This is a genomic window from Duganella sp. HH101, assembly GCF_001758795.1.
Lineage (GTDB): Bacteria > Pseudomonadota > Gammaproteobacteria > Burkholderiales > Burkholderiaceae_D > Rugamonas > Rugamonas rivuli.
The window spans coordinates 1-56,671 of sequence record NZ_LRON01000006.1 but is presented as its reverse complement, the minus strand read 5'-3'; the positions used below and the strand labels follow the sequence as shown (position 1 = coordinate 56,671).

The 56,671-nt window shown below is 64.4% G+C and carries 50 protein-coding genes and 5 tRNA genes (1 of these 55 cut by a window edge); 30 read left to right on the top strand and 25 right to left on the bottom strand.

All coding sequences use genetic code 11. The features are described from left to right. Positions 1 to 147: the 5' portion of a BlaI/MecI/CopY family transcriptional regulator gene (locus tag DUGA2_RS11515; RefSeq protein WP_070269419.1), read on the bottom strand. The gene continues 249 nt to the left of window position 1, outside the view; only the first 147 of its 396 coding nucleotides appear in the window; the start codon lies at positions 145 to 147; its stop codon lies off the left edge, out of view. A gap of 276 nt (positions 148 to 423) precedes the next feature. On the opposite strand from DUGA2_RS11515, the gene DUGA2_RS11510 reads away from it, so the two are divergent. From DUGA2_RS11510 to DUGA2_RS11485, 7 genes are all read left to right on the top strand, one after another. Then, positions 424 to 1,041, top strand: coding sequence for a hemolysin III family protein (locus DUGA2_RS11510; RefSeq protein WP_008447443.1), 618 nt, complete (start codon positions 424 to 426; stop codon positions 1,039 to 1,041). A 40-nt stretch (positions 1,042 to 1,081) separates the two neighbouring features. Further along, positions 1,082 to 1,963, top strand: a complete 882-nt coding sequence (locus DUGA2_RS11505) for a LysR family transcriptional regulator (RefSeq protein WP_070269418.1) — start codon at positions 1,082 to 1,084, stop codon at positions 1,961 to 1,963. Between the two features lie 86 nt (positions 1,964 to 2,049). Further along, positions 2,050 to 2,208 carry a hypothetical protein gene (locus DUGA2_RS34000; protein ID WP_168167779.1) on the top strand — a complete coding sequence of 53 codons (159 nt, stop codon included), beginning with the start codon at positions 2,050 to 2,052 and terminating at the stop codon, positions 2,206 to 2,208. 152 nt (positions 2,209 to 2,360) lie between these two features. Next, positions 2,361 to 2,738, top strand: coding sequence for a LiaI-LiaF-like domain-containing protein (locus DUGA2_RS11500; RefSeq protein WP_070269417.1), 378 nt, complete (start codon positions 2,361 to 2,363; stop codon positions 2,736 to 2,738). Beyond that, positions 2,735 to 3,442, top strand: a complete 708-nt coding sequence (locus DUGA2_RS11495; protein ID WP_070269416.1) for a LiaI-LiaF-like domain-containing protein — start codon at positions 2,735 to 2,737, stop codon at positions 3,440 to 3,442. Before DUGA2_RS11500 ends, DUGA2_RS11495 begins: the two co-directional genes overlap by 4 nt. A 2-nt stretch (positions 3,443 to 3,444) precedes the next feature. Then, positions 3,445 to 4,524 (top strand): sensor histidine kinase, encoded by a 1,080-nt coding sequence (locus tag DUGA2_RS11490; RefSeq protein ID WP_070269415.1) that lies wholly within the window; start codon positions 3,445 to 3,447, stop codon positions 4,522 to 4,524. A 4-nt stretch (positions 4,525 to 4,528) separates the two neighbouring features. Continuing rightward, on the top strand, positions 4,529 to 5,272 hold the full coding sequence (locus tag DUGA2_RS11485) for a LytTR family DNA-binding domain-containing protein (RefSeq protein ID WP_070269414.1): 744 nt from the start codon (positions 4,529 to 4,531) through the stop codon (positions 5,270 to 5,272). Here DUGA2_RS11485 and DUGA2_RS11480 read toward each other — a convergent pair. The 10 genes from DUGA2_RS11480 to DUGA2_RS11440 form a co-directional block, all read right to left on the bottom strand. Then, the gene (locus tag DUGA2_RS11480; RefSeq protein ID WP_070359151.1) at positions 5,262 to 5,462 is read right to left on the bottom strand and encodes a hypothetical protein; all 201 of its coding nucleotides are present in this window, start codon (positions 5,460 to 5,462) and stop codon (positions 5,262 to 5,264) included. The two genes, DUGA2_RS11485 and DUGA2_RS11480, sit on opposite strands and share 11 nt — an antisense overlap. A 160-nt stretch (positions 5,463 to 5,622) precedes the next feature. Continuing rightward, positions 5,623 to 7,977 (bottom strand): ATP-dependent DNA helicase, encoded by a 2,355-nt coding sequence (locus DUGA2_RS11475; RefSeq protein ID WP_070269412.1) that lies wholly within the window; start codon positions 7,975 to 7,977, stop codon positions 5,623 to 5,625. Continuing rightward, on the bottom strand, positions 7,965 to 8,750 hold the full coding sequence (locus DUGA2_RS35000; protein WP_373994831.1) for a VRR-NUC domain-containing protein: 786 nt from the start codon (positions 8,748 to 8,750) through the stop codon (positions 7,965 to 7,967). Before DUGA2_RS35000 ends, DUGA2_RS11475 begins: the two co-directional genes overlap by 13 nt. 81 nt (positions 8,751 to 8,831) lie before the next feature. After that, positions 8,832 to 9,614 carry a hypothetical protein gene (locus tag DUGA2_RS34995; RefSeq protein ID WP_373994830.1) on the bottom strand — a complete coding sequence of 261 codons (783 nt, stop codon included), beginning with the start codon at positions 9,612 to 9,614 and terminating at the stop codon, positions 8,832 to 8,834. 99 nt (positions 9,615 to 9,713) lie between these two features. Beyond that, complete coding sequence (locus DUGA2_RS11465; protein ID WP_070269411.1) at positions 9,714 to 10,175, bottom strand: hypothetical protein; 462 nt, start codon at positions 10,173 to 10,175, stop codon at positions 9,714 to 9,716. A gap of 59 nt (positions 10,176 to 10,234) precedes the next feature. Next, positions 10,235 to 10,798 carry a phasin family protein gene (locus tag DUGA2_RS11460; RefSeq protein ID WP_070269410.1) on the bottom strand — a complete coding sequence of 188 codons (564 nt, stop codon included), beginning with the start codon at positions 10,796 to 10,798 and terminating at the stop codon, positions 10,235 to 10,237. Positions 10,799 to 10,863: 65 nt separating this feature from the next. Further along, positions 10,864 to 11,073 carry a hypothetical protein gene (locus tag DUGA2_RS11455; RefSeq protein ID WP_070269409.1) on the bottom strand — a complete coding sequence of 70 codons (210 nt, stop codon included), beginning with the start codon at positions 11,071 to 11,073 and terminating at the stop codon, positions 10,864 to 10,866. 3 nt (positions 11,074 to 11,076) lie between these two features. Beyond that, positions 11,077 to 12,234, bottom strand: coding sequence for a GGDEF domain-containing protein (locus tag DUGA2_RS11450; RefSeq protein WP_307170101.1), 1,158 nt, complete (start codon positions 12,232 to 12,234; stop codon positions 11,077 to 11,079). A 99-nt stretch (positions 12,235 to 12,333) separates the two neighbouring features. Then, positions 12,334 to 14,523, bottom strand: coding sequence for an ATP-binding protein (locus tag DUGA2_RS11445; protein WP_070269407.1), 2,190 nt, complete (start codon positions 14,521 to 14,523; stop codon positions 12,334 to 12,336). Positions 14,524 to 14,592: 69 nt separating this feature from the next. Then, positions 14,593 to 15,012 (bottom strand): helix-turn-helix domain-containing protein, encoded by a 420-nt coding sequence (locus DUGA2_RS11440; protein WP_070269406.1) that lies wholly within the window; start codon positions 15,010 to 15,012, stop codon positions 14,593 to 14,595. A gap of 127 nt (positions 15,013 to 15,139) precedes the next feature. Between DUGA2_RS11440 and DUGA2_RS11435 the strand changes: the two genes are divergently transcribed. Continuing rightward, on the top strand, positions 15,140 to 15,988 hold the full coding sequence (locus DUGA2_RS11435; protein ID WP_070269405.1) for an NAD(P)H-binding protein: 849 nt from the start codon (positions 15,140 to 15,142) through the stop codon (positions 15,986 to 15,988). Positions 15,989 to 16,043: 55 nt separating this feature from the next. On the opposite strand, the gene DUGA2_RS11430 is transcribed toward DUGA2_RS11435, so the two are convergent. From DUGA2_RS11430 to DUGA2_RS11420, 3 genes are all read right to left on the bottom strand, one after another. Then, positions 16,044 to 16,128, bottom strand: a tRNA-Leu gene (locus tag DUGA2_RS11430). A gap of 183 nt (positions 16,129 to 16,311) precedes the next feature. Beyond that, a tRNA-Leu gene (locus tag DUGA2_RS11425) sits at positions 16,312 to 16,396 on the bottom strand. A 162-nt stretch (positions 16,397 to 16,558) separates the two neighbouring features. Continuing rightward, positions 16,559 to 16,643: transfer RNA gene (locus DUGA2_RS11420), tRNA-Leu, on the bottom strand. A 306-nt stretch (positions 16,644 to 16,949) separates the two neighbouring features. Here DUGA2_RS11420 and DUGA2_RS11415 point away from each other — a divergent pair. Both DUGA2_RS11415 and DUGA2_RS11410 read left to right on the top strand, forming a co-directional pair. Beyond that, positions 16,950 to 18,470 carry an ATP-binding protein gene (locus DUGA2_RS11415; protein ID WP_168167778.1) on the top strand — a complete coding sequence of 507 codons (1,521 nt, stop codon included), beginning with the start codon at positions 16,950 to 16,952 and terminating at the stop codon, positions 18,468 to 18,470. Between the two features lie 117 nt (positions 18,471 to 18,587). Then, positions 18,588 to 19,694, top strand: a complete 1,107-nt coding sequence (locus DUGA2_RS11410; protein WP_070269403.1) for a serine hydrolase — start codon at positions 18,588 to 18,590, stop codon at positions 19,692 to 19,694. Between the two features lie 90 nt (positions 19,695 to 19,784). Here DUGA2_RS11410 and DUGA2_RS11405 read toward each other — a convergent pair. Then, positions 19,785 to 19,869, bottom strand: a tRNA-Leu gene (locus DUGA2_RS11405). A gap of 357 nt (positions 19,870 to 20,226) precedes the next feature. On the opposite strand from DUGA2_RS11405, the gene rnr reads away from it, so the two are divergent. The 4 genes from rnr (at position 20,227) to DUGA2_RS11385 (ending at position 25,060) form a co-directional block, all read left to right on the top strand. Then, positions 20,227 to 22,725, top strand: a complete 2,499-nt coding sequence (gene rnr / locus DUGA2_RS11400; RefSeq protein ID WP_070269402.1) for a ribonuclease R — start codon at positions 20,227 to 20,229, stop codon at positions 22,723 to 22,725. Beyond that, the gene (rlmB, locus tag DUGA2_RS11395; RefSeq protein WP_070269401.1) at positions 22,726 to 23,472 is read left to right on the top strand and encodes a 23S rRNA (guanosine(2251)-2'-O)-methyltransferase RlmB; all 747 of its coding nucleotides are present in this window, start codon (positions 22,726 to 22,728) and stop codon (positions 23,470 to 23,472) included. It begins immediately after the preceding gene. A gap of 152 nt (positions 23,473 to 23,624) precedes the next feature. After that, positions 23,625 to 24,371 carry a serine O-acetyltransferase gene (gene cysE, locus DUGA2_RS11390; protein ID WP_070269400.1) on the top strand — a complete coding sequence of 249 codons (747 nt, stop codon included), beginning with the start codon at positions 23,625 to 23,627 and terminating at the stop codon, positions 24,369 to 24,371. Between the two features lie 11 nt (positions 24,372 to 24,382). Then, the gene (locus DUGA2_RS11385) at positions 24,383 to 25,060 is read left to right on the top strand and encodes a YceH family protein (RefSeq protein WP_070269664.1); all 678 of its coding nucleotides are present in this window, start codon (positions 24,383 to 24,385) and stop codon (positions 25,058 to 25,060) included. 98 nt (positions 25,061 to 25,158) lie between these two features. On the opposite strand, the gene DUGA2_RS11380 is transcribed toward DUGA2_RS11385, so the two are convergent. The 4 genes from DUGA2_RS11380 to DUGA2_RS11365 all read right to left on the bottom strand — a co-directional run bounded on the left by DUGA2_RS11380 (position 25,159) and on the right by DUGA2_RS11365 (position 28,127). Beyond that, entirely contained in the window at positions 25,159 to 26,112 is a 954-nt protein-coding gene (locus tag DUGA2_RS11380; RefSeq protein WP_070269399.1) for a hypothetical protein, read from the bottom strand. Continuing rightward, positions 26,109 to 26,966 (bottom strand): ABC transporter ATP-binding protein, encoded by an 858-nt coding sequence (locus tag DUGA2_RS11375; RefSeq protein ID WP_070269398.1) that lies wholly within the window; start codon positions 26,964 to 26,966, stop codon positions 26,109 to 26,111. Before DUGA2_RS11375 ends, DUGA2_RS11380 begins: the two co-directional genes overlap by 4 nt. Beyond that, positions 26,963 to 27,334, bottom strand: a complete 372-nt coding sequence (locus tag DUGA2_RS11370; protein ID WP_008447501.1) for a GntR family transcriptional regulator — start codon at positions 27,332 to 27,334, stop codon at positions 26,963 to 26,965. Before DUGA2_RS11370 ends, DUGA2_RS11375 begins: the two co-directional genes overlap by 4 nt. 85 nt (positions 27,335 to 27,419) lie before the next feature. Beyond that, a complete protein-coding gene (locus tag DUGA2_RS11365; protein ID WP_070269397.1) occupies positions 27,420 to 28,127 on the bottom strand; it encodes a DUF72 domain-containing protein in 708 nt (235 codons plus the stop codon). A 34-nt stretch (positions 28,128 to 28,161) separates the two neighbouring features. On the opposite strand from DUGA2_RS11365, the gene DUGA2_RS11360 reads away from it, so the two are divergent. Then, complete coding sequence (locus DUGA2_RS11360) at positions 28,162 to 28,722, top strand: DUF1439 domain-containing protein (RefSeq protein ID WP_070269663.1); 561 nt, start codon at positions 28,162 to 28,164, stop codon at positions 28,720 to 28,722. Positions 28,723 to 28,734: 12 nt separating this feature from the next. Here DUGA2_RS11360 and DUGA2_RS11355 read toward each other — a convergent pair whose 3' ends face one another. Together DUGA2_RS11355 and DUGA2_RS11350 are read right to left on the bottom strand one after the other, a co-directional pair. Beyond that, the gene (locus DUGA2_RS11355) at positions 28,735 to 30,123 is read right to left on the bottom strand and encodes a DUF1501 domain-containing protein (RefSeq protein WP_070269396.1); all 1,389 of its coding nucleotides are present in this window, start codon (positions 30,121 to 30,123) and stop codon (positions 28,735 to 28,737) included. An 8-nt stretch (positions 30,124 to 30,131) separates the two neighbouring features. Next, positions 30,132 to 31,667: a DUF1800 family protein gene (locus DUGA2_RS11350; protein ID WP_070269395.1), complete on the bottom strand. Its 1,536-nt coding sequence runs from the start codon at positions 31,665 to 31,667 to the stop codon at positions 30,132 to 30,134. Between the two features lie 243 nt (positions 31,668 to 31,910). Between DUGA2_RS11350 and DUGA2_RS11345 the strand changes: the two genes are divergently transcribed. The 3 genes from DUGA2_RS11345 (at position 31,911) to DUGA2_RS11335 (ending at position 34,407) form a co-directional block, all read left to right on the top strand. After that, positions 31,911 to 32,420, top strand: coding sequence for a DUF6622 family protein (locus DUGA2_RS11345; protein WP_070269394.1), 510 nt, complete (start codon positions 31,911 to 31,913; stop codon positions 32,418 to 32,420). A 79-nt stretch (positions 32,421 to 32,499) separates the two neighbouring features. Continuing rightward, on the top strand, positions 32,500 to 33,252 hold the full coding sequence (locus DUGA2_RS11340; protein ID WP_070269393.1) for a tetratricopeptide repeat protein: 753 nt from the start codon (positions 32,500 to 32,502) through the stop codon (positions 33,250 to 33,252). Positions 33,253 to 33,375: 123 nt separating this feature from the next. After that, complete coding sequence (locus DUGA2_RS11335; protein ID WP_070269392.1) at positions 33,376 to 34,407, top strand: dienelactone hydrolase family protein; 1,032 nt, start codon at positions 33,376 to 33,378, stop codon at positions 34,405 to 34,407. 17 nt (positions 34,408 to 34,424) lie between these two features. On the opposite strand, the gene DUGA2_RS11330 is transcribed toward DUGA2_RS11335, so the two are convergent. Then, complete coding sequence (locus tag DUGA2_RS11330; RefSeq protein ID WP_070269391.1) at positions 34,425 to 35,201, bottom strand: ABC transporter substrate-binding protein; 777 nt, start codon at positions 35,199 to 35,201, stop codon at positions 34,425 to 34,427. Between the two features lie 78 nt (positions 35,202 to 35,279). On the opposite strand from DUGA2_RS11330, the gene DUGA2_RS11325 reads away from it, so the two are divergent. Next, positions 35,280 to 35,888, top strand: coding sequence for a transglutaminase family protein (locus DUGA2_RS11325; protein ID WP_070269390.1), 609 nt, complete (start codon positions 35,280 to 35,282; stop codon positions 35,886 to 35,888). Here the strand turns inward: DUGA2_RS11325 and DUGA2_RS11320 are convergent. Genes DUGA2_RS11320 through DUGA2_RS11310 form a run of 3 tightly spaced genes read right to left on the bottom strand, consistent with a single transcriptional unit; the run spans position 35,875 to position 37,834 of the window. Further along, complete coding sequence (locus DUGA2_RS11320) at positions 35,875 to 36,651, bottom strand: UDP-2,3-diacylglucosamine diphosphatase (protein ID WP_070269389.1); 777 nt, start codon at positions 36,649 to 36,651, stop codon at positions 35,875 to 35,877. The genes DUGA2_RS11325 and DUGA2_RS11320 overlap by 14 nt on opposite strands. Positions 36,652 to 36,654: 3 nt before the next feature. Further along, entirely contained in the window at positions 36,655 to 37,149 is a 495-nt protein-coding gene (locus DUGA2_RS11315; RefSeq protein WP_070269388.1) for a peptidylprolyl isomerase, read from the bottom strand. Between the two features lie 43 nt (positions 37,150 to 37,192). Further along, positions 37,193 to 37,834 carry a peptidylprolyl isomerase gene (locus DUGA2_RS11310; RefSeq protein ID WP_070269387.1) on the bottom strand — a complete coding sequence of 214 codons (642 nt, stop codon included), beginning with the start codon at positions 37,832 to 37,834 and terminating at the stop codon, positions 37,193 to 37,195. 269 nt (positions 37,835 to 38,103) lie between these two features. Between DUGA2_RS11310 and cysS the strand changes: the two genes are divergently transcribed. The 11 genes from cysS (at position 38,104) to DUGA2_RS11255 (ending at position 56,636) form a co-directional block, all read left to right on the top strand. Further along, on the top strand, positions 38,104 to 39,495 hold the full coding sequence (cysS, locus tag DUGA2_RS11305; RefSeq protein ID WP_070269386.1) for a cysteine--tRNA ligase: 1,392 nt from the start codon (positions 38,104 to 38,106) through the stop codon (positions 39,493 to 39,495). Further along, positions 39,495 to 40,154: a DNA-3-methyladenine glycosylase gene (locus tag DUGA2_RS11300; protein WP_070269385.1), complete on the top strand. Its 660-nt coding sequence runs from the start codon at positions 39,495 to 39,497 to the stop codon at positions 40,152 to 40,154. The genes cysS and DUGA2_RS11300 overlap by 1 nt, the downstream gene beginning before the upstream one ends. A 75-nt stretch (positions 40,155 to 40,229) precedes the next feature. Beyond that, the gene (locus DUGA2_RS11295) at positions 40,230 to 41,204 is read left to right on the top strand and encodes an acetyl-CoA carboxylase carboxyltransferase subunit alpha (protein ID WP_008447525.1); all 975 of its coding nucleotides are present in this window, start codon (positions 40,230 to 40,232) and stop codon (positions 41,202 to 41,204) included. A gap of 63 nt (positions 41,205 to 41,267) precedes the next feature. Further along, the gene (gene tilS / locus DUGA2_RS11290; RefSeq protein ID WP_070269384.1) at positions 41,268 to 42,677 is read left to right on the top strand and encodes a tRNA lysidine(34) synthetase TilS; all 1,410 of its coding nucleotides are present in this window, start codon (positions 41,268 to 41,270) and stop codon (positions 42,675 to 42,677) included. Positions 42,678 to 42,820: 143 nt separating this feature from the next. Next, entirely contained in the window at positions 42,821 to 44,068 is a 1,248-nt protein-coding gene (locus tag DUGA2_RS11285; RefSeq protein WP_008447528.1) for an aspartate kinase, read from the top strand. 113 nt (positions 44,069 to 44,181) lie between these two features. Next, a tRNA-Ser gene (locus DUGA2_RS11280) sits at positions 44,182 to 44,274 on the top strand. Between the two features lie 349 nt (positions 44,275 to 44,623). Then, positions 44,624 to 45,943, top strand: a complete 1,320-nt coding sequence (gene ectB / locus DUGA2_RS11275) for a diaminobutyrate--2-oxoglutarate transaminase (protein WP_210402553.1) — start codon at positions 44,624 to 44,626, stop codon at positions 45,941 to 45,943. Positions 45,944 to 45,983: 40 nt separating this feature from the next. After that, positions 45,984 to 47,642, top strand: coding sequence for a cyclic peptide export ABC transporter (locus tag DUGA2_RS11270; RefSeq protein WP_070269382.1), 1,659 nt, complete (start codon positions 45,984 to 45,986; stop codon positions 47,640 to 47,642). Between the two features lie 7 nt (positions 47,643 to 47,649). Then, entirely contained in the window at positions 47,650 to 48,402 is a 753-nt protein-coding gene (locus tag DUGA2_RS11265; protein WP_070269381.1) for a thioesterase II family protein, read from the top strand. A 115-nt stretch (positions 48,403 to 48,517) separates the two neighbouring features. Continuing rightward, positions 48,518 to 48,736: an MbtH family NRPS accessory protein gene (locus DUGA2_RS11260; protein ID WP_008447535.1), complete on the top strand. Its 219-nt coding sequence runs from the start codon at positions 48,518 to 48,520 to the stop codon at positions 48,734 to 48,736. A 157-nt stretch (positions 48,737 to 48,893) separates the two neighbouring features. After that, positions 48,894 to 56,636, top strand: coding sequence for a non-ribosomal peptide synthetase (locus DUGA2_RS11255; RefSeq protein WP_229214666.1), 7,743 nt, complete (start codon positions 48,894 to 48,896; stop codon positions 56,634 to 56,636). Positions 56,637 to 56,671 lie beyond the last annotated feature (35 nt).

Genomic DNA, 56,671 nt, shown 5'->3' with positions numbered 1-56,671 from the left:
CAGCGTCTTGCGGGTGGAGGAGAACGACCAGCCCAGCTCCTCGGCGACGGCGTCGTGCAGCTCGCGGGCGCTCAGCGGCTGCTGCTTCCACAGGGCTTTCAACAGCGTCAGCTCGCTGACGGACGGGATGGGGATGGTGGTGGACATGGCATTACCTCTCTGCGACGAATGGGGTGATTATGCGACATGTGTCGCATGCCGGTCAACAGTTGTCTAAAAATTTGTAACATTGCTTTGCATAAATTCTCTATATGTTACGATTAAGTTTTTGCTAATTGCCAATTGTGTACGGTCGTGCGGGATGAGCCGCAAGGTACCGCCGAGTGGGTCGTGGCTTGAAACCCGCAGCACCGTTATGAAATGCGCTATACAATGCCTGAGGCCGCAGCTTTCCGCCGCTGCCTCACAGTATTGGAAACACATATGTATTACGGAGAGCGCTTCAACAGCATCACTCACACCGTGGGCGCCGCGCTCGCGGCCATCGGCGGCACCTTGCTGATTATCCTGGCTGCGCGTACCGGCGACGCCTGGAAAGTGGTGAGCTTCAGCATCTACGCCGCCACCCTCCTGGGGCTGTACCTGACGTCGACGCTGTACCACAGCCTGCGCGGCCGCGCCAAAGACGTGCTGCGCCAGATGGATTACTGCGCCATCTACCTGCTGATTGCCGGCAGCTACACGCCGTTCACGCTGGTCAGCCTGCGTGGACCGTGGGGCTGGTCGCTGTTCGGCGTGGTGTGGGGCCTGGCACTGATCGGCATTTTGCAGGAAATCTGGTTTGCCAAGGGCGCGCGCGTCCTGTCGCTGCTCATTTACGTGGCGATGGGGTGGGTGGGCGTGATCGGCGCCAGCCCGCTGATCGACGCGCTGGGCTGGAGCGGATTCGCCTGGCTGGCGGCCGGTGGCCTGGTGTACACGGTGGGCATCGCCTTCTTCGTCACCGACCACAAGTGGAGCTACGGCCACGGCGTCTGGCATTTGTTTGTGCTGGGCGGGAGCGCCTGCCATTTTGGCGCGATCTGGCTATATGTAGCGTGAAGCACCCGTACAACTGTAGGATTTCGAGAGTAGAGCACCAGTGGATATTAATTCCGACGACCTGAAAACCTTTATCACCGTGATCGACAGCGGCACCCTGAGTGCCGCCTCGGTCCACCTCGGCCAGACCACGTCCGGCGTCAGCCGCGCCTTGTCGCGGCTGGAGGACAAGCTGGCGACGTCGCTGCTGACGCGCACCACGCGCCGCATGGAACTGACCGAAGAAGGCCATTTGTTCCTCGAACGCGCGCGCGCCATCCTCGGCGCCATGGAGGAAGCCGAGGAAACCATCCGCATCCGCCGCCAGAAGCCGGCCGGCCGCCTGTGCGTGGACGCGGCTTCGCCCTTCATGCTGCATTGCGTGGTGCCGCACATGGCCGAGTTCCGCGCCCTGTACCCGGAGATCAAGCTGGAATTGAGCAGCAACGACCAGATCACCGACCTGATCGAGCACCGCACCGACATCGCCATCCGCATCGGCGCGCTGACCGATTCGACGCTGCACGCGCGCGCGCTCACATCGAGCCCGCTGCACGTGCTGGCCAGCCCGGAGTACCTGCGCCGCCACGGCACGCCGGACACGCCGGAAGAGCTGGTGCGGCATTCGCTGATCGGCTTTGCGCAGTACGAGCAGGGCAACAACTGGCCGCTGCGCCATGCGGCCGGCAACAGCCTGCCGATCACGCCGTCGATCGCCGCCTCCAGCGGCGAGACGCTGCGCCAGCTGGCGCTGACGGGGCAGGGCATCGTCTGCCTGGCGGACTTCATGACCCGCGCCGACATCGAGGCCGGCCGCCTGGTCAAGGTCCTGGAAGGCAGCAACACCGGCTTCAGCCAGCAGATCCACGCGGTCTACTACCGCAATACGCTGCTGGCCCAGCGTATCAGCTGCTTCCTCGAGTTTTTGCAGCAAAAACTCTGAGCGGTGTACGGTGCGGTTCCGTACAGAGGTCTCCCGGGGGCGGGGCTACACTGACTTCATGTTATCGCCGCCTCAGGGAGCCTATCATGTCGCAGACTACACACCCATCCAAACACCTGGTCCGTGCCTACCTGGAGCGGCGTTCGCATGAAGTCAAACCGCCGCCTACACCGGAAGAAATCCGCCGCCAGCTGGGCTGGGGCATGCTGATGTTCGAGCAAAAAGTCGGCAACGGCCGTTCCTGATTCACGGCCCAACCCCCGCCGGCACGCCATTCGCCGCCGGCATGCGGGATTTTTCGCCGTTCACCTGCCCGTTTCCGCCGTTCGCCGAATAGCGGTTTCGCGGCCCGCAGTTCCCCGGTATCGTTACATCCATACCAACACGGGGGACTGAAATGAGTATCCACACTGCTTACCGCTGGCGTCAACAAATGGTCTGGGGCCTGGCGCTGATCGCCGCCGGCTGCGTGCTGCTGCTGGACCGCGCCGACATCATCGACATCGACTTCAACATCATGAGCCTCTGGCGCTGGTGGCCATGGCTGCTGGTGATCAGCGGCCTGACCAAGATCATCCCGCCGACCACGCCGCGCTACTTCCTCAACGGCTGCTGGGAGATTTTCTTCGCCGGCTGGTGGTACGTCTCCTTCAACCATGTCTGGGGCCTGGATTTCGGCGGCACCTGGCCTGCGCTGGTGGTGGCCTGCGGGATCGGCATGCTGCTGCGCCCTTTGCTGGATAATGCCTTCCCTTCGATCAAGGAGCCAAAATGAGTACCAACCGTCAAAAGAGTCCCGCATCGCAGTTCGTCGTCGGCCTGTTCGTGGTCGCCGTCGGCATGGCCTTCCTGCTCGCCAATCTCGGCTGGCTGGACCTGGACTTCACGCTGCACCTGTGGCCGACCGCGCTGATCTTCTTCGGCGTCATGAAGCTGGTGCAGACCCGCACCACCTCCGGCGTGGTGGTGGGCGGCGCGCTGATGCTGGTCGGCGCCATGATACTGCTGAAGGAGACCGGCTTCATTTCCATCAGCTGGCGCTCGCTGTGGCCCTTGCTGCTGATCGCCGCCGGCCTGTCGGTGGTGTTCAAGTCGAGCACCGGCCGCTCCTTCCTGGAGCCGGGCGCCGACTCGCTGGAAAAGACCAGCGGCGACGCCGTGGTCGACATCACCGCCGTCATGGGCGGCTTCAAGCGCCGCCTGACCACGCAGGATTTCCGCGGCGGCGAGATCACCGCCGTCATGGGCGGCTGCGACCTGGACCTGCGCCAAAGTTCGATCAACGGCGAGGCGGTGCTGAATGTGTTCTCGATGTTCGGCGGGATCACCATCAAGGTGCCGGTCGACTGGACTGTGGTCCTGCAGGGCACGCCGATCATGGGCGGCTTCGAAGAGAAGACCGTGCCGCCGGCCACGCCGGATAAACGCCTGATCGTGCGCGGTTACGCCATCATGGGTGGCCTGGAAGTGCGCAACTGAGCATGCAGGAGATTTCTTCCAGCCGGCGCGGCACCGTCATCTACCTGCTGGTGTGGTTGTTCCTCGGGATCGCGCTGGGCGGCGTGATCTCGCTGGCCAACGACGCGCCGCTCGCCAACGCCATGCTGTTCGCGATTCCGATGAATCTGCTGTACGCCTATGCGGCGGGCTACTCGGCCTACTACCTGTGCCGCGCCTATCCGCTGGGCAGCGGCAGGACCGCCGCCACCGCGCTGGTGCTGACGGTGGCGGCGGTGGTGTCGGGCTTTCTGTGGCTGGTGCTGGGGCGCTCCTGGAACGGCGCCTGCCTGATGCTGGACGTGGCATGGGCCGGCGTTCAATTCAGCGCGCAGCTGTCGGCGCTGATCGTCGGCCTGGGCATCCTGCTGTACGGCTTCGCGGCGGCGGTGCACTACCTGGTGATCGAATTCGTCCGCGCCAAGAGCGCCGAGCAGCGCGAACTGGAATCGCTGCTGATGGCGCAGGAGGCCGAGCTGCGCATGCTGCGCACGCAGATCGATCCGCACTTCCTGTTCAACAGCCTCAATTCGATCAGCGCGCTGACCTCGCAGGACCCCAAGGCCGCGCGCCGCATGACGCTGGAACTGGCCAGCTTCTTCCGCCAGAGCCTGGGCATGGAGGCGCACAAGAAAGTGACGCTGGACGAGGAGCTGCGCCTGATACGCCACTTCCTGGCTATCGAGCAGGTGCGCTTCGGCGCGCGGCTGCTGGTGGAGGAGCAGGTCGACCAGCAGGCCGCGGCCTGCCTGGTGCCGCCGATGATCATCCAGCCGCTGGTGGAAAATGCCGTCAAGCACGGCATCTGCAATATGCCGGAGGGCGGCACGATACGGGTGACGGCGCGCAGGGAGGGCTCTATCCTGCACATCCGCGTCGACAATCCGGTCGATCCGGACATGGCGTCGGCCCGCAGCGACGGCCACGGCATCGGCCTGACCAATGTGCGCCAGCGGCTGGCCGGCGTTTACAAGCACGAAGCCAGCATCCACTGGGGACGTATCGACAACAGCTTTGGCGTGGACATCGCGATGCCCGCGCAAACAGGCGAAGAGGGAGAGTAGAGCAATGCGTATCATTATCGTGGACGACGAGATGCTGGCGCGCGGCGTGGTGCGCGAATACCTGGCCGAACATCCGGACGTGGAAGTGGTGGCCGAATGCGCCAACGGTTTCGAGGCGGTCAAGGCCATCACCGAACTGGCGCCGGACCTGGTGTTCCTGGACATACAGATGCCCAAGCTGGACGGCTTCGAGGTGGCCGAGCTGGCGGGCGCCAAGACCCGCTACATCTTCGCCACCGCCTTCGACCAGTACGCGATCAAGGCCTTCGAATTCCACGCGCTCGACTACCTGCTCAAGCCATTCAGCCAGCAGCGCTTCGACCAGGCGCTGGCGCATGCGCGCGCCGATCTGGCCAAGGGCGACGGCGATGGCGGCGCGGCGGTGCAGAGCATGGTGCGCGAGGCGGCCGGCCGCAACAAGCCGCTGGGCCGCGTGCTGATACGCGACGGCGCCAAGGTCCATGTGATCAACAGCGACAAGATCGAGGTCATCGAGGCGCAGGACGATTATGTGCAGATACGCTCGGAGGGCAAGTCCTACCTGAAGAACCAGCGCATGGCGGAGCTGGAAGAGCAGCTCGACGCCGGCCAGTTCCTGCGCATCCACCGCTCGTGGATCGTCAACATCGCCTGCGTCGACCGCATCGAGCAGGCCACCAGGGACAGCTACGTCGCCATCCTCAAGGACGGCGCCAAGGTGCCGGTCAGCCGCAGCGGCTACCAGAAGATACGCGCGGTCATTCAGTAGCCCTCTGCTGCCCGGCTTGCAGGTCGGAGGCGCGCCGCTGGGCGGCGCCGGACAGCACGCGCAGGATGGTGGCGTTGGAGATGTTGTAAGTGCTCAGATAGGCCCAGGCGAGGGCCGCGCCCATGGTGGCGTCGATGATGACGGCTTGCTGGATCGCCCTGGAAAGCAGCGTGTTTTCCCTGTGTCTCATGTGTAGCATTCCTGAAAACTGAAGGCTCACGGAGTCGGGGTGAGTCGGTCAACACCAGTGGTGGTGCGCAGGTGCGGGGCGCTGTGGACCGGTCCAGCCAATATATCAGACCTGCCGCAGGCAGTTGATTGCATATCGCTATCGTTCCACCCGCAGCGATTCACTGCGCCGGGGGGCGTCCCGTTCCGGCCACCTCGATGCGCCACCAGGCCGGCATCAGCTGTTGTATTTCCGGGCGGCCGAAGCGGTCGTCGATCAGGTAGACGGTGCCGCGGTCCGATTGCGTGCGGATCACCCGGCCGGCCGCCTGCACCACTTTCTGCATGCCGGGGAAGGTGTAGGTGTAGTCGTAGCCGGCGCCGAAGATGGCGTCCATGCGCTGGCGGATCTGCTCGTTGACGGGATTGATCTGCGGCAGGCCCAGCGTGGCGACGAAGGCGCCGATCAGGCGCGCGCCCGGCAGGTCCACGCCTTCGCCGAACGAACCGCCGAGCACGGCGAAGCCTATGCCCTCGCTGTCGAGCGTGTAGCGGGCCAGGAACTGCGCCCGTTCCGTCTCGTCCATGCGGCGCGACTGGCGCCACACGGGCACGTCCGGGTAGCGCTCGGCGAACTGGTTGGCGGCCTTTTCCATGTAATCGAAGCTGCTGAAGAAGGCCAGGTAGTTGCCCGGCTGGCGGCGGTACTGCTCGCCCATCAGCTCGGCGATCGGCCGCAGCGATTGCTGGCGGTGCTGGTAGCGCGTGGAAATGTGCGCGGCCACTTGCACCGACAATTGCTCCGCCACGAAGGGCGATTCGACGTCGACCCAGGCCGTGCTGTCCGGCATGCCGAGCATGTCGCCGAAGTAGTTCCACGGGCTGAGCGTGGCCGAGAACAGCGCCGTGCTGTGGCTGCTTTCGAAGCGCGGCTTGAGGAAGGGCGCGGGCACGATGTTGCGGATGCACAGCACGGAATTGGAATGGCTGGCGCGCGCGCCTGCGGATTTCTCGATGTCGAACAGCGCGTGGTCGCCGAAGCTTTCGGCCAGCCGCGTGAACAGCAGCGCGTTGAAATAGAAGTTCTGCAAATCCGCATCTACATACGATGGGTGCTCGGCCATGTAGTCGGCGATGGCGGTGGCCGCCGTCTGCAGCGCGCCCATGAACTTTTCCGGCAGCGCGGCGTAGGACTGGTACTCGCCGGACTGGTCTTTCTCCAGCTGGTTCCACTGGCGGTGCACGCGGTCCAGCGGTTTTTTCAATGGTTCCGGCGCCAGCTTGCGCAGCAGGCGCAGCGCGGCGTGTTCCATGTCGGCCGAATACATCTTGCGCGCGCGAGAGACCATATTGTGCGCCTCGTCCACCAGCACGTTGACCTTCCAGTCGTTGAGCAGCGTCAGGCTGTGCAGCATGGCGCTGAGGTCGAAGTAGTAGTTGTAGTCGCCGATGACGATGTCGCACCAGCGCGCCATTTCGCTGCTCAGGTAGTAGGGGCAGACTTCGTGCGCCAGCGCGATGGCGCGCAGCGTCTCGCGGTCCAGCGCGAGCAAGGCGCCGCCGGGCGCGGGCGGCGCCATGATGTCGAGCGCGGCCTGGCGGGCGGCGGGCAGGCGGTCGTAGAAGCCGCGCGCCAATGGGCAGGAATCGCCATGGCAAGCCTTGTCCGGGTTGACGCAGGCGGTGCTCTTGGACGCCATCTCCAGCGTGCGCAAGGGCAGCAGCGGGGCGCCGCTGCGGATCACGTCGACCGCGTCCAGCGCCATCTGCCGGCCCGAGGTTTTCGCGGCCAGGAAGAACAGCTTGTCGACGCCGTGTTCGGCGCTGGCCTTGAGCATGGGGAACAGGCTGCCGACGGTCTTGCCGATGCCGGTGGGCGCCTGCGCCAGCAGGCACACGCCGCGATTGCTGGCCTTGTACATCGCTTCCGCCAGCTGGCGCTGGCCGGGGCGGAAGTCGGCATGCGGGAAGCGCATCGCCTTCAGCTGGGCGTCGCGTTCGGTGCGGTGCGCCAGCTCTTGCCGCGCCCATTGCAGGAACAGCTCGCATTGCAGCTCGAAATACGCTTGCAGGCCGGCCGCCGTGTGCTCTTCCTGCAGCACGGTTTCCTTCTGGCTGCCGATGTCGAAGTAGACCAGCGCCAGGTTGATCTGCTCCAGTGCCAGGCTCTGGCACAGCAGGTGGCCGTAGACCTTGAGCTGCGCCCAGTGCAGCTGGCGCTGGTTGTCGGGCATCTTCTTCAGGTCGCCGCGATAGGTCTTGATTTCTTCGAGGCGGCGCGCGCGCGGGGCGTAGCCGTCGGCGCGGCCGCGCACGTGCAGCGGGCCGTAGTCGCCGGACAGCGCGAGCTCGGCCTGGTAGTCGTCGTCGCGGCGCGCGGTCACGGTGGCGTGGCCGGCGATGCCTTCCTGCGCCGTCGGCGACGGCGTGAAGCGCAGGTCGAGGTCGCCCGTCTTGGCGGTGAACTCGCACAGCGCGCGCACGGCGATGGTGTAGCGGGGCGGGGCCGCCTGCATGCTCGCGCTCATGCCGCCCATTGCAGGTAGCAGACCGAGACCGGCATGTCGTGCGCGGCGCAGTAGGCGATCCAGCGCAGCTGGTTGTCCTGCAGGCGGTCGCCGGGGCCTTTTACTTCGATCATGTTGTAGCGGCGCTCGGCCGGCCAGAACTGGATCAGGTCGGGGAAGCCGCTGCGGTTGGCTTTGATGTCGGCCAGGATGCGCTCGAAGGCGCGCTTCAGGTGCAGCGCCGGGATGCAGTCCAGCGCCAGGTCGAGCAGCGTGCCGTCCAGCGTTTCCCAGTAGACGAAGGGCGACTGGATGCCGGCCTTGGTGGCGTAGTTGGCGTGTATCGTCGCGCGGTACTGGCCGTTGTCGAGCTGGGCCAGCGCGGCGTCGAACTGCTGGGCGCGGCGGCGCTGGAAATCGGCGCTGTGCAGGTCGGCCGGGCCGCGGTGGTAGGGGTGGAAGAAGGCGCCCGGGATGGGGCTGAACACGGCGTCCCAGCACAGCAGGCCGAACAGCGAATTGATCAGCGCGTTCTCGACGTAGTAGACGGGGGCGTCGTCGCGCGTCAGGTGGTCGCGCACGACGAACTCGACGTAGTCGGGCTGCGCCGGCGGCGGCAGGTTGAGGTCGATGCGCAGCGCTTGCGCGGGCGTGGTGGCCCGCGGCTTGGCGTGGCCGAGCTTGCGGGCCAGGCGCGGTTCCATGCGCAGCAGTTGCTGGCGCTCCGCCTCGCTTTCCGGCGCTTGCAGCGCGGCTTGCAGCAGTTCGAAGGCGGCGCGCGGCTGTTCGTCTTTTTCCAGCACGCGCACGGCGCGGGCGCGGGCGCCGGGGTAGTTGCAAGCGGCGTAGAGCGCGTGCGCGGCCTGCCAGGCCGGAGCTGCTTTTCAAGGTGCTGGGCTGGATTGCTGGAAGGTGACAGCTTGGTCGCGCCGGCTGCGCAGCCATTCGTTGTCTTCGGGGCAGGGCGGCAGGTCGCGGATCACCTCGTCTACGGGCTCGCCTTCGAGGTAGCGTTCGTGGCAGCGGTGCAGGGCGAGGAAGTCGTCGATGTCGCGGCGGCTGCGGAAGCCGCGCGCGGCCGGCGAGAAATCGACTTTCTCGTACTGGTAGATGCCGAGGTCGGACAGCACGAACTCGGTCCAGTCCTGATGGTAGTTGCCGAAGAAGATGAGGCGCAGGCGGTCGCACAGTTCCTGCGTCAGGTTGCGGTAGCAGTGGTCGCCTGCGTCTTCGTACCAGATGGAGAAGCGGTGCTGGCCTTCGTACCGGGCGCGCAGCGCTTCGAGCTGGTCGGCCTTGCGCAGCTGGCGCTGGTGCGCGGGCAGCTGGAAGATCTTGCCGATCTCCGGCTTTTGCAGCAGGTCGAAAAGTTGTTCCAGGTCGAGCGCGGGGTCTTCCTCGATCAGGCCGATGGCGGCCAGCGGGCGGGCGGCTTCGTGGGTGCTGCCGATTTCGGCATACACCAGTTTGCTGGCGCGGAACACCGTGCCCTTGCGCATCACCATGCGCACGAACAGTGCGCGCGAGGCCTGGGGCAGGGCGGGGAAGGCGGTGATCAGGGCGCGTTCGTCGGCGGTCAGCAGGTCGTCGTAGCGGTCGCCGATCCAGGTCAGTACCTGCTGGAAGTTCTCCAGGTAGTAAAAGGGATTTTCCAGGACTTTGATCATTGCGGGCGCGAACTGTTACGATAACTGTGTTTATGTACAGTGTACCGTATTTGATGGCGGACGCCCAGCAAATTAAAGAATCTGCGTCGACAGGGAATCTCAGTCAGTTTTTTTGCGAGCTTGCGCGAATTCAGGAATGTTGATGGCTGAAGAGAAGAATATTGACTCCAGCTTGTCGCGGGAAATGGATTTGCCGTTCAGGACGACGCGTATCTTGCCGTTCGTTGGCCGAACCTCCCGCTCAAGAGGAAGATTCGTCGCGGCTAGCCGGGAACGGCGCAACGCCGCTTCGAGCGTGTATTCCATGCTCTTGCTGATTGGCGTTTTCTTTGCGGTGGTCATGGCTGATGCCCTTGCAAAACATCGTACAGATAGTTTAGCAGAATCCTCCAACTGATCGAGCACATCGCCGTCGTGACGTTCCAGCGTCAAGCCTTGCAGACGGTTGTTTTGACGATCATAGAGCTCCCCTTGAAAGTAATCGCGGGCGACTTCGTGCGCGAGCAGAATCGCTTCTGCGCGTGCCAGGTTCTGATCGTCGAACTGTTGGTCGGGATTCATTGTTCGAACAACGAAAAAGCCAGGCGCGCAGGCCTGGCTGGTGCGGGAGGAGGACGGGTTTATTTCTTCGCGGCTTTGGCTGGCTTGACGGTGTTCTGGTCGACCAGCGCGCTGGCTTTGGCGATCTGCGCTTCGACCGCTTCCACCGCCTGCTTGGTGGCCTTGGTCACTTGCTCGTAACCGCTGAAGGCGTTGTCGATCGCGGTCTTGACGATCTCCACGGCATTCTCCGAACCGGGACGCACGTTCTTCGTGACGTCGTAGATCAGCGCGCTCAACGTGCTCTTGGCTTCGGTCATGTGGGCGTCGGCGGCGCGGGTGAATTCTTCACGGATCTCGGCGATGATGCCGCCCAGCTGCTGGTTGTACGCTGCGGCGCCGGCCATGCCGGGCTGTACCTTGGCGGCGGCCAGCGATATGGCGGCCTTGGGATCGGTGGTCTGGCTGATTTCCTTGCCGGCGGCGAGGCCGTCTTCCAGTTGGGTCTTGGCGGTGGCCATGTTCAGGGCGACGACTTGTTCGACGCCTTGTACGGCTTTGCTGGTCAGGGTGTTGAAGGTTTCGAGCTGAAATTCAAACAGTGCTTTGGTGGCGTTGGCAAATTGTTCGGGATTCGTAAACATACAGTCTCCTCAAGATGATGGGATGTAGCTCGTACTCCGGGGTTCCCCCTGTTGTTGTGGCCCCATTATTTAACAAGAACTAACTTTTCGCAACGGCTATCTTTATAGGGGCCGGAGTCCTTTTCCCAGCCCGGTCCCAGCGGCGTCTGCGAGCAGGCGATGCCGTTGTCGAGCTTGCTGCGCCACTTGTACCACGGCGCCGGTCCGGCGTTCAGGCTGGCGCTGCAGAGCGCCAGCAGGGCGGCCACGGCGGCGCATCGTTGGAGTTTGTTCATGGTTCAAACCAGTTGTTGGGTGCAGACGCGGTTGCGGCCGCCATTCTTGGCAGCGTACAGCAAATCGTCGGCGGAGGCGATCATGTTGAGGTGGGCGGCGTGCGTGGAGCTGGCGAAGTCGACGCTGGCCACGCCGAAGCTGGCGGTGATGTGGATCTGCTGGCCTTCGTACTCGACCGGCGTGGCGGCCAGCGCGTGCCGCAGGCGCTCGGCCAGCAGGGCGCCGCCGGCCAGGTCGGTCTCCGGCAGGATCAGCAGGAATTCCTCGCCGCCGTAGCGTACCACGCTGTCGACGCTGTCGCGCGTCATCGATTGCAGCAGGGCGCCGAAGCGCTGCAGCACGGCGTCGCCGCCGTTGTGGCCGTAGTTGTCGTTGACCGCCTTGAAATGGTCGAGGTCGCTCATGATGACGGTCAGGCTCAGCCGGTAGCGCTGGGCGCGCGAGATCTCCGTCTCCAGCAGCTGCTCGTGCAGATGGCGGCGGTTGTAGCAGCCGGTCAGCGGATCGCGCACGGACAGGTTCTTGAGCACCGTCTGCGCGCTGTATTCGTTGCGCAGCAGTAGCTGGTAGCGGCGCGCGGCCACGTAGCCGAACAGATTGGTCAGCGCCAGCAGCGCGGCCATGGTGGCCAGCTCGACGCTGCGCAGATGGCCCAGCCGGTCGGCCAGCAGCAGGAAGCCCAGCGTGGCCGGCGCCGCGATGGCCGCCGCGTACAGCAGCCGGTTCGGGATGTAGATGTAGATGACGATGACGACGATGGACATCGAGATCGCATGCAGCGAAAACTCGCCGGGCCGCAGCGCCGCGATCAGCAGGAAGCCGGCCGCGCCCGCCACTTCGACCACGCTGGCCACCACCCGCGTGACGGCGATGGATACGGGCCGGCGCCGCAGCAGCACCAGGCTGCCCAGGGCGGAGGCCGCCACCAGCAGGCGCGCGCCGGCCAGCACCGCCGTGTGCAGGCTGTAGCCCAGCCAGATGACGTCGGTGACGGCAAAACTCAGGTAGAACAGCGAACAGAAGACGAACGTCACCCGCAGTTGCGCCTGCGTCGTAGCCAGATGGTGGCGCAAAAAGGCTTGCTCGGCCGCAGGGTCGCTGAATTCGCAGCGCAGGCTTGCCATGTCCGTCTGCGCGGGATGGGCGGGTTTTGGACGCACGGGACTAGTCTCTTTCGGCTAGGGGCCGGCTGATTGCCGGTCTGATACAACCTATTATACGGCTGCAATATTTGCGTGTAGGAAAATAGTTGAGCCCGCTTACAGCGGCGCCACGCGGGGCAGGCGCATGGTGAAGCTGCTGCCCAGTCCCGGCGTGCTGACGGCCTCGATGCGCCCGCCCAGCACGCCGGTGACGATGTTGTGCGTGATATACAAACCGAGGCCGGAGCCGCCGGCGCCGAGCCGGGTGGTGAAGAAGGGATCGTAGATGCGCGCCAGGTTGGCGGCCGGGATGCCGACGCCGTCGTCGGCCACCGTGATGGCGATCTCGCCGTTGCCGGCGTCCTGGGCCCGTATCATGATGCTGCCGCCGTCGCGGCCGTCGAAGCCGTGCAGGATGCAGTTGTCGATCAGGTTTTCCAGCGCCTGCGCCAGCGGGCCGGGATAGCTGTCGAGTTCTATCCAGTGCTCGATCTCCTCGACCAGTTCCAGCCCACGCTGCTGGACGGTGGCCTGGGTGGCCTGCAGCAGCTGCGCCACCAGGTCGCCCAGCACGAAGCGGCTGCGCGGCGAGCTGGCGCTGTCGACCGCGATGCGGCGGAAGCTGGCCACCAGCGCGGCGGCGCGGTTCAGGTTGCGCAGCACCACCTGGTCGGCGTCGGCCGCCTGTTGCAGATAGCTTTCCAGCACCGAGCGCCGCAGTCCGCCCTCCATGTCGCGCTGGAGCCCGGCGGTGCGCTCGGCCATGCTGCCGGCCATGGTCAGGCAGTTGCCGATCGGCGTATTCAATTCATGCGCCACGCCGGCCACCAGCGCGCCCAGCGCCGCCAGCTTGTCGCGCCGCACCAGCTCTTCCTGCGTCTGGCTGAGGTTGTCCAGCGCCGTGGTCAGTTCCTCGTTGGCGTGCTCGGCCTCCTCCTTGGCGTGCTGCAGCTCGGCGGTGCGGGCGTGCACCAGCTCCTCCAGGTGTTCGCGATGGCGCACCAGCTCGGCCTCGCGGCGGGTGCTGGCGATGGCGATGCCGGCCAGGTGGGTGGCGGCCTTGATCAGGCGGCGGTCGTCCTCGGTCGGGCTGCGCGGCTCGCGGTAGTACATGGCGAAGCTGCCCAGCACCGTGCCCTGGTCGAGCAGGATGGGCATGGCCCAGCAGGCCCGCAGCCCGTAGCGCAGCGCGATGTCGCGGTAGGGCGCCCACAGCGGGTCGTTGAGGATGTCGCTGACCACCACGGTTTCGCGGCGGTGGATGGCGGTGCCGCAGGAGCCGCCCACCGGCCCCGCCGGCAGGCCGTTGATGGCCGCCAGGTAGTCGGCCGGCAGGCTGGGGCCGGCGGCCGTCTGCAGCGTGACGCCGTCCGGCGCCACCAGCATCACCGTGCACAGCACCGGCGGCGCCTGCGATTCGATCAGCAGGGTCAGGCGTTCCAGCGTGTCGTTCAGCGGATCGCCGCGGGCGATCATTTCCAGCACCTGGTTCTTGCCGTCGCGTAGCTGCTCGGCCAGCTTGCGGCTGCTGACGTCGACGATGCGCACATGCATCAGCCGGTGCTCGGGCGTGGTCAGCGGCACCATGCGCAGCTCGCACGCGATCTGGCGGCCGGAGCTGTGCAGCACCGCCAGCTCGAACACCTGGACGTCGCCCGCCATCGCCTGCTCGACGTAGGCGGCGAACACTGCTGCCGACGGCCGCCCGTCCGGCTGCAACGGCGGGCACAGCGCGGGCAGGTCGGTCTGTATCAGCTCGGTCTCGGTCATGCCGAACAGGGTGCGGGTGCGGCGGTTGACATCCAGTACGCGGTTGCTGCCGCGCTGCATCAGCAGGATGGCGTCCGGCGAGCCGGACAGCATGTGGTGGTAGTTGACCTCCAGCGTCGCCATGGTCGGCAGGTCGGACACCGGCGCCGGCGCGATCCGCTGCAGTTGCAGCAGGATTTTTTCAGCGACGTCTTCGCTGGGGAAGGACAGCGGCAGGTAGGCGCAGGCGCCGGCTTCGAAGGCGCGCTCGTGCTCGTCGGCGGTGGGGGCGCCGGACAGCAGGATCACCGGCAGCGCGCCGTCGGCGTGGATGCGCTGGCACAGCTCCAGCCGGGCGCTGCCGGCCAGCGTCACGTCCAGCAGCGCCATGACGACACGGCCGCCGGCCACCAGCGCCAGGGCTTCGTCGCCGCGCCGCACCTGCTCGACCTGCAGGCCGTGGGGCGCCAGCATGACCCTCAGCGTGGCGAGATCGTAGGTCGTGTTGGTAGCGAGCAGGACGATGCCCGGCTGATCGGATGGTGACGGCTGCATCATGGCTGGTGGTCCGCTCCGCAGTAGGCGATGGCAGCCAGTGTCACAGGATGGACGGGCCGGGTCAAGCCTTTATGCAGCTTGTAGTGCGGCAGCCTCCTGGGCCTGGCGGATCAGCGGGAAATTGTCTTCGATCCAGTCGACCAGCACCTCCAGCCGCTCGGCCGCCTGGCGGCCCAGCGGCGTCAGGCTGTACTCCACGTGCGGCGGCACCACCTGTTGCGCGACACGCAGCACCAGGCCGTCGCCGGCCAGCGCGTCCAGCGTCTGCGCCAGCATTTTTTCGCTGACGCCGCCGATCTCGCGGCGCAGCTGGCTGAAGCGGTGGGTGCCGTCCAGCAGCACCACCAAGACCAGCACGCCCCAGCGGCTGGTGATATGGCCCAGCACGATGCGCGACGGGCATTCGGCGGCCAGCACCTGGGCCTGCGGGTGGTCCTGGTTTGCTATCAGCACCTTGCGCAGGGAACGGCTGGATTTCACTTGGCTCATGTGGGCTTCCTCGGGTGGTTGGGGTACTTACCAAATTGTACGTACTTACAATTCGTAAGTATAGCTCTTATTATAGCCCTGACCGCGCGGAAACCTCCCCGTGGCAGCTTACTCAAAGGAAGACCATATGATTATCGTGACTGGCGCAAGCGGCCAACTGGGCCGCCTGGTGATCGCCCGCCTGCTGAAAACCGTCCCTGCCGCACAGATCGTCGCCGCCGTGCGCGACGTCGCCAAGGCCGCCGACCTGGCCGCACAGGGCGTGCAGGTGCGCCGCGCCGACTATGCCGATCCCGCCTCGCTGGACGCCGCTTTCCAGGGCGCCGCCAAGGTGCTGCTGATTTCGTCGAACGAACTGGGCCAGCGCGGCGCGCAGCACCGCAACGTGGTCGACGCCGCCGTGCGCGCCAAGGCCGGCCTGCTGGCCTACACCAGCGTGCTGCATGCCGATACCTCGCCGCTGGCGCTGGCGGCCGAGCATCGCGAGACCGAGGCGGCGGTGCGCGCCTCCGGCCTGCCATACACCTTGCTGCGCAACGGCTGGTACGTGGAAAACTACACGGGCGGCCTGGGCGGGGCGCTGGCGCACGGCGCGCTGGCCGGCGGCGCGGGGGAAGGGCGGATCGCGGCGGCGGCCCGCGCCGATTATGCGGATGCGGCGGCGGCGGTGCTGACCGGCGCCGGGCCGGTCGAGCAAGTGTACGAGCTGGCGGGCGACCGCGCGTTCACGCTGGGCGAGCTGGCGGCGGAGGTGTCGCGCCAGTCGGGCAAGGCGCTGCCGTTCCACAACCTGCCGCAGCAGGCCTACCGCGACATGCTGGTGGAGATCGGCTTGCCGGTGCCGCTGGCCGAGCTGATCGCCGATTCGGATGCGCACGCAGCCAAGGGCGCGCTGGATGACAACAGCGGCACGCTGGGCAGGCTGATCGGCCGTCCCACCATCTCGCTGGCGGACGCCGTCAAAGCGGCGCTGTAATGAAAAAAGCCTCCATCTGCTTTTCAGCTCGATGGAGGCTTTTTTGCGGAATTCTTGGTGCCCACGGAGGGACTCGAACCCCCACACCTTGCGGCACATGGACCTGAACCATGCGCGTCTACCAATTCCGCCACGTGGGCACTGTTACTGCTTTTCTGCTGCGTGTTCTGCAACAGAGGCCCGAATCTTAAAGGACGCCCCGGGCGTCGTCAATAGAGATTTCGTGCTTTTATGAAATAATTTCTTCCGCGTGCAGGGCGGGCGCAATGAAAAAAGCCTCCATCTGCTTTTCAGCTCGATGGAGGCTTTTTTGCGGAATTCTATGGTGCCCACGGAGGGACTCGAACCCCCACACCTTGCGGCACATGGACCTGAACCATGCGCGTCTACCAATTCCGCCACGTGGGCACTGTTGCTGCTTTTCTGCCGCGTGTTCTGCAACAGAGGCAGCATCATGCCGCATGGCGGAGGCGCCGTCAAGGGCTGTCTGCAAATTGATGAAGGCGGCGCACAATGAAAAAAGCCTCCATCTGCTTTTCAGCTCGATGGAGGCTTTTTTGCGGAATTTTTTGGTGCCCACGGAGGGACTCGAACCCCCACACCTTGCGGCACATGGACCTGAACCATGCGCGTCTACCAATTCCGCCACGTGGGCACTGTACTGCTTTGCTGCTTTCCGTCGCTGCGTGTGCTGCAACAGAGGCCAGAATCATAGGGGAGCGGCGCACCCGCGTCAAGAGCGAAATGCTGATTTTTGAGAAAGATTGCATGCGACCACACGGGAGCGTACCGGAGATTTTTCCTGCTTGCTTGTTTGCTCACACTTTCGTAAGCTCCTGTGTGCTACCCCGCCACCCGTAACAACCGGAGACAGGCAATGGACATGCTGAGCAGTTGGTTCGATAGCCAGGGTTTCATGCCGCACGGGCATTGTTTTTTGTGGATACCCTCGATACTGTGGATGAGCGTGATTTCCGACGCGCTGATCGCACTGGCCTACCTGACCATCCCGGTCACGCTGTTGTACTTCATCCGCAAGCGCCGCGACATGCCGTTCGACTGGATGTTCATCGCCTTCGGCATCTTCATCCTGGCCTGCGGCGGCACCCACCTGGCCGATATCTGGGTGATCTGGCATCCCGACTATTGGCTGTCCGTGATCCTGAAGGCGATCACCGCCGCCGCCTCGGTGGTGACGGCCGTGGTGCTGGTGCGGCTGGTGCCGGTGGCGCTGCGCATTCCCAGCCCGGCGCAGCTGGAGGCCGTCAACGCCGAGCTGCTGCAGGCCAACCAGGACTTGCGCGCCGCCATGGAGCGCGCCGAGGTCGCCAACCGCGCCAAGAGCGCCTTCCTGGCGTCCATGAGCCACGAGTTGCGCACGCCGCTCAACGCCATCCTCGGCTATACGCAAATCCTCAAGCGCGACAAGGGTTTGAGCGCCGCGCAGCAAACCGGGGTCGGCACGATACAGCAGGGCGGCCAGCATCTGCTGGCGCTGATCAACGACGTGCTCGACCTGTCGCGGGTGGAGGCCGGCAAGATGGAGTTCCATCCCAAGCCGGTGGCGCTGGGCGAGCTGCTGTCGGTGGTGGCCGACATCATGCGCGTGCGCGCCGAGCAGAAGCAATTGCATTTCGAGCTGGAGCTGGTGGCCGGCCTGCCGCTGGCGATCGACGCCGATGAGACCCGGCTGCGCCAGGTGCTGCTGAACTTGCTGGGCAACGCCGTCAAGTTCACCGACCGCGGCACGGTGCGGCTGCGCGTGCTGCCGCTGCCGCCGGCGCCCGGCGATGCGGACGACGTGGCGCGACTGCGCTTCGAGGTGCGCGACGACGGCATCGGCATCGCGGCCGACCATGTCGAGGCGATCTTCCGTCCGTTCGAGCAGGTGGGCGAGGCGTCGCGCCGCGCCGGCGGCACCGGCCTCGGGCTGGCGATCAGCGGCCAGCTGGTGCGGCTGATGGGCGGCGAGCTGAAGGTGGAAAGCCGGCTGGGGCAGGGCAGCCGTTTCTGGTTCGACGTGCCGATGCGGGTGGTGGCCGCGCCAGCCGCCGTCAGCAGCGACGGCCATACGGCCACCGGCTATCTGGGGCCGCGCAAAACCATACTCGTGGTGGACGACGTCGCCACCAACCGCGCCTTGCTGCGCGACCTGCTGGGCGCGCTGGACTTCCGCATGCTGGAAGCCGACAACGGCATCGCCGCCTTGCGCCAGGTGCAGGCGCGCGTGCCGGACCTGGTGCTGCTGGACATGGTGATGCCCGACATGGACGGCATCGAAACCACGCGCCGCCTGCGCGCCGACGCCCGCACCGCCAACACGCCGGTGCTGATCATCTCGGCCAGTTCGACGCCCGAAGAGGCGGCCCGCTCGCTCGAGGTGGGCGCCAACGCCTTCCTCAGCAAGCCGGTCGACGAGCGCGAACTGCTGCGCGAGATCGGCGCCCATCTGCAACTGGAATGGAGCACGGCGTTGCAATGAGGTCGCGCACATGACTTTCGGCACTCCCCGTTGACGGCGGAGCGGGCCTAACATCACCCCATCGACTCGCCGCATGCGCCGCACGCGGCGGTCACTATCTTTCGACGATGAGGTGACATGGTTACGCGACGCGACATGATGATATTGGGCCTGGCCGCCCCCTGGCTGACCGCCTGCGGCGGCGGTGGCGGCGGCGGCGGCGCCGCGCCGGAAAACGTGGTGCTCTCGGCCATCGTCGACGACGACTGGAACAGGGCCGCGCCGGAGAGCGAGGGCGTGTCGGCGGCGCTGATGCAGACGCTGCAGACCGAGGGCGCGCAGATTCCATCGCTGCGCAGCCTGCTGGTGGTGCGCAACGCCCGCCTGATCGGCGAGCGCTACTATGCAGACGGCAAATCCTCCGACCTGCGCCATATCCGCTCGGCCACCAAGACCGTCAGCAGCCTGCTGGCGGGGCAGGCGATTCGCGATGGAAAAATACGCGGCGCCACCGCCACGCTGGCCGAGTTGCTGCCCAGGGAAATGGCCAAAGTGCCGGCTTCGGTGGCCGGCAAGGTCACGCTGGCCCAGGTGCTGCGCATGCGCAGCGGCCTGGCCTGGGACGAAGATGTGCACATGCAGGAGCTGCTGCATGCGCCCGACCTGGCCAGCCTGGCGCTGGGCCTGCCGATAGCGCCGCTGGGGCCGAACGGTCCGTACTGGAACTACAACTCCGCCGTCTCGCACCTGGTGTCGCCCATCGTCGCGAGCGCCTATGGCGAGGATACGCTGGCGGTTGCCACGCGCAATCTGTTCGAGCCGCTCGGCATCCGCCAGGTGGCCTGGCAGCGCGACGCGACCGGGGCGATACTCGGCTCCTTCGGCCTGCAACTGCGGGCGCGCGATCTGATGAAGCTGGCGTGGATGGCGCTCGACGGCGGCATGTGGCAGGGCAAGTCCGTGGTGCCGGCGGCCTGGCTGGCGGAGAGTTTCACCAACCACGTCCACATCGGCCCGATCGGCGACATGAGCGATGTCGGCTATGGTTATCTGTGGTGGCGCGGCATGCTGGGCGGCCATCAGGTGATCACCGCCTATGGCTTCGGCGGGCAACTCGCCATGCTGGTGCCGGATTTGCGCATGACCATCGTGACGGCCGCGCTGTGGGATTTGCCGATAGATGAGGGCAGCAAGAACGAGGAACTGATCTTCAACCTGATTGGCCGCTTCCTCTCCAGGCTGTAAAGCGAGCGCGAATGAAAAAAGCCTCCCATCTGGACAGAGCGCGATCTTGAGCGCGTTCTGCCTGATGGGAGGCTTTTTTGCGGAATTTTTTGGTGCCCACGGAGGGACTCGAACCCCCACACCTTGCGGCACATGGACCTGAACCATGCGCGTCTACCAATTCCGCCACGTGGGCACTGATGCTTCTTAACAACTCTGCTATTATAACGACGGGGAAGGTTTCGCGCCAGATGAGCTTACGCTCCTTACTGCACATCAACCCTGTCTAGCAGCTTGTATTACTACAAGTCCCGCTTTGCCGCTGTTTTTCAACATTGTCGCTGCGAGAGACCAAGATTATAGAGGAATTTTGCGGGATGTCAAATGCCCCAACATAAAAAATCCGCTCGGATTCGCATAAACGGTCGCAAATTAGTCAATCAGGGCGTTTCCAAGTACACTACGCCTGTCGTCGTGTCATATATATGCACCTGACGATTTTGCCAGGCCGGATTTCCTCTGAACACTGTCAATAATAACTACAGAAATACTTTTGAACCAATCTACCCATACCATTCCCAGCCGGGAGGAAATTCTCGGCATCTTCCGCAGCGCCAAGGCGCCGCTCGATCTGCGCGCACTGTCGAAGTCGCTGAAGGTCGCGACCGAGGCCCAGGCCGTGTTGTCGCGCCGACTCAACGCCATGCAACGCGACGGCCAGATCGTCTCCGACGACAGCGGCCATTTCTCGCTGGCCACCGACACCGGCTTCATCTCCGGCCGCGTCAGCAGCCACAAGGACGGCTTCGGCTTCGTGATCCCGGATGAACCGGGCGAAGACCTGTTCCTGCCCGAAAAGGAAATGCAGAAAGTGCTGCATGGCGACCGCGTGCTCGCCAAGGTCATCGGCGTCGACCGCCGCGGCCGTCCGGAAGGCACCATCGTCGAAGTGGTCTCGCGCGCCAACACCCACATCATCGGCCGCCTGCTGAACGAAAACGGCGCCTGGATCGTGGCGCCCGAAGACCAGCGCATCGCCCAGGACATCCTGGTCGAGGGCTCTATCGGCAAGGCCAAGTCGGGCCAGATCGTCAGCGTCGAATTGACCGAACAGCCGATGCGCTTCAAGCAGCCGGTCGGCAAGATCGTTGAAATCCTCGGTTCGCTGGACGACCCCGGCATGGAAATCGAAATCGCCGTGCGCAAGTTCGGCGTGCCGCATGTGTTCTCGGACGCCGCGCTCAAGCAGGCCAACAAGCTGCCGGACGTGGTGCGCGACATCGACCTGGCCGACCGCGTCGACCTGCGCGACGTGCCGCTGGTGACGATCGACGGCGAAGACGCGCGCGACTTCGACGATGCGGTCTACTGCGAACCGGTCAAGATCGGCCGCACCAACGCCTATCGCCTGATCGTCGCGATTGCCGACGTCAGCCACTACGTCAAGCCGAACGACGCGCTCGACGCCGACGCGCTGGAGCGCAGCACCTCGGTCTACTTCCCGCGCCGCGTGATTCCCATGCTGCCGGAGAAGCTCTCCAACGGCCTGTGCTCGCTGAACCCGGCGGTCGACCGCCTGACGCTGGTGTGCGACGCCGTCATCACCGCCAAGGGCGAGATCAAGGCCTACCAGTTCTACCCGGCCGTGATCCACTCGGCCGCGCGCCTGACCTACACCGAAGTGGCCGACATCCTCGGCAACACCAAGGGGCCGGAAGCGGCGCGCCGTCCAGGCATCGTGCCGCATCTGCTGAACCTGTACGAGGTGTACAACGCGCTGCTGAAGGCGCGCACCGAACGCGGCGCGATCGATTTCGAAACCACCGAAACCTACATCGTCTGCAACCCGTCCGGCAAGATCGAGAAGATCATCCCGCGCACCCGCAACGACGCCCACCGCCTGATCGAGGAATGCATGTTGACCGCCAACGTCTGCGCGGCCGACCTGCTGATACGCCACAAGCATCCCGGCACTTACCGCATCCACGCCAGCCCGACCGCTGAAAAGCTCAAGCAGGTACGCACCTTCCTCAAGCAGGTGAACCTGAGCCTGAACGGCGGCGACAAGCCGACCGCCGGCGATTACGCCGAGCTGATGCGCCAGGTCAAACAGCGTCCGGACGCGTCGCTGCTGCAAACCATGCTGCTGCGTTCGATGCAGCAGGCGGTCTACAGTCCCGACAATATCGGCCACTTCGGCCTGGCGTACGAGGCCTATGCCCACTTCACCAGCCCGATACGCCGTTATCCGGACTTGCTGACGCACCGCGCCATCAAGGCCATCCTGCTGGGCAAGAAGTACGAGCCGAAAGTGGCCAGCACCAGCGTGCTGAACACCAACGTCTCGAACGCCACCCGCAAGCAGCAGGCCAAGGACAAGGCCGAGGGCAAGGAAAAGAAAGCCGCCGACCTGACCGTGTGGGACGCGCTGGGCGTGCACTGCTCGGCCAACGAACGCCGCGCCGACGAAGCCTCGCGCGATGTCGAGAACTGGCTGAAGTGCTACTTCATGCAGGACAAGCTGGGCGAGGAATTCACCGGCATCATCACCGGCGTGACCACCTTCGGCATCTTCGTGCAGCTGGACCAGCTGTTCGTTGAGGGCCTGGTGCACATCACCGACCTGGGCGCCGACTACTTCCAGTACGACGACGCCCGCCACGAACTGCGCGGCGAACGCACCGGCAAGAAGTTCCAGCTGACCGATCGCGTCAGCGTGCAGGTGGTGCGCGTGGACCTGGAAGCGCGCAAGATCGACCTGCGCCTGGCCGGCGCCGACGCGCCGCCGCCGCGCGCCGACAAGGGCGATGCGCAATCGAAGGACCGCAAGACCAACATCAAGCCGGGTCCGGCCGTGCCGAAGGCGCAGCCGGTCAAGGCCGTCGCCAAGGGCCAGTCCGACCGGGCTGGCGCCGGCAAGCCGGCCGCCGTGAAGAGCGCCGCCAAGCCCGCGGCCAAGCCCAAGGGCGGCCGCAAGACTAATGCCGGGGCGGCTGCCCCGGTTGCACCCCGAGCAGCGAAGACTGTCTCAAAAAGTAAAAAGAAGCGATAAATGAGTAAGAATAAAATGATTTTCGGTTTCCACGCTGTGACCTCGCGCTTGCGCCATGAGGCCGCGTCGGTGGAAGAGATTTTTGTCGACATCGGCCGCGACGACCGCCGCATGAAGGACCTGGTCGCCAACGCCAAGGCTGCCGGCGTGCGCGTGATGCCGGTCGATTCGGCCCGCCTCGACAAGATCGTCGGCACCCGCCGCCACCAGGGCGTGATCGCCTTCGCCTCGCAGCTGGCGCTGGCGCGCAACCTGGATGAACTGCTGGACGCCATCGAAGGCCCGCCGCTGCTGCTGGTCCTGGACGGCATCACCGATCCGCACAACCTGGGCGCCTGCCTGCGCGTGGCCGACGGCGTCGGCGCACACGCGGTGATCGTGCCGAAGGACCGCGCCGTGGGTTTGAACGCCACCGCCGCCAAGGTCGCCTCCGGCGCGGCCGAGACCGTGCCTTACATCACCGTCACCAACCTGGCGCGCACGCTGCGCGACCTGAAGGACCGCGACATCTGGCTGATCGGCACCTCCGACGACGGCGAGAAGGGCTTGTACGAAGCCGACTTCACCGGCCCGACCGCGCTGGTCATGGGTTCGGAAGGCGAGGGCATGCGCCGCCTGACCCGCGAGACCTGCGACATGCTGGTCAGCATTCCGATGTTCGGTTCGGTTGAAAGCCTGAACGTCTCCGTCGCCTCCGGCGTCTGTCTGTACGAGGCACGCCGCCAGCGTATCGCCAAGGAAGGCTAAGCCTTCCCGCCTACCCCGGGGCGTTCCGCCGTGAGGGTCGGACCCCGATGGGGTCTGACCCTGCACTGCCGGGTTAAGGCCGCTGGTCCTCTCCAGCATTCCCCCACCGAATACGCTACCATTAGCGTTTCCGTTGCCATCCTGATCACCCCATGTTCCATCGCCTGCGCCAAGACATTAACAGCATCATCGAACGCGATCCTGCGGCCCGCAACGCCTGGGAGGTGCTGACCTGTTACCCCGGTTTGCAAGCCATCGTCATGCACCGCTGGGCGCACTGGTGCTGGCTGCGCCGCATGAAATGGCTGGGGCGCTTCATTTCCTACCTGGCCCGCATCGTCACCGGCATCGAGATCCATCCGGGCGCCACCATCGGCCGCCGGGTCTTCATCGACCACGGCTTCGGCGTGGTGATCGGCGAGACCGCCGAGGTCGGCGACGACTGCACCATCTACCAGGGCGTGACCCTGGGCGGCACCTCGCTGCACACCGGCGCCAAGCGGCACCCGACCTTGGCGCGCGGCGTCATCGTCGGCGCCGGCGCCAAGGTGCTGGGCGGCTTCACGGTGGGCGAGTATGCCAAGGTCGGCTCCAACGCGGTGCTGTTGAAGCCCGTGCCTGCGGGCGCGACGGCGGTCGGCAATCCCGCGCACATCGTGCAGAAGGAGCTGGCGTCGGCCACCAGCGCCACGGCCCATCTGTTCAGCGCCTACGGCGTCACGCCGAACGGCGACGATCCGCTGTCGAAGGCGCTGCACGGCTTGATCAGCCACGCCGTCAAGCAGGAAGAGCAGATGGAACGCATCCTCGCCACGATGAAGGCGGCGGGCTTGCAGTGCCAGGGCGTGCCCGAATGTGATAAATTGAATTCCGACCAACTCAACAAGCTCGTCGAATAAGGATGATGTCTATGGAATTGTCGCCCGATGGCGCAGAGGTGCTGGACCCGTTTGAAATCCGCGTCCTGGCCGTGCTGGCCGAAAAGGAAGCGCTGACGCCGGATAACTATCCGCTGTCGCTGAACGCGCTGGTGAATGGTTGTAATCAGTTGTCGAGCCGCGACCCGGTGATGTCGCTGTCGGAAGAGACGGTGGCCGAGGTGCTGCAGCGGCTGATGCAGCGCAAGTACGTCAACGGCATCACGCAGGCGGGCGCGCGCGTGACCAAGTACGAGCACCGCATGCGCATCAAGTGGTCGCTGGAGCAGGACAAGCTGGCCGTGCTGAGCATCCTGATGCTGCGCGGTCTGCAGACCGCCGGCGAGATCCGCACCCGCAGCGGACGCCTGCACGAATTCAAGACCGTCGGCGATGTCGAGCAGGCCTTGCAGTTCCTGATCGATAAATATCCGCCGCTGGTGTCGAAGCTGGCGCTGGCGCCCGGCACGAAAGAACCGCGCTACGGCCAGCTGTTGGGCGGGGAAGAAGCGCTGGCGCGCGAAGAAACCGCGGCCGGCCTGGGTGGCGTCGTCAGTCCGGCCGGGCAGGGCGGCCGCGTCGCCGCGCTGGAGCAGGAAGTGCAACAACTGCGCCAGCAGGTCGAAGACCTGACGGCGCAGTTCGCTGAATTCCGCCAGCAGTTCGAATAATAAAGCGGGGGTCAAGTCTGACATTTGGACACGAGCTCTGCTGTGGCGCCTGCTACAGCAGAGCTCGTGTCCAAATGTCAGACTTGACCCCCAGTGGTTTAGCCTTCTTCGCGGCGGCGGCGCATCCAGACGGCGGCGGCGATCATCGCCACGCCGGCCGCTACGCCTATCCATACGCTGGCGCCGGTCAGCGTGTGCCACGAGGCGTTGAAGACCGTTTGCGGGATCTCCAGCTTTTGCATGTCATGGTGATGCATGGCGTTGTCGGCGTCGAACACCAGCCACGAACCAGGGATCACACCCAGCAGGATGCGGTCGACCACGCGGGTGACGAACCAGCTGGCGTCGAAGCCGAAGTGCAGCATCTTCTCGGCCCACACCAGCAGCAGCGACGTCGCCAGCGGCGTACCCACCGCCCACAGGAACACCTTGGAACGCGCCATGCTCGACACCATCAGCAGCCAGCCCACCGTCGGCAAGGCCCACAGGATGTAGACCGGCAGCAAGCCGACCAGGCGCAGCGGCGTCAGGTAAAGGTCCGGCGTGGCCAGCAGCGCGCCGAACAGGTTGGTGCCATGCGCCAGCACCGCCACGCAGCCGGCCAGCAGGATCGCCAGCGACAGCACGATGCCGATCGCCATCGTGATCAGCGGCGCCACCACCAGGGCCAGCACCACCTTGGACATCACGGTGGTGAAGTCCGACACCGGCAGCGATTTCCAGAACAGCAGGCTGCGGTCGCGGCGTTCGTCGTGCAACGCGCCCAGGCAGTAGAAGAACACCAGCAAGCTCAGCACCATCATCACCGGCATCGCCGACAATATGTAAGCCTGCGACGCGGTCTCGACAATGCGCGTCCGCACCGCGCCTTCGATGGTGACGGTGCCGATCTGCACCGCCTGGCCTTCTTCGTTGAAGTTGACGTTATGTCCCAGGAAGATGCCGGTCAGCGCCAATGCCGCGACCAGGCCGGCGATGACGATGGGCGCCCAGAACAACATGCCTTTGTGTTCCCACATCTCGCGCTTGATCAGCCATTTCATCGTTTTCATGCGTAGGTTCCTTTCATGGTCGCGACAAACAGGTCGGCAACGCTGGGCGTGCGCAATTCCCCGAAGGTCGACAGTTGCAGGCGCGGCACGCCATCGAACAGCATGATGGGCTTGCCGAACACGGTGCGCTGGCTCATCGGCTTGAGCGCGTTGGCGGCGGCGACGAACTGCGGCTCGACCATCACCTCGGTGAAGCGCTCGCCGACCTCGTCCATCGACGCCGCCAGCGAGATCTGGCCATCCTGGATGAACATCAGGTCGGTCAGGATGTGCTCGACTTCCTCGATCTGGTGCGTGGTGATCAGGATGGTCTTGTTCTCGTCGAAGTAGTCTTCCAGCAGGTTCTGGTAGAACTGCTTGCGGTACAGGATGTCCAGGCCCAGCGTCGGCTCGTCCAGCACCAGCAGCTTGGCGTCGATCGCCATCACCAGCGCCAGGTGCAGCTGCACCACCATGCCCTTGGACATGGCTTTGACCTTCATGTTCGGGCTGAGCTTGGTGTTGGCCAGGTATTTCTCGGCCTTGCTGCGGTCGAAGCGCGGGTGCACGCCTTCGACGAAGTCGATCGCATCCTTCACCTTCAGCCACTTCGGCAGGATGGCGACGTCGGCGATGAAGCAGACGTCGTTCATCAAGGCCTCGCGCTGGGTGCGCGGGTCCATGCCCATCACCGACAGCTCGCCTTCGAACTGGGTCAGGCCCAGGATGGCTTTGAGGGTGGTGGTCTTGCCGGAACCGTTGGGGCCGATCAGGCCGACGATGCGGCCTGCCTCGACCGTGAAGCTGGCGCCGTTCAGCGCGGCCTGCTTGCCGTACTGCTTGCTGATCTTGTTCGCGGTGATGATGGCGCTCATGACGCACCTCCGGGGGCGGCGGACTTGAGCAGGGTGTCCAGTTCCAGCCCCAGGCGGCGGATGCGTTCCAGCATCAGCGGCCATTCTTCGCGCAGGAAGCGTTCACGTTCAGTGGCCAGCAGTTTGTCGCGGGCGCCGTCAGTTACGTACATACCTAGTCCCCTTCTTTTTTCTACGAGTGTTTCGTCTACCAATTCCTGGTAGGCGCGCGATACGGTAATCGGGTTGAGTTGATAATCCGCCGCCACCTGCCGTACCGAGGGCAGGGCGTCGCCCGGTTTGAGCAGGCCGTCGAGCATCATGCCGATCACCTTTTCCTTGAGCTGCCGATAAATCGGCGCATTGTCATTCCAGCCTATCGTGGACATACATGTGGTCCCCTAGTGTGTGTTGATGGAGTGGTGTTGTAGTGAACTATAACACTGTGGCTAAAAAAAACAAGCGCTGCGTGATTTATGTTGTTTTCTTCATCAGCGCCAGCGCGTTGGGCAGGGCGGCGCCGGCGGCGGTGTTGTCGAAGATGACCCAGCCATCCTTGTCGGCCAGATAGGCGGCGACGCTGTCCAGGTACTCGTCCGTATAAGACGAGTAGTACATGCGCGGGCTGCCGTGCAGCCGGGCGTACACGGTGTCGCCGGTCGCCACATAGGGGCCGGGATGGCCGGCGGGCGGATCGGCGATCACCCGCGTGACGCCGTGGGCGCGCAGCAGCGCTGTGGCCTCAGCGGTGAACCAGCTGTGATGGCGCGCTTCGCAGGCGATGCCGCAATCGAGCAGGCTGGCGGTGCGGCCGAACAGCGCGCCGGCGGCGGCCGCGTCCAGCACCAGGCTGGGCGGCAGTTGCACCAGCACGCAGCCCAGCTTGGCGCCGAGGGCGCCGGCCTCGCCGGCAAAGCGCTCCAGCAGCTCGTCGACCTGTTGCAGCCGGCGATCGTGGCTGATGCTGCGCGGTAGCTTGACCGAGAAGCGGAAATCGTCCGGCACGTCTGCGGCCCAGCGTTCATATGTGCTGGCCTGGTGCGGGCGGTAGAACGAGGAGTTGATCTCCACCGCATTCATGACCCGGGCGTAGCGCTGCAGATGGCTGCCGTCGGCGGCGAACTGCGGCGACGACGCGCGGTCGATACTCCAGCTTGCGCAGCCAATTCGTGTGTGGGTCATAATGTGGGCGATCCGCCATTTTCAGAAAGAAGACATGTTTGATCTTAAACCTTACGCCCGATTTGCCGCGCCGCTGATGGCGGCCGCCGCGCTGGCCGCCTGCTCGACGCTGATCGGTCCGCGCCAGGTGGAATTGCCGCAGGCGCGCTTGCAGCAGAACCTGGAACACAAATTCCCCGTGCACCGCCGCGTGCTGGGCATCTTCGAGGTCGAGCTGAGCCATCCGCAACTGGCCATCCTGGCCGACAACGACCGCGTCGCGCTGACGCTGGACGTGAACGTGTCGCCGCTGCTGGCGCGCCAGTCGTGGCATGGCAGCATGGCGGTGTCGGGGCGCTTGAAGGTGGATAACGTGCGCAACACCATCTACATCAGCGATGCCCATATGGACCGTTTCACGGTGGACGGCATGGACGAGGGCAAGCAGAACCAGATCGCCAGCGTCGCCAACCTGCTGGGCGAGAACACGCTGAAGGACGTGCCGGTGCACACCTTCCATCCGGAAGACCTGCGCTACGCCGGCGTGCAGTTCGTGCTGACCGGGATCAGCACCCGGCCCGGCGCGCTGGTCGCCAACCTGCAGCCGGCGCAGTAAGCCGGCGCGCGCTCAGACGAAGCCGAGGTTGCGCGCGCTGGCGTTGTAGTTGGCCAGGTTGGGCAGCATGGCCAGCAGGTCGTTGTTCGACACGCCCAGCCAGCTGCCCAGCGTGGCCGCATACTGCTCGATCGAAGTGGTGGGCAGCAAACGGCCCTGGCCGACATCGTCCGGGCCGTCGCTGGCCACCACCGGCGCCTTGCCATAGTAGCGGCCGCCCTTGACGGCGCCGCCCAGCATGAAGTGCATGCTGCCCCAACCGTGATCCGAACCGTCGTTGTTGCCGCTCAGCGTACGGCCGAAATCGGAGGCGGTGAAGGCCGTCACCTGGTTGGCCACGCCCAGCTCAACCGTGCTCTGGTAGAACGCCGCCATGGCGTCGGCCACGCTTTTCAGCAAGCCCGGATGCACGCTGACCAAACCGTCGTGCGTATCGAAACCGCCCATCGACACAAAGAACACCTGCCGCTTGGCGCCCAGCGCCGAGGCGCTGGAAATCATGCGCGCCACCATCTTCAACTGGTCGCCCAGGTTGCTGTTGGCGGGGAAGGGCGTGTTGATAGTCGGGGCGCCGGCCAGGGCCGAGGTCAGCACGTCGTTTGCCGAGATCGCCCGCTGCGTCACGCGCGCATAGTCGGACTGCATCACGTGCCCATGCGGCTGGGTGAGCAGCGTTTGCAGCGCGCTGCTGCAGCTGGCCGAGCCGAACAGTGGGCTCTGCAAGCCGCTGAACGGCACCGAACCCTTGGTCGACACTTGGTACTGCACCGCCTGCTTCCCGGACAGGAACACGGCGTTGCCGGACACATTGATGCAGGTGAAGGTGGCGTTGCCGTTGCCCGACTCGAACAGGTCGCCCAGGCGGCCGCCCCAGCCCGAGGTCGCGCCCTCCGGCATCGACGATTGCCATTCGGATTGCTGGTCGTTGTGCGAGAACAGCTTGGACGGCAGCGGCACCGACCTGGCCAGGTATTGCTGCTTGCTGGTGGGCTGCACCAGCGTGCCGACGTTGAGCAGCACGCCCATCTTGCCGGCGTTGAAGATCGGCAGCAGCGGCGCCAGTTCCGGCGCCAGCGCGTACTGGTGGGCGACGCCGTTGACGTCGACCGGCGGCGCCGCCGTGTTGAGCAGCGTGCTCGTGAGCGCGCTTTGCTGGTAAGCCAGCTTGGAGCGCAGCGCATAGTAGGCGTTGTAGCTGGCGGCGTCGTACGGCACCAGCGTGTTGGCGTAGTCGTTGCCGCCGTACAGGAACACGCAGACGATGGCCTTGTAGTCGCTGGCGTTGGCGGCCGCGGCTTCGGCCATGGCCGCCAGGTTGACGGCCAGCGGCGCGGCGACGCCGCTCATGGCCAGCATCGAGGCGCGCTGCAGGAAGGCGCGGCGGGAAGTATTGGTGGTCATGGCGGCTCCTATTGTTGGACCAGGTATTCCGGCGCGGCCATGACCATGGTCAGTGCGGCGTAGATGCGGTTGCGCAGCGCGGCGTCGGTCTTGGCGGACATGGTGTCGATGGCGCCGCGTATCAGGCCGACGGTGGCGCTGCCCAGCTGGCCGGCGGCCAGCACCAGGTTGATTTCGTCGACCAGCTTCTGGCCGCTGGCGGCCAGCGGCAGCAGCGTGCTGTAGTCCGGCAGCACATCGCCCACGCCCTTGCTGACCGCGCGCTGCATGTAGTTGACGTAGCCGACCACCGAGGTTTCATTGGTCAGCTGGAACTCCGGCGCCACCAGCCCGGCCTTGGAGACGGCGCTGTTGGGCGGCACGTAGCCGGGCCGGTAGAAGTTGAACACCGACGGCGAACGCAGCGGGCTCTGGCCCAGGCGGCTGGAAGCGTCGCTGGTGTTGCCGATGGCCCAGGCGTCCGACGCCGAGGCCGCACTGTAGGCGCGCGCCCAGCCGATGAAGCGCAGCATCGGTTCGCGCAGCTTGCCGTAGCTGGTGCCGATGTAACTGTCCGCGCGCGCCTCGGGATCGAGCAGCAGCGCCTTGACCACCGCCGCCAGGTTGCCCTTGGCGCCACGGCCGTCGTTGTTGAACACGGCGGCGATGCGCGCCACATAGGCCGGCGAGGGATTGCTGGTGACGAGTTTCTGGATCAGCTGGCGGCTGATGAAGGGCGCCACGTTGGCGTGGGCGTAGATGATGTCCAGCGCCGCCTTCAGCGCGTCGGCGCCGGACAGGCCGGCCGCCACCGTGCTGCCGAGGAAAGTGGAGGCGCCGGTCTCGTGCCGCTTGGGTACTTGCGTCATCGGCCGGCGCAGGAAGTCCGGCACGGCGTTGGTCTGGCTGCCCATGTCGAAGTCCCAGCCGGTGAACACGCGGGCCAGGCCGGTGATGTCGGCCAGGCCGTAGGTTTCCCTGGGGACGCCGTTGCGCAGCTGCGGCGTGCCGTCGGCGTTCAGCTGCACCAGGCCGATGCTGAACAGCTGCATCAGCTCGCGCGCATAGTTTTCGTCGGGCAGGGCGCCGGTGCTGGGGTTTTGCTTGACGTTGCCACGGAAGGTCAGGTACTGGCCCATCGGCGCGCTGGTCGAGATCGCGCCCAGCAGCGCGCGGTAGTTGCCGAAAGCGTAGTCTTCCAGCAGGTCCAGGTAGGCCGCCGCCGAAAACGAGCGCCAGGGGGCGCCGACCAGGCCGTCGATGGCCACCACGCAGATTTCCGACAGCGCCAAGGTGACGCGCTGGCGCAGCGTGTCCGGCGCGCTGATCAGCTTGCGCCACGCGCAGGCGTCGAAGCCGTTTTCCGAGTTGCGGTTGGCGACGTCGTTAAAACCCTTGGCGATCAGCCAGTCCCAGCGCGTGCCGGAGCGGGGTGCGGCCAGTTGGGCGTCGATCCAGCCGGCATAGCCCAGCGCCTGCACTCTGGCCATTTCGGCGCGGCTGGCGCCCATCGAGGCTTGCGCCAGAAAGCGGGCGGCGGCGGCCGGGGTCGGTATTGGGGTCATGGCGAGATTCTCCGTTGGGGGCTCGGATATTGCTATGCAGTAATTTATGCCGAGTTCGTTTGACTCGCCAGAAATAATTTGTAACCAGGCATTGCCGTGCAACGGTCGGGCTGTTGATCGCCCACATCTTGCGCGCTGCGCTTGCATTTCGCGCCGTTTTGCGGCATTTCGTCGCATCGCGGCCCTTGCCGCCGCGCCGCCGGGCATAGTGGCGCCACCTTAACCCGCCAGACGGAGCCGATCATGATGCAACAGATTATTTCCCATACCCCTCTCTATGTCTGGGCCGTGCTGGCCCTGCTGGTGTACCGCGGCCTGCTGGCCAGCCGCGACCGCGAGGTCAGCCTGCAAAAGCTGTGGATCGTTCCGGTGGCGATGCTATGTCTGTCCCTGTCGAGCATGAGCGGCGACGGCGTGCTGGGCGGCACCGTGTGGGGCGTCTGGATGGCGGGCCTGCTGGCCGGCGCGGCGCTGGCGTGGAAGCTAGACGGCGGCGTGCGCATCGTGGTCGACCGCGCCGCCGGCACCGTGTTCCAGCGCGGCAGCTGGGTGCCGCTGGCGCTGATGCTTGCCATTTTTGTCGCCAAGTATGCGGTGGCCGTGGTGACGGCCATGCACCCTGAAACCCGGGACAATGTGCTGTTCGTGGTGGCGGTGACGGGCGGCTTCGGCCTGTTCAGCGGCATGTTCGTCGGCCGCGCGGTGCGCTGCGTGGCGGCCTGGCTGGCCCAGTCCGACGCTGCAATGGCTTGATGGATTTGCAACTTTCCTTGTGGCGCAGGGCAAGAGCTTCTACAATTCGCGACATTGACGAAATGTTGGAGCAAGCTTCATGACGATATTTGGAATTGGATTGCACGTGCTGGTGGCCTTGTTCTTCGCCGTGCACGTGATCCGCAGCGGGCAGCAGATGTACTGGCTGATGATCTTGTTTGCCTTCCCGCTGCTGGGCAGCGTGGTGTATTTCGTCGCCGTCTACCTGCCGGACTCCCGGCTGGAGCACGGCGCCCGCAAGATGGTGACGGCGGCCGCCCGCACCCTCGATCCGGGCCGCGAGCTGCGCGAAGCGCGCGACGCCTACGCCTACACGCCCACCGCGCAGAACCAGATGCGCCTGGCCACGGCGCTGCTGGAGGCCGGCAACGCCGACGAGGCGGCGTCGACCTACGAAGCCTGCCTGCAAGGCCCGTTCTCGGGCGACCTGGAAATCCGCTACGGCGCGGCGCGCGCCACGCTGGCCAGCGGCCGCGCGGCGGCGGCGGTGGCGCATCTGCAGACCATCCGCGCCAGCGACGCCAACTTCCGCGGCGAGCAAGTGTCGCTGCTGCTGGCCCAGTCGCTGGCCGCAGCCGGCCGCCAGGACGAGGCGAAGGCCGAGTTCGAATTCGCCCTGGGCCGCTACAACAGCTTCGCCGTGCAGGCCGAGTTTGCGATCTGGGCGGCCGGCAGCGGCGACGCGGCGCGCGCCGGCCAGCTGCACGCCGAGCTGCAGCGCACCATGGAGCGCTGGACCCGCCACACGCGCGACATGAACCAGGAATTGATACGCCGCCTGAATGCCGCGATGACCGCTGTCAAGCGCTGACGAGCGGATCCGGTACGCTGTCGCGCACGATCATTACCGATCCGTCATGTTGGCGATAAAAAAAAGACAACGCCAAAGGAGTGTCATAAAATCAAGTGCAACTCAATGACAACGAGATTGCACATGAAATTCAAAACATTCCTGGCGGCGCTGCTGGTGGCGGCTGCCCAAGCGATGCCGACAGCGCACGCGCAAGACCCGACCAGCGACCGCCACAACACCGCCCGGGTGTACTTCGACAGCTACACGCCGGCCACGATGTACGATCTGGCGCGGGAGCAGCGGCATAATTGGGCGCCGCAAACGGTGTGGGGCCAGCTGACTTTCCCGCCCACCAAGGGAAAACCGGTGCCGGCCATGGTGATCATGCACGGCAGCGCCGGCATCGAAGCCAATACGCAAATGTGGGTCGCCGCGTTGAACGGCATCGGTGTCGCCACCTTTGTCGTCAGCAGCTACGAACCGCGCGGCATCGTCAGCACCGTGAACGACCAGTCGCTGTTGTCGCAGGCCGCCAATCTGATGGATGGCTTGCAGGCGCTGCAATTGCTGGCCGCCGACCGGCGCATCGACCCCGAGCGCATCGGCGTCATGGGCTTTTCGCGCGGCGGCGCGGTCGCCTTCCGCACCGCGATCGAACCGCTGCGGCATGCGGTGATCAAGTCCGACGTCAAATTCGCCCTGCATATCCCGCTGTATGCCGGTTGCAACCAGATCTACTGGTCGCGGCAAATCACCGGCGCGCCGATACTCAACCTGCTCGGCGCCGCCGACGACTACACGGGGGCGGCCTCGTGCGAGCGGGAGGCGGCCTTGTATCAGGAGGCCGGCGGCGATATCCGCACCATCAAGTACGAGGGCGCCTACCATTCGTTCGATGCGACCTATAAACTCAAGCTGCTGCCCAACGCGCCGACCACCATTCCATGCGGTGTGGTGCGGTGGGAGATCGACAGCTGGACCATCTATTCGGAATTGAGCGGCGCCGTCATTCCACCGGCTGCATTGCCCGACTTCTACAAGCCGTGCACCAAATACGGCGTGCATGTCGGCCGCAACGCCGCCGCGGTGGCGCAAGCGCGCACCGACGTGCTGGCCTTCGTGCAGCAGATATTCTTCGGTGCGAAATCGTCGGATCCGGCGCCGGCGCAGTGAGGGGGAAGCGCCGCTGACTACTTCGGCTTGACGCTGTGGCCGGGGTTGTTGATGCCCCCGGTCGCGGCGATGGCCTGGTTGAGCTTGGCCATGGTCTCGGCCGGCACGTCCTTGCTGCACAGGATGTGGCGTTTCATCCCCGGCGGCATGTCGGGGAAATCGTGGCGCACCGCCACGTGCAGCGTCTTCTCGCGCGCGCGGAAATATTCCCAGTCCTCGCGGTCGACGAACATGAACGAGGCGCGGCCCACCGTCAGCATGCGCATCATCAGCGTGGTTTCCACCGTGCGGCTCATGATCTGGTTCTTGCTGCCCTTGATCATCTGGTCCAGCGCCGGCCCGTAGGACACGCCTTCCACCACGCCCAGCGTCAGGCCGGGATCGTCCTGCAGCGAGCTCAAGGTCGGATGCGCCTTCACGCGCTGCACGGCGGCCTGCGAGATCAGCACCGTGTGCGGCAAGTCTTCGTGGATGGGCGAGCTGTATTGCGCCACCGCCTCGCGCTCGGGCAGCCGGTACCAGCTGATCGAGCAGTAATTGGTGGCGCCATGCGTGAAGTTGGCCCAGATCCGCTTCTGCGGTTCGGTGACGAACTGCGCGGGAACGCCGGCCGCGCTGAAGATGTTCTTCACGCGCTCCAGCAGGAAACCCTTGGCCTCGCCCTGCTCGGTGTAGTGGTAGGGCGGCTTGTCGCGCCAGGCCACGGTCAGCGGCGGCGCGCACCAGACGCTGCCGCCCAGCATGGCTGTGGCGGCGAGAGGCAGGCTGCGTAAAAACAGGGCGCGTATCGTCATGGGGCAATTATAGGTCCATCCGCTGCGCCGGCGCGAGAACTGTGGGAGAATCTTGTTCGTTTGATAAACAGGAGAACCATGAACACCTTGCCACCCGCTTTCGTCGCCGCCAGCGACGCCGTCGATTTCCACCATCCGGACGTGGAGCGGCTGGCGCGCTCGCTGGCCGCCGCCACGCCGCGCGCGACCGCGCAGCGCTGCTACGAATGGGTGCGCGACCGGATCGAGCACAGCATCGATTTCAAGCGCGACGAGGTCAGCGTCTACGCTTCCGAGGCGCTGGCGCTGGGCACCGGCCTGTGCACGGCGAAAAGCCATCTGCTGGTGGCGCTGCTGCGCGCCAACGGCATTCCGTCCGGCTTCTGCTACCAGCGCCTGACGCTGCGCGACGCCGGCTCGCCGTTCTGCACGCACGGCCTGGTGGCGATCTGGCTGGAGGAGGGCGGCTGGTACCGCTGCGATGCGCGCGGCAACAAGGCCACGGTGCAGTGCGAGTTCACGCCGGGCGCGGAAAACCTGGCCTTCCCGGTGGCGAGCGAGGGCGAGCGGCTGTACCCGCAGGTGTGGGCCCAGCCCTGGCCCGAGCTGGTGCGGCGCATGCGCGAACTGCCGTCGATCGCGGCCTACTGCGTGACGCCGATCGACGCCGCGCCGCCGCCGGACGGCGTGGCGCTTACGCTGGAATGACGTTGCCGCCGAGGTCGTGGCGCGTGATGGCGCCGTGGCCGTCGATGGCGATCCAGCCGCCGCGCGGCGGCGTCGCGTCCGGCTCCCAGTCCGGCAGCACGTAGCGGCGCTTGCCGTCCACGTGGTGCAGCGCGGGGCGGTGGGTGTGGCCGTGGATCATGACGTCGGCGCCGGTGACGGCGAACACGTCGCGGATGGCTTGCGGCGTCACGTCCATGATTTCGTAGGATTTGTCGCCCTGGTCCTTGCGGCTGTTCTCGCGCATGCCGGCGATGATGGCCTTGCGCTGCGCCAGCGGCATCGCCACGAACTGCTGCTGCCACGCGGGCTGCCGCACCATGGCGCGGAATTCCATGTACTTGATGTCTTCGGTGCACTGGGCGTCGCCGTGCAGCACCACCACGCGCCGGCCGGCGATGTCGGTGACGAAGGTTTCCGGCAGCAGCGTCAGGCCTGCTGCGGCGGCGAACTGCGGGCCGACCAGGAAATCGCGGTTGCCGGCGATCCAGTAGACGGCCACGCCCGCATCGCTGACGCGGCGCAGCGCGGCGATGATCTGCTGGTGCAGCGGATCGCCGATGTCGTCGTCGCCGGCCCAGTATTCAAACAGGTCGCCAAGCAGGTACAGCTGTTGCGCGCGCCGCGCATGCCGCTCCAGGAAGTCGAAGAAGGCCTCGCTGGTGGCGGGATGCGCGGGCTGCAAATGCAGATCGGAGATAAACAGCGCGCAGGCCTGGCCGGCGCGCATGTTGGCATCGCTCATTAATTAAGCAGCCAGTTCGATCTTCTCGATGACGATGTCTTCCGCCGGCACGTCGGCGAACATGCCGCTGCGGGTGGTTTTGACTTTTTTCATGGCGTCGACCACGTCGGTGCCTTCGATGACTTTACCGAACACGGCATAGCCCCAGCCGTCCTGACCTGGGTAGTCCAGGAAGGAGTTGTTCTTGACGTTGATGAAGAACTGGGCCGATGCCGAGTGCGGCGCCGAGGTGCGGGCCATGGCCAGCGTGTATGGCTCGTTTTTCAGGCCGTTCTTGGCTTCGTTTTCGACGGTGTCGTCGGCCGGTTTCTGCTTCATGCCTGGCTCGAAACCGCCGCCCTGGACCATGAAGCCGTCAATCACGCGGTGGAAGATGGTGTTCGAGTAGTGGCCGGCTTCCATGTATTTCAGGAAGTTGGCGACCGATTTCGGCGCTTTCTCGTCGTTCAGTTCGACGGTCATGTTGCCCATGTTGGTGGTGATGATTACGTTGGTCATTTTTATGTCCTGAGGTAGTTAAAGAAAACGGCAGGCCGCTATTTTACATTTTTGGCTGGATCGGGGTCTTCAAAATCGTCGCCGACTTGATCACGACCGGGATCACCGGGATATTCTGGAAGCTGCCTTTGTCGTCGACCAGCACGCCCTTGATCTTGTCGACCACTTCCTGGCCCTTGATCACTTTGCCGAACACCGTGTAGCCGAAGCCGTCGCGGCCCGGGTAGTTCAGGGCGTCGTTGTCGGACACGTTGATGAAGAACTGCGAGGTGGCGGAATTGGGATCGCCGGTGCGGGCCATGGCCAGCGTGTAGGTGTTGTTGGTCAGGCCGTTCTGCGATTCGATAGGCACCGGCGGGTTGGTTTTCTTTTGCTTGAGCTTTTCATCGAAGCCGCCGCCCTGGATCATGAAGCCGTCGATCACGCGGTGGAAGATGGTGCCCTTGTAGAAGCCGGCCTTCACATAGGTCAGGAAGTTGTCGACCGATTTGGGGGCTTTCTCGTGGTTGAGTTCGACGACGATATCGCCCATCGAGGTCTTGATCTCGACCTGCGGCGTGGCGGTGTTGGCGGCGGCGGTTGCCGAAGCGGCGGCCGGAGCGGCTGCCAGCGCGGCGCCGGACAGGGCGACGCCGGCAAACATGGTCATCAGTTTGGCGAACAGCGATGGCTGAGTTTGGTGCATTGTTACTTCCTCATATAGGTTTTATCAGTGGGAATAGTCAGACTTGCCAAAAATCCTAAGACAGATTGGGTCTATGCTGTTTTTATCAATGCTATACTTGGTCATTCTACCCCTTAGAAGGTGGAAAGAATAACTACCGAGTGTCAGCCGGTCCCCAACGTGATGCGACGAACCAGGTGCGCCCTAACTGCGCCGCGCCCGGTTCTCGTATTGCCTGCGACCGCGACGCGCGCTATATCAAGAACACGCAGAGAATACGCAAGAGCCCGATGAGCAATTTAAAGATTTACAACACGCTGGCGCGTGACAAGCAGACATTCGTTCCCATCGAGGCCGGCAAAGTCCGCATGTACGTCTGCGGCATGACCATCTACGACTACTGCCACATCGGCCACGCCCGCATGATGATGGCGTTCGACGTCATGTACCGCTGGCTGCTGGCGTCCGGCTATGAAGTCACCTACGCCCGCAACATCACCGACATCGACGACAAGATCATCAAGCGCGCGGTCGAGAACGGCGAGACGATCTCGCAGCTGACCACCCGTTTCACGCAATACATGGACGAAGACACCGGCGCGCTGGGCATCCTGCCGGCCACGCTGGTGCCGCGCGCCACCGAGTACGTGCCGCAGATGCTGGCGCTGATCGAAACGCTGGAGAGCAAGGACCTGGCCTACCAGGGCAGCGACGGCGACGTCAACTACGCGGTGCGCAACTTCCCCAACTACGGCCGCCTGTCGGGCAAGTCGCTGGACGACCTGCGCGCCGGCGAGCGCGTCGACGTCAACACCGGCAAGCGCGATCCGTTGGACTTCGTGCTGTGGAAGGCGTCGAAAGAGTCCGAGCCGGACGAGGTCAAGTGGGATTCCAAGTGGGGCAAGGGCCGTCCGGGCTGGCACATCGAGTGCTCCGCCATGTGCTCCGCGCTGCTGGGCGAACACTTCGACATCCACGGCGGCGGCGCCGACCTGCAGTTCCCGCACCATGAAAACGAGATCGCGCAGTCGGAAGGCGCGTTCGGCCGCACCATGGTCAACTACTGGGTGCACAACGGCTTCGTGCGCGTGGATAACGAGAAGATGTCCAAATCGCTGGGCAACTTCTTCACCATCCGCGACGTGCTGAAGAAGTACGACGCCGAAGTGGTGCGCTTCTTCATCCTGCGCGCCCACTACCGCAGCCCGCTGAACTACTCGGACGCCCACCTGGACGACGCCCGCGTCGCGCTGACCCGCCTGTACACGGCGCTGGACGGCGTGGAAGGCGACGGCCTGGCGCTGGACTGGCAGGAAGCGCACGCCGTGCGCTTCGCCGAAGCGATGGACGACGACTTCAACACGCCGGTCGCGCTGGCCGTGCTGTTCGACCTGGTGAGCGAGCTCAACAAGTCGAAATCGCCTGCGATTGCGCGCCAGCTGAAGGCCCTGGCCGGCGTCATCGGCCTGCTGGCCCGCACGCCGCAGCAGTTCCGCCAGGCCGCCGTCGGCGAGACCGACACCGGCGGCGACGCCGCCATCGCGGCCCGGATCGCCCAGCGCATCGAAGCCAAGAAGGCGCGCAACTTCGCCGAATCGGACAAGATCCGCGCCGATCTGCTGGCGGCCGGCATCATCCTCGAAGACAAGCCTGACGGCACGACCAACTGGCGCCGCGCATAATGGTCAGCGCCAAGGATAACGAGGGCGCAGGCGGCCCGGTATCGGCCGTGCCGCCGTACTGGGAAGAGGCCAAGATCGAGCTCATGAAGCGGGACCGCATCATGAAAAAGCTGATCCCGCAATTTGGCGACCTGCACCTGGTCGGCCATGACGACCCGTTTACCACCTTGGCGCGTTCCATCGTCGGCCAGCAAGTGACCACCAAGGCGGCCGACGTCGCCTGGAAAAAGCTGCTGCTGGTCAGCCCGAAATGCTCGCCGGCCCAGATCATCAAGGCTGGCGCCGAGCAATTGGCTGCCTGCGGCCTGTCCAAGCGCAAGACCGAATACATCCTCGACCTGGCCGACCACTTCAAGAACAAGCGCGTCCACACCAGCCAGTGGGACCAGATGGATGACGAAGCCGTCATCGCCGAACTGGTGCAGATCCGCGGCATTGGCCGCTGGACAGCCGAGATGTTTTTGATATTTAATTTGCTGCGACCGAATGTTCTGCCGCTCGACGACCCCGGCCTGATCCAGGGTATCAGCCAGAATTATTTTTCCGGCGAACCCGTTTCGCGCAGCGATGCGCGCGAGGTTTCGGCCAACTGGGAGCCCTGGCGCACCGTCGCCACCTGGTACTTATGGCGTAGTCTGGACCCGGTTGCTGTAGAATAGATGCTCTAATCGCTGTGCGAGGCATGTTTGTGTCCGAAACGTGCCCGCATGGCTGAGAATAATCACGGAGGTACAATGACCAAAACGACTTTCCTCAACTTTGAGCAACCGATCGCCGAACTCGATGGCAAAATCGAAGAGCTGCGTTTCGTCCAGGACGATTCGGCTGTCGACATCTCTGAGGAGATCGACCGTCTGGCCAAAAAGAGCCAGCAACTGACCAAAGACATCTACGCCAAGCTGACCCCTTGGCAGGTGGCGCAGATCGCGCGCCACCCGCAGCGTCCATACACCATGGACTACGTCAACGAAATCTTCACCGACTTCCACGAACTGCACGGCGACCGCAGCTATGCGGACGACCTGTCTGTAGTCGGCGGCCTGGCGCGCTTCAACGGCCAGGCTTGCATGGTCATCGGCCATCAAAAGGGCCGCGACACCAAGGAGCGCGCGATGCGCAACTTCGGCATGCCGAAGCCTGAGGGCTATCGCAAGGCCATGCGCCTGATGAAGCTGGCCGAAAAATTCGGCATCCCGATCTTCACCTTCGTCGACACGCCGGGCGCGTTCCCAGGCATCGACGCTGAAGAGCGCGGCCAGTCGGAAGCGATCGGCCACAACCTGTACGTGATGGCGGAACTGAAAGTGCCGCTGATCGCCACCATCATCGGCGAAGGCGGCTCCGGCGGCGCGCTGGCGATTGCCGTCGGCGACGCGGTGCTGATGCTGCAATACGCGACCTACTCGGTGATCTCGCCGGAAGGCTGCGCATCGATCCTGTGGAAGACCTCCGAACGCGCCGCCGATGCGGCCGAAGCACTGGGCCTGACCGCGCACCGTCTGAAGGCCATGGGCCTGATCGACAAGATCGTCACCGAGCCGCTGGGCGGCGCGCACCGCGATCCGAAACAGATGGCCACGCTGCTCAAGCGCGCGCTGGCCGATTCGCTGCGCCAGTTCCACGGCATGAAGACCAAGGACCTGCTGGAAGCCCGCCACGAGAAGCTGATGAGCTACGGTAAGTTCAAAGAAACCACGCCGCAAGAGTAATCGCGCGCGGCATGACACAACGACCGGGGGCGCATGCCCCCGGTTTGCATTTTGGAGCAGCAATTGAAGAAGCAACAGATCCCGACCCTGACCTCGACCTTTGAACAGGCCGTCGCCGCCGCGCTGGCGCAGCAGGACGCCGCGCCACGCATGGCTGTGGCCCTCAGCGGCGGCCTCGACTCGTCGGCGCTGCTCCACCTGGCGCACGCCTACGCGCAGGCGCATGGCGTGGCCTTGTACGCCTTCCACATCCACCACGGCATCAGCGCCAATGCCGACGCCTGGCTGGCCCACTGCGAGCAGGCCTGCGGCGCGCTGGGCGTGACCTTCGAGGCGCGCCGCGTACAGCTGGCGGACCAGCAGAAGAGCGGCACCGAAGCGGCCGCCCGCAAAGTGCGCTACGCCGCGCTGGGCGCGCTGTGCGCCGCGCACGGCGTGCCGCTGCTGCTGACCGCGCACCACCTCGACGACCAGGCCGAAACCGTGCTGCTGCAACTGCTGCGCGGCTCCGGCCCGGCCGGCCTGTCCGGCATGGACGCCGCCAACGCCGCGCCGGAACTGCTGGCCAATCCCGGCCTGGTGATGGCGCGCCCGCTGCTGCCGGCCTCGCGCAAGCAGCTGTCGGCCTATGTGGCCGAGCACGGCATCGCCTACATCAACGACGAATCCAACGACGACCCGCGCTTCGCCCGCAACGCGCTGCGCCACAAGGTGATGCCGGCGCTGGACCAGGCCTTCCCCGGCTTCCAGGAACGCTTTGCGCGCAGCGCCCAGCACGCGCAGTCGGCCCAGCGCCTGCTGACCGAGCTGGCGCAGCAAGACCTGGCGCAGTGCCTGGTCGACGACTGCATAGCCATCGACCAGCTACGCCTGCTGAGCCTGGACCGCAGCTACAACATGCTGCGCCACTGGTTCGCCACCCGCAAGCTGCGCATGCCGAGCGCAGCCTGGCTGTCCGAAATGCTGGCCCAGCTGCTGGAAGCGCGCGACGGCGCCCAACCTCTGGTAACGCACCCCGATTGCCACGTAAGACGCCACCGCGACCGCCTGCACATCACACCCAAGCTGGCCGACCTGGAGGGCACGCGTGAAGACGAGTTCGACAAAACACCGGGCACCACCTTCCGCTGGAACGGCGAGACGGAACTGGCGTTCCCGGCCTACGGCGGCGTGCTGCATTTCGACGCAGCGGCTGAGGGCGAAGCCGGCCTGGACGGCGACTGGCTGCGCGGCCAGCAATTGCTGATTGAGTTCCGCAAAGGCGGCGAGCGCCTGAAGCCGGCCCACAACCGTCCGACCCGCGGCCTCAAGTACCACTACCAGGCGCTGGACATTCCGGCCTGGGAGCGCTCGCGCTTGCCGGTGCTGAGCGCCGGCAAGCAGGTCTTGTTCGCGGCCGGGGTCGGCATGGACTGCAACCAGCTGGTGGGTGAGGGCGCTTCACGCTGGCGCCTGCGTTGGCAGGCTGTATAGACAACGCCGCCTATCTGCCGAATATTGTATGTAGATATGTCTATTCGGTATGACATTATGAGTTTTTTGACTTGTTATTTTGCAGTGCGACATGTAGAGTTAAGGGTTCCATTTACCTTTATTTGAGCGGAAAACTCACTGTTATGGCTTTAATCGTGCACAAATACGGCGGTACGTCGATGGGTTCGACGGACCGTATCAAGAACGTGGCGCGGCGTGTCGCCAAGTGGCATGACGCCGGGCACCGCATCGTCGTCGTGCCATCGGCAATGTCCGGCGAAACCAATCGCCTGATCGCCCTGGCCAAGGAAATTCAAGAGCAGCCCGACCCGCGTGAACTGGACATGATCGCCTCCACCGGCGAGCAAGTCTCGGTTGGCCTGCTGTCGATGGCGCTGCTGGCGATCGGCAAGAAAGCCGTGTCCTACGCCGGCTGGCAAGTCGCGATTAAAACCGATTCCGCTTTCACCAAGGCCCGCATCCAGTCGATCGACAATGAAAAGGTCAACCGCGACCTGGACGACGGCAAGATCGTCATCATCACCGGCTTCCAGGGCGTGGACGAGGGCGGCAACATCTCGACCCTCGGCCGTGGTGGCTCGGACACTTCCGCCGTGGCGATCGCCGCCGCGATGAAGGCCGACGAATGCCTGATCTTCACCGACGTCGACGGCGTGTACACGACCGATCCGCGCGTGGTGTCGGAAGCGCGCCGCCTGAAGGCGATCACGTTTGAAGAAATGCTGGAACTGGCGTCGCTGGGCTCGAAAGTGCTGCAGACCCGTTCGGTCGAATTCGCCGGTAACTACCGCGTGCCGACCCGCGTTCTGTCGTCGCTGACCGACCCCATGCTGGACCTGGAAGTAGAAGCCAACTCGGGCACCCTGATTTCGTTTGAGGAAGACACACATATGGAACAAGCAGTCATCTCCGGTATCGCGTTCAACCGCGATGAGGCCAAAATCACCGTACTGGGCGTGCCAGACCGTCCGGGCGTGGCGTACCACATCCTGGGCCCGGTGGCCGATGCCAACATCGAAGTCGACATGATCATCCAGAACCAGTCGGTCGACGGCAAGACCGACTTCACCTTCACCGTCTCGCGCAACGACTACCAGCGCGCCGTGGACGTGCTGAACGGCACCAAGGAAGAGCTCGGTGCTGCCAGCATCACCGGCGACGCCAAGGTATCGAAGATCTCCGTGGTCGGCGTCGGCATGCGTTCGCACGTGGGCGTGGCGTCGCAGATGTTCCGCACCTTGTCGGAAGAGGGCATCAACATCATGATGATCTCGACGTCGGAGATCAAAATCTCCGTGCTGATCGACGAAAAATACATGGAACTGGCCGTTCGCGCGCTGCACAAAGCGTTCGAATTGGAAAAGGCATAATTTTTCAAAAAATATCGTCACCTAGCCTTGACCAAATGTGTCTCGGTCTATACTATGACGGTCGTCTGCTCTAGCGCAGTTTGGCAGAAAAGACATAGTTGAGTAATCGACTAGGAGACGTGGCCGAGTGGCCGAAGGCACATCCCTGCTAAGGATGCATACGGCTTATACCTGTATCGTGGGTTCGAATCCCACCGTCTCCGCCAGTATTTTTAAAAACCCGCTTCGGCGGGTTTTTTCATTTCTGCCCATCCCTCCTGCGCCGTGCGCGCTGCCTGCACCAATCATTTTTGCAACATAAACAGAGTTGCAATGTCAAAAAAGAATGTGTTTTTACGAAGCTTATGACTTTTGTAAGTTGCCATTGTATAATCCTAATCCTTCAACTGATTGCATAATAGCAACTGAGGGGCGCGTCGGCAGGCGCGGAAAGCCAAGGGAAGAAGCGGGCGCTGCAGTGTCCCGACAAGTACGACTATAGAAGTTTTTTCGCTTAACTATGCTGTAGGCGCACCGGTGGTTCGGAGGCGCTACGGATCTGATTCGGGGATAGTAATGCAGGGGAAAATAGAAGTAGCTGGTATGGGCGTGGAGCAAGGCTCCACCCAGTTTCAGGAATTCGAACGTCATGAATCCAACGTTCGCTCGTATTGCCGCGACTTTCCGGCGTTGTTTTTCCGCGCCAAGGGATCGGAAATATTCAGCGTCGATCAACAGTCCCGCATCGATTTCTTCATGGGAGCCGGCGCGCTCAACTACGGCCATAACAGCGAACCGCTGAAGCGCGCGCTGCTTTCCTACATCGAGGATGACGGCATTTCGCACAGCCTGGACTTCTACACCCAGGCCAAGCAGGCGTTCATCGTCGCATTCCAGGAGCGGATACTGCAACCGCGCGGCTTGCGCTACAAGCTGCAATTCACCGGGCCGACCGGCACCAATGCCGTCGAGGCCGCGCTCAAGCTGGCGCGCAAAGTCACCGGGCGCACCAACGTCATCGCCTTCAGCAACGCCTTCCACGGCATGAGCCTGGGCTCGCTGGCCGTGACGGCCTCGCCCAAGAAGCGGCAGGGAGCGGGGCTGCCGCTGACCGATGTCGCCTTCATGCCTTACGATGGCTACCTCGGCGACGGCGTCGACAGCATCGACTATATCGCCCGCATGCTGGCGCCGGGCAGCGGCATCGATGCCCCGGCCGCCTTTATCGTTGAAACCATCCAGGGCGAAGGCGGCCTGCGCCATGCCAGTGCGGCGTGGATGCGCCGCCTGGCGGCGCTGGCGCAGCGTTGCGGCGCCCTGCTGGTGGTCGACGACATCCAGTCCGGTTGCGGCCGCAGCGGCCGTTTCTTCAGCTTTGAAGAGATGGACATCGTGCCCGACATCGTCTGCCTGTCCAAGTCGCTCAGCGGCTACGGCACGCCGTTGTCGGTGAACCTGATCAAGCCCCAGCATGACATCTGGGAAGCAGGCGAACACAACGGCACCTTCCGCGGCAATAACCAGGCCTTCGTCACCGCCAAGGCGGCCATCGACGAATTCTGGAGCGGCCGCCAGTTTGAAATCGCGCTCGGCGGCAAGATCGCCTATCTGACGGACCGTCTGGAGCGCAGCGTCGCGCGGATACTGCCCCAGGTGCCGCAAGCCGCGCGCCGCGGCCGCGGTTTCATGCAGGGCATCGCCCTCGGCGACGGCGAACTGAGCCAGCTGGTATCGCAGCTGGCCTTCCAGTCCGGCCTGATTGCCGAAACCTGCGGCGTCAACGGCGAGGTGGTCAAGCTGCTGCCCGCCCTGACCATCGACGATCGCACGCTGGCCAACGGGCTGGACTTGCTGGACCGGGCGCTCGATCTCGCTATCGCCCAGCGCGCCGCCTGACAGCGGGCGGCCGGCTCACTCTCATTGAAATGATGCGGACATGAAGACCATAGTTTACCTATACAAACAGTCCTGGCAGTTGTTCTGGCTGGCGACGGTGCTGGCGCTGGTGGGAGGGCTGAGCGGGGCGGGGGTGATCGCCTCCGTCGGCAAGGGTATCCATGGCGACGCCGACTACGGCAAGCTGGGCGTCTCGTTTTTTGCGCTGGCGTTCTTGCAGCTGGTCTGCAGCTCGCTGTCGGCCACGGCCCTGCTGCGCTCGACCCAGCGGGCGATCTTCCGCATGCGGGTGGACATGAGCCAGAAGCTGCTGCACACGCCGTTCAAGAAGCTGCAGGAAATGGGCAAGCCGGCGCTGTTGACGATCATGACGGACGACATCAACACCTTCGTCATGGCGTTCACGCTGGTGCCCAAGGCGCTCAGCGACATCACGATCATCCTGGCCTGCCTGGGCTACATGGCGTGGCTGTCCTGGCAGCTGTTCCTGATGTTTACGCTGTCGGTGATCGCGCTGCTGGTGACTTACACTTTGCTGGAACGTATACCGGGCCGTAACATGGTGGCCCTGCGCACCCACGTCGGCACGCTTTACGGCAATTTCCGCGGGCTGATCGAGGGGAGCAAGGAATTGCAGCTCAATTCCATGCGCGGCAACCATTTCGTTGACCGGGTGATTGCGCCGACCGCAGGCAATCTGAAGGATTCCTTTGTGGTCGGCATGACCCAATACACCTGGGTGGCCAACGCCGGCGTGATGATGATGTATTCGATCATCGGGCTGCTGGTGTTCGTGATACCCGCCTGGTTCCCGCAGCAGGCCGAAAGCGTCGCCGCGGTCACGTTGATCACGCTGTTCATCATGAATCCGATCGGGGACTTGATGTCGCTGCTGCCGGCCCTGCGGCGCGCCAACATCGCACTGGGCAAGATCCAGGAACTGGACGGCACGCTGCCCGCGCTCGGCGCGGGCGAGGCGCCCGCCAATCCCTTCGGCAGTTACGACAAAGTCTTGCTGGAGTTGAAGGGCGTCTGCCACAGCTATCCCAGCGCGAAGAATGACAGCCAATTCATGCTCGGTCCGATCGACCTGACGATCCGCAAAGGCGAGATCGTCTTCATCGTCGGCGGCAACGGCTGCGGCAAAACCACCCTGTCCATGCTGCTGCTTGGCCTGTATGAGCCCGAGGCCGGCCACATGGCGATGAACGGCACGCCGGTCACGCAGCGCAATGTGGCCCATTATCGCCAGTATTTTTCCGCCGTGTTCGCTGACTTCCACCTGTTCGAAGAACTGCTGGTCCATGACACGGCCGAGCTGAAACAGCGCACCACCCGCTATCTGCACGATCTGGGGCTGGGCGAGAAGGTCAGCGTCGAAGATGGAAAATTCTCGACGATCAACCTGTCCTCCGGCCAGCGCAAACGGCTGGCGCTGATCGCCTCCTACATCGAGGACCGGTCGGTCTATCTGTTCGATGAATGGGCTGCGGATCAGGACCCGGAATTCAAGGAAGTGTTTTACAGGGCCATTCTGCCGGACCTGAAGCGACGCGGGAAGACGGTCATCGCCATCACCCACGACGATAAATATTTCGACAGCGCCGACCATATCGTCAAATTGCGCGACGGCCAGATCGTCACCAGCGATGCCGCGCGGCACACGGATTTTTCTGACGACCAACTTGCATACGAATAGGATTTTTATGCAACCAGTAAAGTGGTATATCCAGCAACCGGCCCCCGCCGCGTCGCTGCGGCTCTATTGTTTTTCCTACGCGGGCGGCAGCGCCGCCAGCTACCACGGCTGGCAGGCGGCGCTGGGCCCCGGCGTGGAGGTCTGCGCCATTCAGTTGCCGGGACGTGGCAACCGCTTCAGCGAACAGCCCTATACCTCGCTGCAGGGCCTGGTGCGCGACCTGGCCCAGATGCTGCAGCAGCAGAACAGCAAGCTGCCGTTCGCCTTCTTCGGGCACAGCCTGGGGGCGCTGGTGTCGTTCGAACTGGCGCGCTATTGCCACCATCATTATCTGGCGATGCCGGAACAGCTGTTCGTATCCGGATGCGACGCGCCGCAGCATCGCAGTCCGTCGAAGGGCTTGTACAAGATGCCGGACGACGAATTGATCGTCGCCCTGCAGGAATATAACGGGACGCCGCCTGAAATCCTGGCGCATCAGGAATTGATGGCCCTGATGCTGCCCGTGATCCGCGCCGATTTTTCCCTGGCCGAAGACTATCAGTATCGCCCCGGCGCGCAGCTGAAGATTCCGCTGACGGTGCTGGTCGGAAAACTCGACGATCACATCCAGCCGGAGCAGGTCGATGGCTGGCAAAAGGAAAGTTCGGCCGCGTGCGTGACGAAATGGTTCGAAGGCGACCACTTCTTCATCAACAGCGAGCGTGAGCAGGTGCTGGAGTTCCTGCGGGCCGAGTTGAATACGTTGCAGTACGCCTGACAGGGCAGGTCTTTTCATTCATCTTTTTTGTTTGGGGGCGTGTATTTGAATAGATAACGAATTGAGGCTGTTTGAATTTGACTGAATAGATTTTCAATAACCGATAGGAGCGATGATGTCTTTTAATGCTAAGTCCGAAGATGAACTGTATGACGTAGTCATGAACGAAGAAGAGCAATACTCCATCTGGGCGGTAGGCAAGGCCATGCCGCTGGGTTGGAAGGCTGTAGGCAAGCAGGGCCCGAAGGCGGAATGCCTGGAATACATCAAGGAAGTCTGGACCGATATGCGTCCGCTGTCGCTGCGCAAGCAGATGGCAGAAGCCGTGAATTGAATCCGGCGAAGGCAGGAGGGCGGCATTCCCCGGCGCCCTCCTGTTTTTTTGCCTGTCCGGATAGCCGGCGCCGGCGGCATGGACACGGCGGCGTAGACAGTTATATTCACCCTCGGGAAATGCTGCGGCATTTCGCACCTTGATCGTTTGGTTGATAATGGATGCTATAAAAAAGTCGAACTTTTCAACGTTACTGGAACTGCTGGAGTTTCGCGCTGGCGAGCTCTCCGGCACGATGGATGCCACGGCCTTCACCTATCTCGGCGACGGCGAAAACGTTAGTGACAAGGCGACTTTTTATGAGTTGGCGCAGCGGGCGAAGAGCATCGCGGCCCATCTTCAGCGATGCTGCCAGCCGGGCGACAGGGTGCTGCTGGTGTACCCGCCGGGCTTGGATTACATCGCGGCGTTTTACGGCTGCGTCTATGCCGGCGTGATCGCGGTGCCGGCCTTGCCGCCTTCGAATGCGCGGACCTTTCCGCGTCTGCAGCTGATCGCCAGGGAGTCGACGCCGCGCGTCGCGCTCGGCCCGGCGGCGATCGCGGCCAAGGTCGACAGCTACCAGACGGATTTTGGCGCGCTGTTCGAAGACCTGAATTGGATCAGCACCGATCAACTGCCGGATGCATCGGCGGACTGGCGCCCGCCCGCCGTGCAGGCCGCCGACATCGTCTTCCTGCAATACACATCGGGATCGACCGGCAAGCCCAAGGGCGTGATGGTCAGCCACGGCAATCTGCTGGCCAACGTGGCGTTGAGCCAGGTCGTCTACGGGATCTATCCCGGCGATGTCTTTGTTTCATGGCTGCCGCCGCATCATGATTTCGGCCTGATCGGCAGCATCGTCTTCCCCGTGTTTGTCGGGTGCCATTGCGTCCAGTTTCCGCCTGCCGCGTTCATGATGCGGCCGTTCCGGTGGCTCAAGGCGCTGTCCGATTACCGCGCCAAGATGACGGGCGCGCCGAACTTCGCCTATGAATTGTGCGTCGAAAAGATCGACCCGGCGCAGAAGCGCCTGCTCGATCTGTCGGCGCTGGAGGTGGCGGTCAATGGCGCGGAGCGCATCCGCCACAGCACCATCACCGGCTTCTTTGAAGCGTTCGCGGAATGCGGCCTGCAGCCGGGCGCGCTGACGCCCGCCTATGGCCTGGCCGAATCGACCTTGCTGGTCTCGGCCAACGCGATGCGGGCGCGCTCGGCGATGCCGGACTGTTTGTCGCTGAGCAAAGCCGCGCTGGCGGCAGGCAACGCGGTTGTCGTCGATGCGGGCCACGCCGGCGATCGGCTGGAGTTCCTGTCCACCGGCTTGGCGGAGAAAAACGAGCACCAGGCCATCATCGTCGCGCCGGATTCCCGCGTTCGCCTGGATGAGGGGGGCGTGGGCGAAATCTGGCTGCGCGGACCGTCGGTGGCTGGCGGCTACTGGAACCGGCAGGAAGAAAGCGTGGCGACCTTCGGCGCGACGCTGGCAGGGGAAACGCTGCCGTATTTGCGCACCGGCGACTTGGGTTTCATCCATCAGCGGCACTTGTACATCGTCGGTCGAATTAAAGAAATGATGATCTTTAATGGCCGGAATGTTTACCCGCAGGACATTGAGGCATCGGTAGAGCAACTGGACGGCGCGTTCCGCAGCAACGGCTGCGCCGCGTTTTCGGTGGACGTCGGCAACCGGTCGCGACTGGTTCTGGTGCAAGAGCTTGAATCCCGCCGCGCTCCGGAATTGTCTACGCTGTTGCGAACGATACGCGAGGATCTTGCCGAGCGGCACGAATTATTTGATCTGCACGCGGTGGTCCTGGTCAAGGCGGGCCGCTTGCCCCGCACATCGAGCGGAAAAATCCAGCGCAGCCGTTGCCGGGAGCTGTACCTGTCGGGTGAGTTTGATGTCATCTGGCAGTGGCAAGCAGGCCTGCGCAATGATAGGGGCAGCGCGCCCTTCGTCGCGCCCACAACCGAGGCCGAGCAGCACATCGCAGCCATCTGGCAGACGCTGTTCGACGTTTCCCGGATCAGCGTGCATGACGACTTTTTTGAGTTGGGCGGCCATTCTTTGCTCGCTACTCAGCTGGTTTCGCGAATCAGGGACGGGCTGGAAGTCGAGTTGCCGCTGCGTGCCTTGTTCGAGGCGCCTACCGTGGCATCGCTGGCGCGCATGGTGGAATCGGCGCGGCGCGGCCTGACGACGCCGCCGATAACGCGGATTGAGCATCAAGGCCAAGTGCCGCTGTCGTTCGCGCAGCAGCGGCTGTGGTTCCTCGACCAGTTCGAGCCGGGCAGCGCGTTCTACAATATTCCGGCGGCGGTCCGCCTGAACGGACAACTCGACGCGCCGGCGCTGCAGCGCGCGCTGAACGAGATCGTGCGCCGCCACGAAGCCTTGCGTACCCGCTTTGCCAGCGTGGACGGCACGCCGGTGCAGGTGATCGCACCGGAATTACAACTGGCGCTCGATGTCGCCGACCTGTCGGAGCTGCCTTCGGCTGAACGCGATGCCAAGGCGCATTGGCTAGTGCAGGACGAGGCGCAGACGCCGTTCGACCTGGCCACCGGTCCGCTGATCCGCGCGCGCCTGCTGCGTCTGGGCGAGTCGGAGCATATCGTGCTGCTGACGATGCACCACATCGTCTCGGACGGCTGGTCGATCGGCGTTCTGGTGCAGGAAGTGGCCGCGCTGTACGGCGCCTACGTACAGCAGCAGCCATCGCCGCTGCCGGAACTGCCGATCCAGTACGCCGACTTCGCGCACTGGCAGCGCCAGTGGCTCAGCGGCGACGTGCTGCAACAGCAGCTCGATTACTGGCAAGGCCACCTGACGGGCGCGCCGGCCTTGCTGACGCTGCCGACGGACCACCCGCGTCCCGTGCATCAAAGCCATCGCGGCGCGACGCAGCCGCTCGTGCTGTCGGCCACCACCACGGCCGGCCTCAATGACCTGAGCCGCCGTGTACAAGCCACCTTGTTCATGACGCTGACGGCGGCCTTCAACGTGCTGCTGTCGCGTTACGCCGGCCAGGACGACATCTGCATCGGCACGCCAATCGCCAACCGCAACCGCGCGGAGACGGAAGGGCTGATCGGCTTCTTCGTCAACACGCTGGTGCTGCGCACGCAAGTCGATCACGGCGCCAGTTTCCTGCAACTGCTCGACCATGTACGCGGCAACACGCTGGACGCGTACGCGCACCAGGACGTACCGTTCGAACAACTGGTCGAAGTGCTCAAGCCCGAGCGCCACACCAGCCATTCGCCGCTGTTCCAGGTGATGCTGGCATTGCAGAACGCGCCGATGGACGCGCTCACGCTGCCCGGCCTGACCTTGCAGACCATGAACGATGAGAGCGCACAGGCCAAGTTCGACCTGACGTTCACGTTCACGGAGGACTCCGGATGCCTGAACGGCAGCATCAGCTACAACACCGACCTGTTCGAGCCATCGACGATGGCGCGCATGGCTGGGCACTTCACGCGCTTGCTGGAGGCGATCGTGGCCAGCCCTGAGCGCCGCATCCAGGACCTGGACATGCTGGATGACGCCGAACGCCATCAACTGCTGGTGGAGTGGAACGAGACGACGACTGCCGGTGTGCCGGCTGGGACCATCCACGCGCTGTTCGAGCAGCGCGCGTTTACGTCGCCCGACAGCGTGGCGCTGGAGTATGAGGATGCGTCGCTGACGTATGGCGAACTCAATGCGCGCGCCAACCGCCTGGCGCACCACCTGCGTACACTGGGCGTCGGTCCGGATGTGCTGGTGGGCCTGTGCGTCGAGCGTTCGCTGGAAATGATCGTCGGCCTGCTGGCGATCCTGAAGGCCGGCGGCGCTTACGTGCCGCTGGACCCGGCCTATCCGGCCGACCGCCTGGCCTACATGCTGGAAGACGCGTCGCCTGCGGTGCTGCTGACGCAACAGCACCTGTTGTCGGCGCTGCCGGCCGGCGATGTACCGGTGTTCCTGCTGGATGCCGACGCAGCGTCTCTGGATGCCTGCGACGCCACCAATCCGTCCAGCGAGACGCAGGCGGGCAACCTGGCCTACGTGATCTACACGTCCGGTTCGACCGGACGGCCGAAGGGCGTGGCGATCACCCGTGCCAGCCTGAATAATCTCATCGCATGGCATTGCCGGACCTTTGCGCTGAGCGAAGGCACTCGCTCGTCGACCACAGCGAGCATTGCGTTTGACGCCTGCACATGGGAAGTCTGGCCGCCGTTGTGCAGCGGCGGAAGTCTGATCCTGCCGCCGCATTTATGCGCAAAAGATCCGGAGTATCTGCTCAGCTGGTGGAGCGAAGCGCGCCTGGACGTCAGCTTCCTGACGACGCCACTGGCGGAGATGGCGATGGCGCGCGGTTATGAAGTGGCGTCGTTGCGGCATCTGCTGATCGGTGGCGACGCTCTGCGACAGCGACCTGCTGCCTGGCCAGCTTACGCGCTGGTGAATAATTACGGTCCTACCGAAAATACCGTAGTGGCGACTTCCGGTGTGTTGCATGCCACCGACATGGTCCTGCACATCGGCCGTCCTATCGCCAATACGCAAATTCATATTCTCGATACGGGGCTGAACCCTGTGCCGGTGGGCGTTGCGGGCGAGCTGCATATCGCCGGCGATGGCCTGGCACGCGGTTACGTCAACCGTGGCGACCTGACGGCGGACAAATTCATACCCAATCCGTTCGGCGTTGCGGGCAGCCGCATGTACAAGTCGGGCGACCTGGCCCGTTATCTGCAGGATGGCAGCATCGAATACCTGGGGCGCATCGACCATCAGGTCAAGCTGCGCGGCTTCCGCATCGAGCTCGGTGAAATCGAGGCCGCGCTGGCGGCGTTGGAGCCGGTGCGCGAAGCACTGGTGCTGGCGCGTGAAGACGTGGCGGGCGACAAGCGGCTGGTCGCGTATCTGGTCGCGCACGACGACGCACAACTGCCGGAAACGAAAGGGCTGCGCGCCGCCTTGCTGGCGTCGCTGCCGGAGTACATGGTGCCGGCGCACTTCATGGTGCTGGAGCAGATGCCACTGACGCCGAACGGCAAAGTGGATCGCAAAGCCTTGCCGGCGCCTGACATGTCGCGCAGCGAGGACGGCTACGTGGCACCGCGCACCGCGGCCGAGGAGATCATGGCGGGCATCTGGGCCGGCGTGCTCCGGCTTGACAAAGTGGGCGTGCACCACAACTTCTTCGCGCTGGGGGGCCATTCGCTGCTGGCGACGCAGCTGGTGTCGCAGATCCGTGGCGCGTTCGAAATCGAACTGCCGCTGCGGGTGGTGTTCGAAGCACCGACGGTCGCCGGCCTGCTGGCGCGCATGGCATCTGCACAGCGTGGCCTGACCGCGACAACTCTGGCGCCGGTCGAACGCAAAGAAGGCATGCCGCTGTCGTTCTCGCAGCAGCGCCTGTGGTTCCTCGACCAGTTCGAGTCGGGCAGCGCGTTCTACAATATTCCGGCGGCGGTCCGCCTGAACGGACAGCTCGACGCGACGGCGTTGCAGCGCGCGTTGAACGAGATCGTACGCCGCCATGAAGCCCTGCGCACGCGCTTTGCCAGCGTGGACGGCACGCCGGTGCAGGTGATTGTGCCTACGCTGGAGCTGGCGTTGGAGAGCACCGATCTGTCGGACTTGCCGCATGCGGAGCGCGATGCCAAGGCGCAGTGGCTGGTGCAGGACGAGGCGCAGACAGCGTTCGACCTGGCCACCGGCCCACTGATCCGCGCGCGCCTGCTGCGCATGAGCGACTCGGAGCACATCGTTCTGCTGACGATGCACCACATTGTCTCCGACGGCTGGTCCATCGGCGTTCTTGTGAACGAGGTGGCCGCGCTGTACGGCGCATACGTCCAGCAGCATCCATCGCCATTGCCTGAACTGCCGATCCAGTACGCCGACTTCGCGCACTGGCAGCGCCAGTGGCTCAGCGGCCAGGTGCTGCAACAGCAGCTCGATTACTGGCAAGGCCACCTGACGGGCGCGCCGGCTTTACTGACGCTGCCGACGGACCACCCGCGCCCCGTGCATCAGACCCATCGCGGCGCGACGCAGCCGCTCACACTGTCGGCCACCACCACGGCGGCCCTCAATGCGCTGAGCCGCCAGAAGCACAGCACGCTGTTCATGACGCTGACGGCGGCCTTCAACGTGCTGCTGTCGCGTTACGCTGGACAGGACGACATCTGCATCGGCACGCCGATCGCCAACCGCAACCGCGCGGAGACGGAAAGGCTGATCGGCTTCTTCGTCAACACCTTGGTGCTGCGCACGCAAGTCGATCACGGCGCCAGCTTCCTGCAATTGCTCGACCATGTACGCGGCAACACGTTGGACGCGTATGCGCACCAGGACGTGCCATTCGAGCAGTTGGTCGAGATGCTCAAGCCGGAGCGCCACACCAGCCATTCGCCGCTGTTCCAGGTGATGCTGGCGTTGCAGAACGCGCCAATGGACACACTCACGTTGCCGGGCCTGACCCTGCAGGCCATGGGTGGCGAGGGCGTACAGGCCAAGTTCGACCTGACGTTCACGTTCACGGAGGAAGCCGGACGCCTGAACGGCAGCATCAGCTATAACACCGACCTGTTCGAGCCATCGACGATGGCGCGCATGGCGGCGCACTTCACGCGCTTGCTGGAGGCGATCGTAGCCAACCCTGAGCGCCGCATCCAGGACCTGGACATGCTGGATGACGCCGAGCGCCATCAACTGCTGGTGGAGTGGAACGAGACGACGACTGCCGGTGTGCCGGCTGGGACCATCCACGCGCTGTTCGAGCAGCGCGCGGCGGCCTCGCCGGATCGGGTGGCGCTGGAGTATGACAACGTATCGCTGACCTACGGCGAACTCAATGCGCGTGCCAACCGCCTGGCGCACCACCTGCGCACGCTGGGCGTCGGTCCGGATGTGCTGGTGGGCCTGTGCGTGGAGCGTTCGCTGGAGATGATGGTAGGCCTGTTGGCCGTGTTGAAAGCCGGCGGCGCCTATGTGCCGCTGGACCCGGCCTATCCGGCCGATCGCCTGGCCCACATGCTGGAGGACGCGGCGCCTGCGGTGCTGCTGACCCAGCAACGCTTGCTGGCCTCACTGCCTGCCAGCGAAGTGCCGGTATTCCTGCTCGACGCCGACGCGGCGTCGCTGGATGGCTGCGACGCCACCAATCCGTCCAGCGAAACGCAGGCCGGCAATCTGGCCTACGTGATCTACACCTCCGGTTCGACGGGACGTCCGAAAGGCGTGACTATCGCGCATGGTTCGGCGTTGAATCTGCTCGATGGCCTGGTCAGTACCGCGTATGCGCAGTTCGGCGACCTGGCCGGCGTGCGGGTGAGCCAGAATGCATCGTTGTCGTTTGACGCATCGGTCCAGCAATGGCTGTTGCTGACGCAAGGCGTGACGCTTTGCCCGATCCCTGATCAGGTGCGCAGCGACGGCGAGCAACTGGCGCAGACCATCAAGCAACTGCGTCTGGATGTCTTCGACTGCACGCCGTCCCAGCTGGGCTTACTGCTGCAAGCGGCCGGTGCGGACGCATTGCCTTCCTGCCTGCTGATCGGTGGCGAAGCCATCCCGCAGCAGCTGTGGGAACAGCTGAAACAAGCGCCGGCCAAGCGCAGCTTCAACGTCTACGGCCCGACCGAGGCCACCGTGGACACGACCGTGTGCGCCATCGCGGACGCCGGCGAGGTACCGGTGCTTGGCCGGCCGATCGGCAATGCGCAGATATATCTGCTGGATGCGGGCCTCAATCCCGTGCCGGTAGGCGTGGCGGGCGAGCTGCATATCGCCGGCGCCGGGCTGGCGCGCGGCTACCTGAATCGTGCCGACCTGACGGCGGACAAGTTCGTGCCGAATCCGTTCGGCGAGGCCGGATCGCGCATGTACAAATCGGGCGACTTGGCGCGCTAGCTGGAAGACGGCAGCATCGAGTATCTCGGCCGTAT

Coding starts and splice junctions, on each gene's coding strand:
- DUGA2_RS11510 (WP_008447443.1), top strand. CDS start 424: ATGTATTACGGAGAGCGCTTCAACAGCATCACTCACACCGTGGGCGCC.
- DUGA2_RS34000 (WP_168167779.1), top strand. CDS start 2,050: ATGTCGCAGACTACACACCCATCCAAACACCTGGTCCGTGCCTACCTG.
- DUGA2_RS11500 (WP_070269417.1), top strand. CDS start 2,361: ATGAGTATCCACACTGCTTACCGCTGGCGTCAACAAATGGTCTGGGGC.
- DUGA2_RS11495 (WP_070269416.1), top strand. CDS start 2,735: ATGAGTACCAACCGTCAAAAGAGTCCCGCATCGCAGTTCGTCGTCGGC.
- DUGA2_RS11490 (WP_070269415.1), top strand. CDS start 3,445: ATGCAGGAGATTTCTTCCAGCCGGCGCGGCACCGTCATCTACCTGCTG.
- DUGA2_RS11485 (WP_070269414.1), top strand. CDS start 4,529: ATGCGTATCATTATCGTGGACGACGAGATGCTGGCGCGCGGCGTGGTG.
- DUGA2_RS11480 (WP_070359151.1), bottom strand. CDS start 5,462: ATGAGACACAGGGAAAACACGCTGCTTTCCAGGGCGATCCAGCAAGCC.
- DUGA2_RS11475 (WP_070269412.1), bottom strand. CDS start 7,977: ATGGGCGGCATGAGCGCGAGCATGCAGGCGGCCCCGCCCCGCTACACC.
- DUGA2_RS34995 (WP_373994830.1), bottom strand. CDS start 9,614: ATGATCAAAGTCCTGGAAAATCCCTTTTACTACCTGGAGAACTTCCAG.
- DUGA2_RS11465 (WP_070269411.1), bottom strand. CDS start 10,175: ATGAATCCCGACCAACAGTTCGACGATCAGAACCTGGCACGCGCAGAA.
- DUGA2_RS11460 (WP_070269410.1), bottom strand. CDS start 10,798: ATGTTTACGAATCCCGAACAATTTGCCAACGCCACCAAAGCACTGTTT.
- DUGA2_RS11455 (WP_070269409.1), bottom strand. CDS start 11,073: ATGAACAAACTCCAACGATGCGCCGCCGTGGCCGCCCTGCTGGCGCTC.
- DUGA2_RS11445 (WP_070269407.1), bottom strand. CDS start 14,523: ATGATGCAGCCGTCACCATCCGATCAGCCGGGCATCGTCCTGCTCGCT.
- DUGA2_RS11440 (WP_070269406.1), bottom strand. CDS start 15,012: ATGAGCCAAGTGAAATCCAGCCGTTCCCTGCGCAAGGTGCTGATAGCA.
- DUGA2_RS11435 (WP_070269405.1), top strand. CDS start 15,140: ATGATTATCGTGACTGGCGCAAGCGGCCAACTGGGCCGCCTGGTGATC.
- DUGA2_RS11415 (WP_168167778.1), top strand. CDS start 16,950: ATGAGCGTGATTTCCGACGCGCTGATCGCACTGGCCTACCTGACCATC.
- DUGA2_RS11410 (WP_070269403.1), top strand. CDS start 18,588: ATGGTTACGCGACGCGACATGATGATATTGGGCCTGGCCGCCCCCTGG.
- rlmB (WP_070269401.1), top strand. CDS start 22,726: ATGAGTAAGAATAAAATGATTTTCGGTTTCCACGCTGTGACCTCGCGC.
- cysE (WP_070269400.1), top strand. CDS start 23,625: ATGTTCCATCGCCTGCGCCAAGACATTAACAGCATCATCGAACGCGAT.
- DUGA2_RS11385 (WP_070269664.1), top strand. CDS start 24,383: ATGGAATTGTCGCCCGATGGCGCAGAGGTGCTGGACCCGTTTGAAATC.
- DUGA2_RS11380 (WP_070269399.1), bottom strand. CDS start 26,112: ATGAAAACGATGAAATGGCTGATCAAGCGCGAGATGTGGGAACACAAA.
- DUGA2_RS11375 (WP_070269398.1), bottom strand. CDS start 26,966: ATGAGCGCCATCATCACCGCGAACAAGATCAGCAAGCAGTACGGCAAG.
- DUGA2_RS11370 (WP_008447501.1), bottom strand. CDS start 27,334: ATGTCCACGATAGGCTGGAATGACAATGCGCCGATTTATCGGCAGCTC.
- DUGA2_RS11365 (WP_070269397.1), bottom strand. CDS start 28,127: ATGACCCACACACGAATTGGCTGCGCAAGCTGGAGTATCGACCGCGCG.
- DUGA2_RS11360 (WP_070269663.1), top strand. CDS start 28,162: ATGTTTGATCTTAAACCTTACGCCCGATTTGCCGCGCCGCTGATGGCG.
- DUGA2_RS11355 (WP_070269396.1), bottom strand. CDS start 30,123: ATGACCACCAATACTTCCCGCCGCGCCTTCCTGCAGCGCGCCTCGATG.
- DUGA2_RS11350 (WP_070269395.1), bottom strand. CDS start 31,667: ATGACCCCAATACCGACCCCGGCCGCCGCCGCCCGCTTTCTGGCGCAA.
- DUGA2_RS11345 (WP_070269394.1), top strand. CDS start 31,911: ATGATGCAACAGATTATTTCCCATACCCCTCTCTATGTCTGGGCCGTG.
- DUGA2_RS11340 (WP_070269393.1), top strand. CDS start 32,500: ATGACGATATTTGGAATTGGATTGCACGTGCTGGTGGCCTTGTTCTTC.
- DUGA2_RS11335 (WP_070269392.1), top strand. CDS start 33,376: ATGAAATTCAAAACATTCCTGGCGGCGCTGCTGGTGGCGGCTGCCCAA.
- DUGA2_RS11330 (WP_070269391.1), bottom strand. CDS start 35,201: ATGACGATACGCGCCCTGTTTTTACGCAGCCTGCCTCTCGCCGCCACA.
- DUGA2_RS11325 (WP_070269390.1), top strand. CDS start 35,280: ATGAACACCTTGCCACCCGCTTTCGTCGCCGCCAGCGACGCCGTCGAT.
- DUGA2_RS11320 (WP_070269389.1), bottom strand. CDS start 36,651: ATGAGCGATGCCAACATGCGCGCCGGCCAGGCCTGCGCGCTGTTTATC.
- DUGA2_RS11315 (WP_070269388.1), bottom strand. CDS start 37,149: ATGACCAACGTAATCATCACCACCAACATGGGCAACATGACCGTCGAA.
- DUGA2_RS11310 (WP_070269387.1), bottom strand. CDS start 37,834: ATGCACCAAACTCAGCCATCGCTGTTCGCCAAACTGATGACCATGTTT.
- cysS (WP_070269386.1), top strand. CDS start 38,104: ATGAGCAATTTAAAGATTTACAACACGCTGGCGCGTGACAAGCAGACA.
- DUGA2_RS11300 (WP_070269385.1), top strand. CDS start 39,495: ATGGTCAGCGCCAAGGATAACGAGGGCGCAGGCGGCCCGGTATCGGCC.
- DUGA2_RS11295 (WP_008447525.1), top strand. CDS start 40,230: ATGACCAAAACGACTTTCCTCAACTTTGAGCAACCGATCGCCGAACTC.
- DUGA2_RS11285 (WP_008447528.1), top strand. CDS start 42,821: ATGGCTTTAATCGTGCACAAATACGGCGGTACGTCGATGGGTTCGACG.
- ectB (WP_210402553.1), top strand. CDS start 44,624: ATGCAGGGGAAAATAGAAGTAGCTGGTATGGGCGTGGAGCAAGGCTCC.
- DUGA2_RS11270 (WP_070269382.1), top strand. CDS start 45,984: ATGAAGACCATAGTTTACCTATACAAACAGTCCTGGCAGTTGTTCTGG.
- DUGA2_RS11265 (WP_070269381.1), top strand. CDS start 47,650: ATGCAACCAGTAAAGTGGTATATCCAGCAACCGGCCCCCGCCGCGTCG.
- DUGA2_RS11260 (WP_008447535.1), top strand. CDS start 48,518: ATGTCTTTTAATGCTAAGTCCGAAGATGAACTGTATGACGTAGTCATG.
- DUGA2_RS11255 (WP_229214666.1), top strand. CDS start 48,894: ATGGATGCTATAAAAAAGTCGAACTTTTCAACGTTACTGGAACTGCTG.